Below are 54,991 nucleotides of genomic sequence, written 5' to 3' on the forward strand. Positions count from 1 at the left end.
GCTTCGTTCAAGCCCGCCTCCGGGTGAACAACCTTCATAGCTTCGACAGCTAGGCTCCTATGCCGAAGGTTAACCGGGGATTTACGCACGAGGGGTCATCCTCCGGACACCTGTCGCCCGGAGCCGTCGTCGTGGCTATCGACCCGACCGCGCCCTTGAGCCCGATGATCCCGCCTACGCCGGCGGGGACGCCCGCGGGCGCGACCGCGCTGGCTCAGGCGATCGCGCGTCAGGCCCTTTCCGATGCGACCGCCCGTCTCGGCGAGATCGTGGGCCGCGCGACGGACGCGGCCGAGGGGGAAAAGCCCGTCGGCCAAGCCGGTCAGGCCTCCGCCCAAGACGCCGGTCACGCCGCCGATACGCCGGCCAAGGGCGCGCCGTCCGCGCGGACGACGCCGTCCTGGTCCGCGCCCGAAACGCGAATGGCGCGCGTCGTCCAGGCGGCCGCCGCCGAGGCGGCCCCGCGCCAGGCGGGCCTCGCCCCGCTGATGGCCGATGTTCGAGCCCTGGTCGAGCGCCCGGATGCGCCGGCCGAGGTTCGCCAGGAGGGCGAGGCCCTGCTGGCGCGGGCGCCGCCGGCGGTCGAGATCGCCACGCCGCTGGGGTTGCGTCGCGCCATCGCGCGCTCCGGCGTCTTCCTGGAGGCGAGGATGGCGCGCCTGGCCGTCGGATCGCCCGCCGAAGCGCCGCCGCGCGAAACCCGCGCCGCCGACTTGAAGGCGGGCCTTCTGGTTTTCCGAAGCGCGTTGTCCGCGTGGCTGGTCCGCGCCGCGCCGCCCGCCATCTCGCCGTCGTCGCCGGAACCGACCGCCCAAGTCCAGGCCGCGGCGGAGACGGCCTTGGCGGCGCGCTCCGCCGATGCATCCGCCCCGATGGCGCCTGACGCGGCGCGACAGGTTTCCGCCCAGACCGCGCCCGGCCCGGCGCCAGCGACCCAGGATCTCGTCCAAGTCGACGAGGACTCGCGCGCGGAGGCGCCGGCCTCGAGAGATCATCCGCCCCCCGCGAGCGTCGCGCCGAGCCCGCTCGCGCATGATGTGGAACCCGCTCGGAAGGCCGCTTCACCAGTCGCCGCTTCGCCGGTCGGCGAGCCCCTAGAGCCGCGGTTCGCGGGCTTCACGGCGTCGCCCCGGCCGCCGGCCGCCCACGCCTCGCCTGATCGCGCCGGGCTGCCCGCCGTGGTCCAACTCGGCCTGATCGAGGCGGAAGAGGCCGCGCGTCCGCTTTCCGATGGCGTCCCGACGGCCGAGGGCGAGACGCGGGGCGCTAGGGCCTACGGCGCGGCGACGGCCGAGCCCCGGCCCAAGGCGCCGCCGCCGCCCTATGCGGGTGGCCCGATGCTCGGCCAGAGGCCCGCGACGCCGGACCTGCCGGCTGATCTGCCCCTGGTCGAGCTGGTTCGCCGCCTGCTGAAAGGCGCCAGCGGGGCCTTGGCGCGTCAGGCCCTGATGCAGATCGCCTCGTTGCCGGAGACGCCGCGCCATGAGGGCGAGGCGCCGGAGGCCAGATCCCCCGGCGCCCGACTGAACTTGGATCTGCCGTTCGTGACGCCGCAGGGTGTCGCCGTCGCGCAGATGGAGATCAGCCGCGACGGCGGCGGCGCGGGCGGCGGCGTCGCCGCTCCGGTCGAGCGCACCTACCGCGCCCGCTTCTCGATCGACGTCGAGCCTTTGGGTCCGGTCCATGCCTTGGTCACGCTCACCGGCGCCCGGACACGCGTGTCCTTGTGGGCCGAGCGTTCGGAGACGATCGCGCGGCTTCGCGCCGGCGAGGAGAGCCTGGGCGCGGCGTTGCGCGAGGCCGAGCTGTCGCCGGAGGTCGCCGTCCATTCGGGCGCGCCGCCCAGCGCGGACGGCGGCGGTCCGCTGGGCCATTTCGTGGATCAGGCCTCATGAGCGGCGTCACCGGACCCTCGGCCCGCCCGCGCCTCGCGGTGGCCTTGCTGTATGAGGACCCGAACGCGCCAAAGGTCGTGGCCTCGGGCCAAGGCTGGGTCGGCGAGAAGATCATCGAGACGGCCCGCGAGCACGGGGTGCCGATCGAGGAGGACCCGGTTCTGGCTCAGGCCCTGTCGACGATCGAGATCGACGAGGAGATCCCCGAGGCGCTGTATCGCGCCGTCGCCGAGGTGTTGAGCTTCCTGCTAAAACCCTGAACAAAAAAGGCCCCGCCGAAGCGGGGCCTGATCCGTGGTCGCGTCGTTCGCCTTAGCGGCTCTCGACCGGCACGTAGTCGCGGTGCGTGGCGCCGGTATAGAGCTGGCGCGGACGGCCGATCTTGCGGGTCGGATCCTCGAACATTTCCTTCCACTGGCTGATCCAGCCGACGGTGCGGGCCAGGGCGAACAGCACGGTGAACATGTTGGTCGGGAAACCCATCGCCCGCAGGGTGATGCCCGAATAGAAGTCGATGTTCGGATAGAGCTTGCGGTCGACGAAGTACGGATCGTTAAGGGCGACCTTTTCCAGCTCCTGGGCGACGTTCAGCAGCGGGTCGTTGTTGTGGCCCAGCTGGCCCAGGACCTCGTGCGCGGTCTTCTGCATGACCTTCGCGCGCGGGTCGAAGTTCTTGTACACGCGGTGGCCGAAGCCCATCAGCTTGTACTTCCGGTCCTTCACGCCCTGGACATAGTCCTTGATGTTGTCGACCGAACCGATGGTCTCCAGCATCTCGAGCGCTTCCTGATTGGCGCCGCCATGCGACGGGCCCCACAGGCAGGCGATGCCGGCGGCGATGCAGGCGAACGGGTGCGCGCCCGACGAGCCGGCCAGGCGGACGGTCGAGGTCGAGGCGTTCTGTTCGTGGTCGGCGTGCAGGATGAAGATCCGGTCCATGGCGCGGGTCAGCACCGGGTTCGGCTTCCAGTCCTCGGCCGGCACGGCGAAGCACATGCGCAGGAAGTTTTCCGAATAGGACAGGTCGTTGCGCGGCGACACGAACGGCTGACCGACCGTGTACTTGTAGGCGCGGGCGGCGATCGTCGGCATCTTGGCGATCAGGCGGTGGGCGCTGATCTCCCGCTCGCGCGGATCGTCGACATTGATGCTGTCCGAATAGAAGGCCGACAGGGCGCCGACGGCGCCGGTCATCACCGCCATCGGGTGGGCGTCGCGACGGAAGCCCTCGAAGAAGCGATCGAACTGGGCGTGCAACATCGTGTGATAGGTGATGTTGTGCTCGAACTTGGCGAACTCGTCGGCCTTGGGCAGTTCGCCGTTCAGCAGCAGATAGCAGACCTCGAGGAACGAGGACTTCTCGGCCAGCTGGTCGATCGGATAGCCGCGGTGCAGCAGAACGCCGGCGTCGCCGTCGATATAGGTGATCTTGCTTTCGCAGGACGCCGTCGAGGTGAAGCCCGGATCGAAGGTGAAATGGTCGCTTTCGGCGTAGACCTTCCGGATGTCCAGAACGTCCGGACCCGTGCTGCCCTTGAGGATCGGCAGGTCGTAGCTCTTGTCGCCGATCGTCAGCGTGGCTTTATCGGTCATTCCCTAGACCCCTTCATAATTGGAGCGAGCAGTCCAACCTTGGCATTTCGCAGGCGCGTTATAGCGCCTCATGCGCGCGTAGCCAGGGCGTCGTCAAGGCGCCCCAAACTCTCTTCGCGGGCGAGCGCGGCCATGGTCCTGTTCAGATCCGGCGCCGGCGCGCCGCCGGTCAGGATCCCCCGCAGCGCGGGGCCGAACTTGCCGAAGCCGACGCCCTCGGATTCCGCGAACGATTTCAATACCGTCTCCAGAGCGGCGGCGTCGAAGGACGGCGCGTTCGCCAGCTGATCACGCAAGCGCTTGAGACGCTCGACGGTTTCATCGGTCAGCTGTTTGAGGGTCTTCTCCTCCAGGGCGAGCGGGCGGGTCTTCAGCGCGAACGCACAGTGATCGACCAGTTCGAGGATGGTCTTGGCGCCTTCCTTGACCTCGGGGACGGTCCGGGCGATCCGCTCGCGCGCGTCGGAGGGCAGGGGCTCGCCACGCTTCTCGGCGGCGGCCAGGGCCAGATCGGTCAGGCGCCCGTCGTCGGCCTTGCGCAGGTGCTGGGCGTTGATGTGGTTCAGCTTGGCCCAGTCCAGGCGCGCGGGCGCCTTGACCACGTCGGCCACGTCGAACCAGCCGATCGCCTGCTCGTCGGTGAACACCTCGTCGTCGCCGTGGCCCCAGCCCAGGCGCGCCAGATAGTTGCGCATACCCTCGGGGATGTAGCCAAGATCGGCGAACTCGCCGACCGCCTGGGCACCGTGGCGCTTGGACAGCTTGGCGCCATCCGGACCGTGGATCAGCGGGATGTGCGCGAAGGCCGGCACGGCCCAGTCCATCGCCTGATAGATCAGGGTCTGGCGGGCGGCGTTGTTCAGGTGGTCGTCGCCTCGGATCACATGGGTCACGCCCATGTCGTGGTCGTCGACCACGACCGCCAGATTGTAGGTCGGCGCGCCGTCGGCCCGCAGCAGGACCAGATCGTCGAGCTCGATATTGCGGAAGGTCACCGGGCCCTTGACCAGGTCGTCGACCAGGGTCTCGCCGTCCAGCGGCCCCTTGAAGCGGATCACGTGCGGCGCCGACAGATCGCCTTCGGGCGCGTCGCGCCAGGGGGAGCGGATGGCGCGGCCCTCGGCGCGGGCCTTCTCGCGGGCGACTTCCAGCTCCTCGACGGTCATCCAGCAGCGATAGGCGCGGCCCTTGGCCAGCAGCTCATGCACCACCTCGACGTGGCGCGGCGCGCGGGTGTGCTGGAAGATCACCGCGTCGTCGGACTTCAGGCCCAGCCAGTCCAGGCCCTCGAAGATGGCCGCCACGGCCGCCTCGGTCGATCGCTCCCGATCCGTGTCCTCGACGCGAACAAGGAACTTTCCTCCCGTATGGCGAGCATATAACCAGTTGAACAGCGCGGTGCGCGCGCCGCCGATATGCAGGAAACCGGTGGGCGAGGGGGCGAAGCGCGTGACAACGCCGGAGGAAATGGGGTTCGACATGGACTTCAAGGCTGCGGGATGGCGCGCCGGAAGCGCGCGGGAAAGCACGGGCCGCGAGGCGGCTTGGGCGGCGCGTCTTAGCATGCCGCTTCGCGCCGGGCCTAGCGGTTTTCGGCCTTGCGGCGAAGTTGGCGTCTCCAACGAAAATTCAACGGTTTCTAGGTGTTAGCGACCGAGATCCCGGTAGCGTCGTCGTCGGAAGCGGCCGCTGATGATCCGCCATGGCGCGATTTCCGGGTCTGGGCGCTGGCGGAGCTGCGCCGGAACCTGGAGCGGGACTTTCTGTGGGCGCCGGTCGCCTTCGGCCTCGGCGCCTCGGCCTATCTGGAGGCGCGGTCCGAACCCAGCCTCTGGGCGCTGGCGGCCAGCGTGGCGGCGCTGGTCGCTTTTCGATGGGCGTGCCTGAGATGGAGCGCCCCCAGATGGGCGTTGGTGCTGGTCACCCTGGCAAGCTTCGCGGCCGCCGGCGGCCTGGCCGCCAAGATCCGCGGCGATCGGGTCGCCGCGCCGATTATCAGCGGCGAACGCATCGTCCGGCGCGTCGAGGGGTTCGTCGTGGATGTCGCCAGCCCGGGGGCGGGCGGCCAGCGTCTTGTGATCGCGCCGGTGACGATCTCTGGCCTCGCGCCCGAACGGACGCCCACGCGGATCCGCGTGACGATCGGCGACGTCCCGCCGCCGGCGCCGGGGCAGGCGTTGCGTCTGAAGGCCATGCTCGGCCCGCCGCCGCCGCCCGCCGCGCCGGGCTCCTACGACTTCGCGCGCGACGCCTGGTTCGACTCGATCGGCGGGGTCGGCTTCGTGATCGGCGACGTCGCCGCCACGCGCCTCGATCAGCCGCCGCTCCGGCTGCGCCTGACCATGGCGGTGAACGCGTTTCGCTGGCGGCTCGCGCAGCGCCTGGTGGCGCGCATGGGGCCGACCAGCGGCGGCATCGGCGCGGCGATGGTCACCGGCCACGAGGCGTGGATCACCAGTGCTCAGACCGACGCCATGCGCGCCTCGGGCCTGGCCCACATCCTGTCGATCTCGGGCCTGCACATGGCGATCGTCGGCGGCTTCGTGTTCGGCGGCGCGCGCCTGCTCATCGCCGCCTGGCCGTGGCTGGCCTTGCGCGCCCCGGGCAAGAAGCTGGCCGCGGTCGCGGGCCTCGCGGCGGTGCTGGCCTATCTCGTCATCTCCGGCGCGCCGCCCCCGGCCGAGCGCTCGGCGATCACCGCCAGCGTCGCCTTCCTAGCCATCCTTTTCGACCGGCGGGCCATAACGCTTCATGGCCTCGCCGTCGCGGCCCTGGTGATCCTGGCCTTGATGCCCGAGACGGCGGCCGAGCCGGGCTTCCAGATGTCCTTCGCGGCCACGGCGGCTCTTGTGGCCTTGGCCGAGGCCTGGCCGACGCCCGTGCGCGAGATCTCGACACCCTGGTGGATCCGCTGGCCCCAGGCCGCCCTGACCTGGCTGGCCGCCAGCGTCGCGGCGAGCCTGGTGGCCGGTCTCGCGACCGCGCCGTTCGCCATGCAGCACTTCAATCGTGTCGCGGTCTGGGGCTTGCCGGCCAATCTGGCGGTCGAGCCGCTGTCATCCTTCGTCATCATGCCGTTTCTGGCGGTCGGGACGGTGTTGGAGGCCTTTGGGCTCGGCGGCCCCTTCCTGAAGGTCGCGGGCTGGGGCGTCGACTCGATGGTGGCGATCGCCAGCCGCTTCGCCAGCGCGCACGGCGCTCAACAGATCGTGGCCAGCGCCCCGTCTCAGGCTTTGGTCGTCGCGTTCCTGGGGCTGATGATCCTGTGCCTGTGGCGCGGCCGTCTGCGCTGGATCGGCGCGCCCCTGGCCCTATCGGTGGCGCTGTGGCCGAGACCCGCGCCGCCGGACGCGTGGATCGCCGCCGACGGCGTGACCGCCGCCGTCCGCGCCGGCGACGCGGCGGTGCTGCTGCGGGCGGACGCCAAGCGGTTCGGGGCCGAGCTCTGGGCGCGGCGGCGCGGCCTGATTCCGTCGGCTTCGGCGCTCTATGCCTGCGATCGCCGAACCTGCGCGCCGCGACCGGGCGCTCCGGCGCGGCTGGCCCTGGCCTGGAGCCGCAAGACGCCCGATGCCGAGACCCTGTCTGGCCTTTGCGTTCGGGCCGAGGTCGTGGTGGTGCGCGCGGCCGCGCCGACGCGGACGCCGCCGCTGTGCGCCGACACGGTGCTGCTGACCGGCGAGGACTTCGCCCGGGGCGGCGCGGCCGAGCTTTATCGACGGCCCGACGGCTGGCGCGTCGTCTGGGCCCAACCCTTGCGCGGCGACCGTCCGTGGAGCCGTATGCTGACAGGCGATGTCACGAGCGACCGCTAGGTCTTGTCGCGCCCGTCCCGAGGAGCCTCGCATGCCGAACCCGTTCGCCGCCCGCCGCGCGGCCTTCCGCGCCCTGCACGCCGAGGGCTGTTTCGCGCTGCCCAACCCGTGGGACGCCGGAAGCGCCAAGCGGCTGGCCAAGCTGGGCTTCAAGGCCCTGGCCTCGACCAGCGCCGGAGCGGCCTGGGCGCTCGGCAAGGACGACGGCCAGATCACGCGCGACGAGGCGATCGCGCATCTGCGCATGCTCTGCGCGGGCACGGATCTGCCGGTGAACGCCGACTTCGAGGACGGCTTCGCCGAGACGCCGGAGGGCGTCGTCGAGAATGTCGCCCTGGCGGTCGAGGCCGGTGTCGCCGGGCTGTCGATCGAGGACTGGTCGGGCCAGGCGCTCTATGATCTCCCGGTCGCGGTCGAGCGCCTGAGGGCGGCCCGCGCCGCGATCGACGCGACGGGGCAGGACGTCCTGCTGATCGGCCGGACCGAGGGCTATTTGCGTGGGATGAAGGACCTGGCGCCGACGCTGGAGCGCCTGCGGGCCTATGCCGCCGCCGGGGCCGACTGCCTCTATGCCCCGGGCGTCAGCGATCCCGACGAGATCGAGGCGATCGTCCAGGCCGTGGCGCCCAAGCCGGTCAATGTTCTCTTGTGGGGACCCGAGATGTCGGTCGAGACCCTCGGCGCGCTGGGCGTGCGGCGGGTCAGCACCGGCGGCGCGCTGGCGGCGGCGGCCTGGGCGGGCTTCGACGCGGCCGCCAGGCGTCTGGCGGAGGAGGGGCGTCTTATGCCGCGCGCCTAACCTCGTTGAGTGTTGGACGCCTCTCGGGAACCGTCCTCGCCCTTCGACAAGCTCAGGGTGAGGACGACTGTCGGCCCCGCAGGCGCAAAATCCTCATCCTGAGCTTGTCGAAGCATGTCCTCGGGCCGGCGCCGCCGGACCCGCGGGGACGAGGATTTCCATCCGGACTCGCCTCCACGCTCAACATGGACACCGCAAAAAGAACAAGAGCCCGGCCAGCATGACCGGGCTCCTCCCGAAACCGAGGATCGAGCGCGATCTAGTGGTATCGCCGGATCAGGCCCACCAGCTTGCCCTGCACCTCGACCTGGTCGGGGCCGAAGATGCGGGTCTCGTACTTCGGATTGGCCGCTTCCAGAGCGATCGAGCCGCCCTTCTTGCGCAGGCGCTTCAGCGTGGCTTCCTCTCCGACCAAGGCGACGACGATCTCGCCCGACGTGGCGGTGTCGCCCTTCTTGATGATCACATAGTCGCCATCGAGGATGCCGGCCTCGATCATCGAGTCCCCCTGCACCTCGAGGACATAGTGTTCGCCAGCGCCTAGCATGGTCTCGGGCACCGGCAGGCGTTCGCGCTCGTGCTGGATGGCGTCGATCGGCGTACCGGCGGCGATGCGGCCCAGGATCGGCAGTTCGCGACTATCGTTGGCGGGCGCTCCGACGGGCGCGGACGACGAGGCCGTCGCGCCGCCCCCTTCCAGAACCTGCGGTCGGAAAGCCCCGCGCCCCTTGGGCGGCGCCGCCGTCGTGGCCTGCTGCGGCAGCTTCACCACCTCCAGCGCCCGCGCCCGGTGAGCCAGGCGACGGATGAAGCCGCGCTCCTCAAGCGCCGTGATCAGGCGATGGATGCCCGACTTCGACGCCAGGTCCAGGGCCTCCTTCATCTCGTCGAACGACGGGGAGACGCCGGTCTCCTTGATCCGCTCGTGGATGAACATCAGCAGTTCGTGCTGCTTACGGGTGAGCATGGCGACCTCGGCTGGAGCGCGGAACAAACCGCAAACCTTGGTCATGTTCTCTAGGCGTTCTTCGTTAATGTCAAGTTGACGCTGTTCGCGCTGTGTTCATCCGGCCCCAAGGCTCAAGCCGCGTTGGGCGGCGCCGCGACGGACGGCTTTTCGATATCCTCGAACCGCGTCGCCAACTCGGGGAACTTGGGCGTGCAGGTCTCGTAGAAGCTGGCGATTCGGCGCATGTCCGATTCGTAGTCGCCGGTCGGGTAGAGCGCGGGCCCGAGACCGACCACCTTGCGGCGGTAATCCATCAGGCCCAGGACCATCGGCACGCGGGCGCCCATGGCGATATGGTAGAAGCCCGTCTTCCACTGCCGCGCCTTGCCCCGCGTGCCCTCCGGCGCGATCGTCAGCATGAACTGGTCGCGCTTGGCGAATTCCTCGACCATGGCCTTGACCATGTCCTTCGAGCGCTCGCGATCCAGCGGGATCCCACCCAGGTCCCGCATCATCTGGTCGAACGGCGGCTTGAACAGCGATGCCTTGCCGATGAAGCTCAGATTGAGGTTCAGCGCGTCGGCCGCGCCGACGAAATAGACGAAGTCCCAGTTGCTGGTGTGCGGCGCGGCTATGATCACGAACTTCCGCGTCTCCGGCGGCGCGCCTTCGATCCGCCAGCCGCGCAGCTTGAAGTGCGTGGCGAGACCCCATTTCACCACGTGGGCGAGCCAGTGCATGTGTTCTCCGAGTAGACTCGAAGCTTAGCCTAGCAGGGTTTTCGTGGCCGCCGTCACGTCGGGTTGTCGCATCAGGCTTTCGCCGACCAGCATGGCCTTGGCGCCAGCCGCTTCCATGCGCGTGACGTCGTCGTGGGTGAAGAGACCGCTCTCGGTGACCAGCAGCGCGCCTTTCGGCGCCTGGACCGCCAGCCGTTCGGTCACGGCCAGGTCGACGACGAAGCTCTTCAGGTCGCGGTTGTTGATCCCGACGAGGTCGGATCCAAGCGCCCCGGCCCGCGCCATCTCGGCTTCGTCATGCACCTCGACCAGGGCGTCCATGCCCAGGCTCCTGGCTTCCGACATCAACTCGGCCGCCAGCGTGTCGTCGATCATGGCCAGGATGACGAGTATGGCGTCAGCGCCCAGAGCGCGGCTCTCGGCCACCTGCCAGGGATCGACCAGGAAGTCCTTGCGGATGCAGGGCAGGGCCGTCGCCGCGCGGGCGGCCACGAGATAGTCGTCGGCGCCCTGGAAGCTTGGGCCGTCGGTCAGCACCGAGAGGCACGCCGCGCCGCCGGCTTCGTAGGCCTTGGCCAGAATGGGCGGATCGAAGTCCTCGCGGATCAGGCCCTTGGACGGCGAGGCCTTCTTGATCTCGGCGATCAGGGACAGCTTGCCGGGCGCGTGCTTGGCCTCCAGGGCGGCCTTGAAGCCGCGCGGCGGGGAGGCGGCCTTGGCGGCGGCGTCGACCTCGGCTTGCGCGCGCGCGACCTTGCGGGCGGCGACGTCCTCACGCTTGTAGGCGGCGATCTTGGCCAGGATATCGGTCACGCGGGAAGTTCCGTGTTGGTGGCGGCCACCAGGCCGTCCAGGGCGGCCTTGGCGCGGCCTTCGTCGATGATGTCGGCGGCCAGGTCGACGCCCTCGGCCAGGGTCTCGACCTTGTCGGCGACCAGGAAGGCGGCGGCGGCGTTCAGCAGCACGATGTCGCGATAGGGGCCCTTCTCGCCGTCCAGCAGCCGCGTCAGGGCCGCGGCGTTGAAGGCCGGATCGCCGCCGGTCAGGTCGGCCAGCGAGGCCCGGGGCAGGCCCACGGCCTCGGGGGTGATGGTGAAGAGCCGCAGGCGGCCTTCGCGCCATTCGGCGACCTCGGTCTCGCCCGTGGTGGTCAGCTCGTCCATGCCCGAGCCATGCACCGACCAGGCCCGCTCGGCGCCCAGCGCGCCCAGGGCCTTTGCGATCGGCTCAACGAAGCGGGGCGCCGACACCCCCACCACCTGTCGCTTGGCGCCGGCCGGATTGGTGAGGGGGCCCAGCAGGTTGAAGATCGTCCGGAAGCCCAGTTGCTGACGGATCGGCGAGACGTGCTTCATCGCCCCGTGATGGGCCTGGGCGAACAGGAAGCAGATGCCGGCCTCGTCCAGCGCCCGGCGCTGCTGCTCGCGGCTGGCGTCGATATTGACGCCCAGCGCGGTGAGAACGTCCGCCGTGCCCGACTTGGAGGTGATGGCGCGGTTGCCGTGCTTGGCGACCTTCAGTCCGCCGCCGGCGGCCACGAAGCCGACCGCCGTCGAGATGTTCAGCGTGTGCAGGCCATCGCCGCCGGTGCCGCAGACGTCGATGACGTCGTAGGGATGCTCCAGCCGCACGGCCGCGCGGCGCATGGCGCGGGCGCAGGCGGCGATCTCGCCCACGGTCTCGCCGCGCAGGCGCATGGCCGTGACGGCGGCGGCCACCTGGGCCGGGGTCGGCTCGCCGCGCAGGCAGGCGGCGAAGAACACCTCGGCGTCCTCGTCGCCCAGGGTCTGACCGTCGGCCAGCTTGGCCAGCAGCGGCTTGAAGGCGTCGGACATGGCTAGACCCAGATCGCCGCGTCGCGCTGGACCTTGGCCAGGTCCATGAAATTGGCCAGCAGCTGGTGGCCGCCTTCGGTGGCGATCGATTCGGGGTGGAACTGGACGCCGAACACCGGCCGGGTGCGGTGCTGCACGCCCATGATCTCGCCGTCGTCGGTCCAGGCGGTGACCTCCAGCTCGGGCGGCAGATCCTCTCGCCGGACGGCCAGCGAGTGGTAGCGCGTGGCGGTGAACGGGTTGGGCAGGCCCTTGAAGACGCCCTTGTCGTCGTGGCGGACCTTGCTGACCTTGCCGTGCATCACCTGCTTGGCGCGGATCACCTCGCCGCCATACGCCTGACCGATGGCCTGGTGGCCCAGGCACACGCCCAGGATCGGCAGGTCCTCGGGCGCGCCGCGCAGCAGTGGCAGGCAGATCCCGGCCTGGTCCGGGGCCTTGGGGCCGGGCGACAGCAGCACGGCCTGCGGCTTCAGCCCCAGCGCCTCCTGCACGGTCAGGGCGTCGTTGCGGTAGACCACCGTCTCCGCGCCCAGCTCGTTCAGATAGTGGACGAGGTTGTAGGTGAAGCTGTCGTAGTTATCGATGACCAGGATCATGAGGCCGCCTTTCGCAGCGTCGTTCTAGCGCGCGGTAATCCGATGTGTAGCGGCATTTTCGCGCGGAGCCTTCAGGGACGGTGACAACGGTCGCGGCGCTTAGGCATGCTTGGCGGATGGAACCCCGTGATTCCGCCCTCGATCCCGTCGCCATCGCCTATGTTCGGGCGCTGCTGCGACCCAGAACGCGCGTCCATAAGATCGGACCCGTCCTGGCCGCGGCGGCGTTCGCGGCGGTCTGCGCGATCAGCTTCGCCACCGTGATGGTGCTGGCGCCGCCGGCGGTGACCCAGCATCTGCCGGAAGATCGCCTCGGCGGACCGTAGCAATCAGCCCTAAGGCTCAGCCGAACCGCCAGGCCTCCTCGGCCGCGCGCTTCAGGGCGCGGGACTTGTGGAGGGTCTCGTCGTACTCGGCGTCCGGATCGCTGTCGGCGACGATGCCGCCGCCGGCCTGGACGTACATCATGCCGTCCTTGACCAGAGCCGTGCGCAGCACGATGCAGGTGTCGACCGCGCCGTCCGCGCCGAAATAGCCGACCGCGCCGGCATAGCCGATGCCGCGCTTTTCGACCTCAAGCTCGTCGATGATCTCCATCGCCCGCACCTTGGGCGCGCCCGACAGGGTGCCGGCGGGCAGGGCGGCCATCAGCACGTCGACCGGATCGACGCCCTCGGGCGCCGTCCCTTCCACGTTCGAGACGATGTGCATCACGTGGCTGTAGCGCTCGATCGTGAAGCTCTCGGTCACTCGGACGTTCGGACCTTTCGGACGCTCCGACGGCGCGTTGCGGCCCGGTTCGCGCAGCATGGCCACCCGGCCCACGTCGTTGCGGCCCAGATCGAGCAGCATCAGATGCTCGGCGCGCTCCTTGGGGTCGGCCAGCAGCTCGGCTTCCAGGGCGGCGTCCTCCTCGGGCGTGGCGCCGCGCGGACGGGTGCCGGCGATCGGTCGGATGGTGATCTTGCCGTCGCGCAGGCGGACCAGGATCTCGGGGCTGGAGCCGACGAGATTGAAGCCGTCCAGGTTCAGGAAGAACAGGAACGGCGAGGGGTTGGTGCGCCGCAGCGAGCGGTACAGCGCGAACGGCGGCAGGTCGAACGGCGCGCGGAAGCGGTGGCTGGCCACGACCTGGAAGATGTCGCCGGCGGCGATGTAGTCCTTGGCCTTGGCCACGACCTCGGCGTAGTCGGCGCGGCTGACCGGCGTCGTGAAGTCCATCGGACCGCGCGGGGCGCGCGGCGCCTCATGGGCCAGGGGACGGCGCAGGTCGGCCATCACCGCCTCGATGCGCGCGCGGGCGGCGTCGTGGGCGTCCTTGGCCGAAACGCCAGCCCGAGGCCGGACCGCCGTGGTCAGGATGATCTCCTGGGCGATGGCGTCGAACACCGCCACGATCGAGGGCCGCGTCATGATCCCGTCCGGCAGGCCCAGGGTGTCCTCGTTGACGTCGGGCAGGCGCTCGACAAGGCGGACAAGGTCGTAGCCCAGGGCCCCGAACACCCCGGCGGCCATGGGCGGCAGCCCCTTGGGCAGTTCCATGCGCGCGTTCGCCACGAGGTCGCGCAGACTGTCCAGCGCGCCGTCCGGCTGGGGCGTGAAGCGGCCGGCGGCGATGGCCTCGCCCTCGGCGATCTCGGCCTGGTCGCCGCGACAGCGCCAGACGAGATCGGGATTGAGCGTGACGATCGAATAGCGACCGCGCCAAGCCCCGCCCTCGACGCTCTCGAACAGGAAGCTATAAGGCCGCGCCTGGGCGATTTTCAGATAGGCCGAGACCGGGGTCTCGAGGTCGTCGATCAGGCGGGTCCAGACGACCTGCGGCCGTCCAGCGTCGTAGATTTCCGAGAAGACGTCGTACGCGGGCTCCAGGCTCATTACTCGGCTTTCTTTCCGCCCTTGGCCGCTTGGGCCTTGGCCAAGGCCTCGGTGTCGACCCCGATGGCCTGACGGGCCAGGGTCAGGTTGCTCTTGGTCTTCAGCTGAACCTTGGCGGCGGCGCGCGAGGCTTCGCCCAGGTCACGCATCAGGCCGTTGCCGACCTGACCCTGGGCCAGCACGGCGATCTGGGCCACGCCGGCCGTCGGCGCGGCGCGAACCGCTTCCAGCTTGGCGACGACGAACGCCTCGCCCTGCTGACCGGCGCGGGCGGTGAAGACCTCGCCGGGCTTGGCCTGGAAGGCGGCGCCCAGGAACTCGCGGCCCAAGCCCATGTGCTGCTGCATGTTCTGGCGCGACAGGCCGGCCACGCGCTGCACCTTCGACTGGGTCGAGGCCGCGACGGCGTCCATGGTCTCGCCCTTCTTGACGCGCGCGGCCAAGGCCTCGCCCTTGGCCTTCAGGCGCTTGGCCATTTCCTGACCCAGCCAGACATTGGTCAGCAGCGGCTTGATCTCGGCCAGCGGCGGCATGGCGGCCGGGATCACCTTCTCGACCTTGACGGCGTAGTACTCGCCCTTGCCGGCTTCGATGAGATCGCTTTCGGCGCCTTGGCCCAGGCCGAAGGCGGTCTTGACCATGTCCGGGGTCAGGCCCGGGACGGGCTGGCCGGTCTGGTCCGCGCCCTGGGCGGTGATCGGCGCGGTCGTCTGGACGAGGGCGCCGGCCTTGGTCGCCGCGGCGACAAGATCGGCCCCGCCGTCATGGGCGTCCTGATAGGTCTGGGTCTGGTCGTAGGCCTTGCTCTGGGCGGCCTGGGCGCGAACCTCGGCCTCGATCTGCGGCCGCACGCTGGCCAGCGTCGCCGTCACCCCCGGCGTGATCTTGGTGATCTTGATCACCGAAATGCCGAGCTCGCCATTGATCGGACCGCTGACCTGGCCGGCGGCCAAGCCGAAGGCGGCGTCGGCGACCTTGCGGTCGGGCACGGCGCTCTTGGGCTTGTCGACCAGGGCGACCGGCGAGCGGCCGAAGGCCTTGGCGACTTCGGCGGGGTCCTCGCCCTTGGCCAGGCGCTGCGAAATCGTGGCGGCGGCCTTGGCGTCCGGCGCGACGATCTGGATCAGCGAGCGCGTCTCGGGCTTGGCCAGGCTGTCCTTGCGGAAGTCGAAGGCCTTCTGGATCGCGGCCGGATCGGGCGTCACGCTCGGCTCCAGCGCCTTGGCGCTGATGCGCATGATCGACAGGACGCGGGTCTCGGGGCGCGTCAGCCGCTCGCGGTTCTCGTTCATGAACGCTGTAAGCTGGGCGTCGGTCGGGGCAGCCGGACGCTCGATCGTCGCCGGATTGATCGCGAAGGCGGCGATGTCGCGGCCTTCCATCTCGTACGCGGCCTGCATCGCGCCGTAGATGCGCGGCGCCTTCAGGCCATCGGCGACGGCGGAGAAGAAGTGGGTCTGGGCGATCTCGTCGCGCAGCGAGGCCTCATAGGTCTGCGGCGTCAGATTGTTCTGCCCCAGCAGGGCCGTGTAGAGCTTAGCGTCGAACTTGCCGGTGATCGGATCGAACGGACGCTGGCCCGGCGGCAATTGGCTCATCTGCTCTCGCACGATCTTGCCGACCAGCTTGTCCGACGGAATGACGCCCATGTCGTGGATGGCGGCGGCCATCGATTCCTGCAGCGTCAGCTCCTGCACGATCTGGCGGTCGATGCCGGTCTCCACCGCCTGGTCCGGCGTGATGGCCTGGCCGTTCCGCTGCTCCATCGCCTTGCGATAGTTGTCGAAGCGCAGCTTGAAGTCCTGCGCCGACAGGGTGCGCGACCCCGCGCTGATCACGCCCGAGCCGCGCGGCCCCTTGAACACGTCGCTGATGCCGAAGATGGCGAAGCTGACGATCAGCAGGCCAAACAGCAGCACCGCGAACGGCGATTTGGCGAAGGCGCGGAAACCGGCGAGCATCGTGACGAGAACCTTCCTGGCGGACCGCCGGCGAACGGACGCGGCGGTCGAGAGCAGCGGATATAGTAGAGCCGAAGGCGCGGGGGCAAGCGGCGCGGGCTTGACTTCCCAAGCGGGCGTGACCCCAAGAAGGCGCCCATGAGCCTTACAAGCACGACTCCCCGGCCTCTGATCGCCGGAAACTGGAAGATGAACGGCCTTTCGGCCGCCCTGGACGAGGCCCGCGCCGTCGCGGCGGGCCTGGACCGCCGCCCCGCGGCCGCCCGCGTCGCTCTCTTCCCGCCCGCCACCCTGCTGCACCGCCTCGCCGAGGCCGTCGAGGGTTCCTTCGTCCTGGTCGGCGGCCAGGATTGCCACGCCCAGGCCAAGGGCGCCCACACCGGCGACGTCTCGGCCGAGATGATCGCCGACGCCGGCGGAACACTGGTCATCGTCGGCCATTCGGAGCGTCGCACCGATCACGGCGAAACCTGCGCGCGGGTCGCCGCCAAGGCCCAGGCGGCGATCGACGCCGGCCTCGAGCCGATCATCTGCGTCGGCGAGAGCCTCGCTCAACGTGAAGCCGGCGAAGCCGTCGCCTTCGTCGTCGACCAGATCCGCAACTCGCTGCCCGCGAGCCTGACCGGCAAGGCCTTCAATGTGGCCTACGAGCCGCTTTGGGCCATCGGTACGGGACGCGTCGCCTCGGTCGACAACATCGTCGAGATGCACGCGGCCATTCGCGCCGAGCTGATCGCGCGTTTGGGCGACCAAGGCGCGACTGTTCCGATCCTCTATGGCGGGTCGGTCAAGCCCGATAACGCCCGCGAAATCCTGGCCGCGCCCGAGGTGGGCGGCGCCCTGGTGGGCGGCGCGTCGCTGAAGGCCAAGGATTTCCTGGCCATCATCGAAGCCGCCTGAGACGCCGACGGCGCTCGGGCCGGGGGGAGCGAAGGCTTCACTCGGCCCAGAATCCTTGACAGAGCGGCGCCCACGTGCGCCTTACCGCGCCTTGCAAATCACCGCGTATTCAAGACTTTCATGACCTCGATGCACGCCTATCGCACCCATACCTGCGGCGCTCTGCGCGCCTCCGACACCGGCGCGGCCGTGCGTCTGTCGGGCTGGATCCATCGCAAGCGCGACCACGGCGGCCTGGTCTTCATCGACCTGCGCGACCACTACGGTCTGACCCAGCTGGTCCTGCACCCGGAGACCCCGGGCTTCAACGTGGTCGAGCGCCTGCGCGCCGAGAGCGTGATCCGCGTCGATGGCGAGGTCATCGCCCGTGACGCCAGCGTGGTGAACCCGAACCTCCCGACCGGCGAGATCGAGATCCGCGTCTCGGCCGTCGAGGTGCTGTCCGAGGCCGCCGAGCTGCCGCTGCCGGTCTTCGGCGAGCCGGACTATCCGGAAGAGATCCGCCTGAAGCACCGCTATCTCGACCTGCGCCGCGAGACCCTGCACAAGAACATCATCCTGCGCTCGCGCGTGATCCAGTCGATCCGCAACCGCATGTTCGCGCAGGGCTTCCACGAGTTCCAGACGCCGATCCTGACGGCCAGCTCGCCCGAGGGCGCGCGCGACTTCCTGGTGCCTTCGCGGCTGCATCCGGAGAAGTTCTACGCGCTGCCCCAGGCGCCCCAGCAGTTCAAGCAGCTGCTGATGGTCTCGGGCTTCGACCGGTACTTTCAGATCGCGCCGTGCTTCCGCGATGAGGACCTGCGCGCCGACCGCTCGCTGGAATTCTACCAGCTCGACGTCGAGATGAGCTTCGTGACGCAAGAAGACGTCTTCGCCGCCATCGAGCCGGTGATGCACGGCGTGTTCGAGGAGTTCTCGAACGGCAAGCCGGTGTCGCCGATCGACGGCACGCACACCTTCACCAACGATTTCGGCCAGTCGTTCGAGCACAAGGGCTTCGAGCGCCTGACCTACGCCCAGTCGATGGCCTGGTACGGCAGCGACAAGCCGGACCTGCGCAACCCGATCAAGATGGCCAACGTCTCGGAGCACTTCCGCGACGGCGGTTTTGGCCTGTTCGCCAAGATCCTCGGCGCCGACGCCAAGAACCAGGTCTGGGCGATCCCCGCGCCGACCGGCGGCAGCCGGGCTTTCTGCGACCGCATGAACAGCTGGGCCCAGGGCGAAGGCCAGCCGGGCCTGGGCTACGTCTTCTGGTCGGAAGACCAGGGCGGCTGGGGCGGCCCGATCGCCAAGAACCTGGGCGAACCGACGCAGGCGCTTATGGAGTCGCTGGGCCTGGGCGCCGGCGACGCCGCCTTCTTCGTGGCCGGCGATCCCGCCGTGTTCGCCAAGTTCGCGGGCCTGGCTCGCACGCGCGTCGGCACGGAGCTGAAGCTGGTCGACGAGAACCAGTTCAAGTTCTGCTGGATCGTCGACTTCCCGATGTTCGAGTGGAACGAGGACGAGAAGAAGGTCGACTTCTCGCACAACCCGTTCTCGATGCCGCAAGGCGGTCTGGAGGCCCTGGAGAACCAGGATCCGCTGACGATCCGCGCCTATCAGTACGACATCGTCTGCAACGGCTACGAGCTGTGCTCGGGCGCGATCCGGAACCACAAGCCCGAGATCATGCTGAAGGCCTTCGCGATCGCCGGCTACGGCCCCGAAGTCGTCGAGGAGCAGTTCGGCGGCATGCTGAACGCCTTCCGCTACGGCGCGCCGCCGCACGGCGGTCTGGCGCCCGGCATCGACCGCATCGTCATGTTGCTGGCCGACCAGGTGGCCATCCGCGAGGTCATCGCCTTCCCGCTGAACCAGCAGGGCCAGGATCTCCTGATGAACGCCCCGGCCCATGTGCTCGACAAGCAGCTCAAGGAACTGCACATCCGCACCGCGCCGCCGATCAAGGTCTAGGACCCGCGGATCGATCCAAACGAAAGGCTGTTTTAGCCTTGAGTGTTGATGGCCTCGTCAGCGCCGTCCTCGCGCTTAGACTGGCTCAGGGTGAGGACGACTGCCGGCCCGGCGGGCGCGAAATCCTCATCCCGAGCTTGTCGAAGCATGTCCTCGGGCCGGCGCCGCCGGACCCGAGGGGACGAGGATTTCCGTCCGGACCAGCCTCCACGCTCAACGTGAATGCAGCCAAACGAAAACCCCTCCGGTCCCGAGATCGGAGGGGTTCTTTATGTCCATATCGCCGCCAGGGCGAGTATCACCACTTCGGCGGTTTGGGCGGCTTCGGGACGGCCGGCGGCGCGGGCGGGGCCGGCGGGCTCGTCATGGTTTTCGAGATCTCGCGCAGCAGCATGAAGCGCTGCGAACCCCGGAGGCCGTTGCATGGCCGCACGGTGAGCCCCTGAGGCAGGCGCGCCCCAGTGCCGCAGGCCTCGTCCAGCTGGTCCTGATTGAGGCCGCGCGCGCCCGAGAAGTCGACGCCACTCAGATTGGCCAAGCTGAGGTCGGCGTTATGGAAATCGGCGCCGCTGAACACCGCGCCCTGCAGGCTGGCGCCGGTCAGGTCGGCGTCGCGGAAGCTGGCCCCTTCGAAGCGACCGCCCGTCAGGTTCGCGCGGGTCAGATCGGTGTTCGAGAAGTCGGCGTCGCGGGCGTTGACCGACTGCAGGTTGGAGCCGTTGAGCTCGGCGTGCGACAGCCGCGCCTTGCGCAGGTCCGCCGCGACCAGTTGCGAGCCGTGCAGTTCGGCCGACGACATGTCCGCCCGGACAAGGGCGGCGGACTGCAGGTTGACGCCGCTGCCCTCGACGCCCGACATGCGGGCGTCGGTGAAATTGGCGCTGGCGAAATTGGCGCCGCGCATCTCGGCGCCGCGAAGATCGGCGCGGCTGAGGTCCGAGGACTGGAAATTGCTGCCGTAGAACATCGCGCCGCGCAGATCGGCGCCGATCAGCACGGCCTTGACGAAGTTGGCGCCGGCGAACTTGGCGTTCATCAGTTTGCGGCCGGCCAGGTCGCAGTTGGCGCACATCCCGCCGAACGAGGTCAGCTTGGCGACGTCCTTGTCCTCGATCGACGCTTGCGCCTGGCCGGACATGGCCAGCAGGCTCAGCGTGATGGCGACAATGGAAACGCCCAAGCGGGACATCGACTTCTCCGTTCAGTCATAAGCGACTGTGTGAGTTACGGTTTGGACCGGCGGAGGTCGATAAGCCACTTAAATCGCGGTAATGACAGGTCTTTAACGGCACCGGGGGATGGAGAGACCACGCGGGGGCGCCGTGGAGTCGTCGCCGCACGCCTGGCTCAGCTGGCCTTGGGTCAGACCCGTCGCGCGATCCATCTCGGCGCCCGAGAAATTGACGCCGGAAAGTCTGGCCCCGGAGAAGTTGGCGCCTTGCAGATAGGCGCCGACGAAGCTGGCGTTGGTCAGGTCCGCGCGCGCGAAGCTGGCCCCCGTCAGCACGGCGCCATAGGCGTTGACGTCGCGCAGGTCGCCGCCGGTGAAGCGCGTGCGGTTCATGATCGCCGCCGAAAGATCCGCCTGGCGCAGCCGCGCGCCGGCGAGGTTCTTGTTCTTCAGCTCGAGGTTCGAGAGATCGGCCTGGAAGAGATTGCAGCGCGGGCAGTTGGCCCCGCGACGCACGGCCGCGATCTGGCTGGCGTTCTGGGCGTCGGCGGGCGCGGCGAGCGCCAGCAGGGCGAGGGCCGAGAGGAGGGCGATCGGTTTCATTCTGGGGCGGATCCCGCGAAAAGGGTCGTCTTCACCCTCGCGCAGCAAGCTTAACGCCAAGCGAACGCTCAGGACGAGGCCATCGGCCCCGGTCGGTCTGATTGCGCGCCGCAGGTGTCGCACACCGTCATCCCGCCGCGTCGGACCAGCGAGAGGTCGCCGCAGGCCGGACACATCTCGCCGTCCGCGCCCGGACGGTCCGCGCCTTCGACCCGCTTGCGGCCGAACGAGGCGAAGACCAGGTTGTCGGGGGCCGCGCCGCGCGAAAAGCCTTTGGAAATGAACTTGCTGGCCGGAACGGCGTCGGACTCGGCTTCCTCGGCGTCGCTGTCCGGCGCGCCCTTGCCCCAGCCCAGGCCGTCGGCGTTGAATTGACCGCTATCGCCATTGGCCAGGTCGTCACGGCCCAGATAAGACACCCCGAGTTCGCGGAAGATGTAGTCCAGGATCGAGGTGGCTGACTTGATCGAGTCGTTGCCGGTGACCGGGCCGGCGGGCTCGAACTTGGTGTAGACGAAGGCGTCGACGAACTCCTCTAGGGGCACGCCGTGCTGCAGGCCCAGCGACACCGCGATGGCGAAGTTGTTCATCAGGCTGCGGAAGGCCGCGCCTTCCTTGTGCATGTCGATGAACAGCTCGCCCAGCTCGCCGTCCTCGTACTCGCCGGTGTGCAGATACACCTTGTGACCGCCCACGGCCGCCTTCTGGATATAGCCCTTGCGGCGGTCCGGGAGGCGCCGGCGGGAGCGATCGCGCTCGACGATCTTCTCGACCACGCGCTCGGTGACAACCGGCTCGCGGGCGGGCGTCGGGCGCGGCGTCTCGGTCGCTTCCTCGGGCAAATCCAGTCTGAAGTCCGCGGGCGGCGCCGCGCGGACCAGACGCAGGGCGCGGACGCCCGCGCGCGCCGCCGCCGCCTGGGCGCGGACCGCGTCTGCGGGCCGGGCGTCGAAGGCGATCGGCGCGACAACGGGCGAGGGAGCGCAGGCGAAGGCCTCGACCGCCGCGATCATCGCGAGCCGGTCCGCGAAGCTTGGCGCCTCGACCGACCGGAAAGCCTCGCGCAGCTCCGGGTTCAGCGCCTCGCAGTCGCCCAGGGTTCCGGCCCCCAGGGCGTGGCGTTCGGCGGCGGCGATCTCGGCGGGCGAGAAGTCGGCGAAGGCCAGGGTGTCGAAGTCGCGACGGGCCACGTCCTCGGCCGAGGCGCCCAGGACGTCGCGCAGGAAGCCCGCGCCGACTACGGCGGGCGCGAAGGCGGCGCGCAGGCCGTGGTGCTCGCGCAGCGCATGTTCGGCCCTTTCGATCTCGTGGGCGGTGAAGCCGCGCGCCTGCAGCATGGCATGGTCGATCGCCGGGCTCTCGGCCAGGGAGCCATGGCCGAGGGCGTGACGGCGGGCCGCGTCCAGGTCGACGCCTTCGCTCGACAGGGCCTCGAAAGCCGCGGCGCTGAAGGCGGGCAGGAGGAAGCCGTCGGCGGTCTGGGTCACCGACACGGGCGACATCGCGCCGGCCGGCCCGACTGGCGCGCCGCCCAGACGCAGCGTGGCCTCCGGGTCTTCGATCGGCGCCACCAGCATCGCCGAGCGCAGCCCGTGCTTACGGGCCAGGGCGTGGGCGGTGGCGAGCGCGGCGGCGGCCTCGGTGGCCAGGGCCGAGCGCAGGGCGGCGGCGCGCACGCGGCGTTCGGCCAGGGTCTTCAGCACGCCCTGCTTGTCCTGCGCGAAGACGGGGTCGTGGCCAAGAACGGCGGCGGCCTCGGCGCTGGCGGACAGGGCCGCGCCCACGGCCAGGGCCCACAAGGCGGCGGCGCCGTCGCGGCCCTCGACGCTGGTCTGGGCGTAGCCTTGGCTCAGCAGGCAGTCGCCGACCCCCGCCAGCGACAGGCGGGCCGGGCGGTCGCCGCGCTCCAGTTCCAGCGCCGTGGCCCACAGGTGGCAGACATAGGTGAAGCGCTCGACGTCGAAGCCGTCCGCGTCGAGGAAGGCGCTGGCGTCGATGGCCGCGCCGATCCCGACGCCGCGCGACAGGGCCTCGGCGTCGGCGGGCGAGAAGGTCAGGGTCAGGGATCCGGTCTCCCAGCCGACCTGGGCGGCGAGGGCGGCGGCCTCGTCGCCGGCCGCCACGCCCGTTCGTGACGCCGAGGCGACCATCGCGCGGTCGGGCTCCGGCGCGGGCTCGCCGACGGGCGCGCGCGCGGTGTCGGCGCTGGCGATGGCGTCAAGGATCGTGCGGTCGTCGGCGCCCAGCTCGCGCGCTTTTCGCGCCGCGCGGGCCAGGGCGGGGTTCTTGCGAACATCGGCGCAGGCGCGCGGATCGCCCGAGCAGCGGCGGACCGCGTCGGTGACCTGGGCCAGCGCCGCGTCCAGCCGCGCCGCCGCCTGGGCGGCCAGGAGGCGACCACGCCGCCGCGCCAGGCTGTCGCGCGCCAGACCCTCGAACTCAAAGCCCCCGATGTCTGGGAGCAGTTCCATCCCCGGCTGGCCCCGCGCTGGCGTGGCGATCCCCGACAGCATGGTGGTCAGCAGGGCGTCGCGGAACGCCGCGGCGTCGGCCTTGTCGCCGAACAGACCTTGGGCAAGCCCCGCCTGGGCGATCCGATCGGCGTAGCGCGCCGGACCGCCGCCCAGCGGCGCCTTGGGCGCGATCTCGCCGCCCCAGTCCAGCCAGGCCTCGACACGCGCGTCGCTCCAGGACGCCGGCGCGGAGATCACGACGACCCCATCGGCGCGCTCAAGGTCGCGCCACTCCATCGCGGGGGCGAGTCCGGCGGCTTTGACGGGCGTGCGCATGGGCTGTTTCCGGTCCGGGCGGCGATCTTCGCGGCTTAAGAAATCCCTAACGACTGATTCCAGGCGGGCGGGATGCGCTTAAGGTCGCAGCCGAGGTTAGGACTTCGCTCGCCGCGCCTCAATACATGTTGCGGGTGTGCCCGCCCTAATCCACAAGATGTTGAAACACGCCGCCGCCGCGTGGCGCTGGACGCTGCGGGTCCGGAACGCTATGGTCCGCGCGACTTCGCCGCGCCCGTCGCGGCGTCCAAAGACTTGCGAATTCAGGTGCGAACCGAGTGCTGAAAGCGATCTTCACGTGGTGGAACGGCGCGACCCTGGGTCAGCGTTTCCACATCGGCCGCCGTGGCGTGTTCGTCGGTCAGGACGACTACGGCAACCGCTATTTCGAAGCCCGCGACAACAGCGACAGCTACGACGGCCGTAAGCGCCGCTGGGTGATCTATGATGGCTACGCCGAGGCCTCGAAGGTGCCGCCGGAGTGGCACGGCTGGCTGCACTACACGATCGACGAACCGCCGACCCAAGCGCCACTGAAGCGCCGCGCCTGGGAGAAGGATCACCTGCCGAACCTGACCGGCACCGTGCACGCCTGGCGTCCGCAAGGCTCGCTGGCGCGCGGCGGCGAGCGTCAGGCCGCCACCAGCGACTATCAAGCCTGGACGCCGGAATAGGCCGATGGCCCGTCGGGCGTCCCTGGCCGTCGCCGTTGTCGGTCTGTCCGGTCTCTGTCTGACCGGCGCGGCCCTGGCGCGTCAGAGCGCGTCCCAAGTCCAGACCCCCGCCGCGCCGACGCAAGCGCCCGCGGCGCCCGTGGCGCGCCCCGCCACGCCGGCGAGCTCCGCGCCAGCGGAGCTGCGTCCGGCTCAGCCGGTGCAGGTCTCGCCGGCCGTCGCCAATCCCAATCCGCCCGCCTCGCCGCCGCCGGCCGCCGCCGGAGCTCCGGCCGCGACGACCGATCCCAAGGCCGCGACCACGACGCCGGCCAAGCCGGCCGAGCCGGCCAAGCCGGCCGAGCCGGCCAAGCGCCAGCGCTACACGATCGCCATCCTGCAGGCGCTGGACAAGGTGACCACCGAGACCATGCGCTTCGAGGCGCCGGTCGGCCAGCCGATCCGCTACAAGACCCTGGTCTTCACGGTCCGCGCCTGCGAAACCGCCGCCGCCGACGAGATCGCGCCCGAGACGGCGGCCTATGTTATCGTCGACACCCAGCCCAAGGCCCAGGCCGGTCGCGCGGCCCCGCCTGGTCGCCAGGTGTTCAAGGGCTGGATGTATGCGAGCTCCCCGGGCCTGCACCCGCTGGAGCACCCGGTCTATGACGCCTGGCTGATCGCCTGCAGGCAGGCCGCGCCCGTGGCCCCCGCCGCCAAGCCGTAGAAGTCGCCGGGCGCGGTCAACGCCTTGGACAGCCGCCGGCGATAGTCCGCGCGGCTGATCTCAATCACGCCGAACTGGGCCAGGTGGTCGGTGATGAACTGGGTGTCCAGCAGCTGATAGCCGCCGGCCAGCAGCCGCGCGACCAGATGCACCAGCGCCACCTTGCTGGCGTCGCGCGCGGTCGAGAACATGCTCTCGCCGAAGAACGCCCCGCCCAACGAGACGCCATAGAGCCCGCCGACCAGCTCGTCGCCGCGCCAGGCCTCGACGCTGTGGGCTAGACCGCGCGCGAAGAGCTGGCCGTAGAGCCGCTGGATCGGATGATTGATCCAGGTCTCGAGACGCCCGGGCCGCGAGGCCGCGCAGTTCTCGATCACCGCGTCGAAGGCGGTGTCGATCCGGATGGCGTAGAGGTCGGCCCGCACGGTGCGGGCCAGGCGCTTGGGGAGGTGGAAGTCCCCGAGCGGCAGGACGCCCCGCCGCTCGGGATCGATCAGGAAGACGCTTTCATCTTCCCGGGCGTCCGCCATCGGGAAGACGCCCCGGGCGTAGCAGGCGATCAGGTCCTCGACCGTGAAGGCGTTGTCCATCGCCTGGTCCGGATCAGGCTTCCTGGGCTTTGATCCAGCGCTCCAGCCAGTGGATGTCGTAGTCGCCGGCCAGGATGTCGGGCTGCACCAGAAGGTCCTGGAACAGCGGGATCGTGGTCTCGACGCCGCCGACGACCATCTCGGCCAGGCAGCGCTTCAGGCGCGCGACGCACTCGGCGCGGTCGCGGCCATGGACGATCAGCTTGCCGATCAGGCTGTCATAGAACGGCGGGATCGCGTAGCCGGTGTAGATCGCCGAATCCAGGCGAACGCCCAGGCCGCCCGGCGCATGGAAGTCCGTGATCGTACCCGGCGACGGCGTGAAGGTCCGCGCGTTCTCGGCGTTGATCCGGCACTCGATGGCGTGGCCTTCGAAGACGACGTCGTCCTGGGTGAACGACAGCGGCAGGCCGGCGGCGATGCGGATCTGCTCGCGCACCAGGTCGATGCCGGTGATGGCTTCGGTGACCGGGTGCTCCACCTGCAGGCGGGTGTTCATCTCGATGAAGAAGAACTCGTCGTTCTCCCACAGGAACTCGATGGTGCCGACGCCCAGGTAGCCGATGGCCTTGACCGCATCGACGACGATCTTGCCGATCTTGGCGCGACCTTCGGCCGACAGGGCCGGCGAGGGGGCTTCTTCGAGCACCTTCTGGTGGCGGCGCTGCAGCGAACAGTCGCGTTCGCCCAGGTGCACCACGTTACCGTGGCTGTCGGCGATGACCTGCAGCTCGATGTGGCGCGGCTTCTGAAGGTAGCGCTCCATATAGACCGTATCGTCGCCGAATGCGGCGCGGGCCTCGGCGCGGGCGGTCGAGACCGCCTCGGCCAGGTCCTCGCGGGTCTGGGCGACCTTCATGCCCCGCCCGCCGCCGCCGGCGGCGGCCTTGATCAGCACGGGGAAGCCGATCTTCTCGGCGGCCTCGAAGGCCTCTTCCTCGGTCGAGACGCCGCCGTCCGAGCCGGGAACGACCGGAATGCCGGCGTCCTTCACGGCCTGCTTGGCGGTGATCTTGTCGCCCATCATCCGGATGTGCTCCGGCTTCGGACCGATGAAGGTGAAGCCGTGCGCGCCGACGATCTCGGCGAAGCGGGCGTTCTCCGACAGGAAGCCATAGCCTGGATGGATCGCCTGGGCCCCGGTGATCTCGGCGGCCGCGATGATCGACGGGATGTTCAGGTAGCTCTTGGCGGCAGGGGCCGGCCCGATGCAGACGCTTTCGTCGGCCAGGCGCACCCACATGGAGTTGCGGTCGGCCTCGGAGTGCACGGCCACCGTGGCGATGCCCATTTCCTTACAGGCGCGGTGAACCCGGAGCGCGATCTCGCCCCGGTTCGCGATGAGGATCTTGTCGAACATCAGCTTTACTCGATGACGACGAGCGGCTCGCCGAACTCGACCGGCTGGGCGTCGGCGACCAGGATCTCGACGACCTTGCCGGCCTTGGGGGCCTGGATCGGGTTCATGGTCTTCATGGCCTCGACGATCAGCAGGGTCTGGCCGGCGTTGACCGTGTCGCCCACCTTGACGAAGGCGTCGGCGCCGGGCTGCGGCGACAGATAGGCGGTGCCGACCATCGGCGACTTCACCGCGTCGCCGCGCGCGGGAGCGGGGGCGGCTTCGACCGCGGGCGCGGCGGCGACAGGCGCCGGAGCGGCGGCGGCGGGCGCGTAGGCTGGCGCGGCGGCCTGGACATAGTTGACGGGCGCGGCGGTCAGTTCGCGCGCCACGCGGATCTTCAGGCCGGCGTGCTCGACCTCGATCTCCGTCAGGCCCGTGTCCTTCAGGATGTCCGCGATCTTGCGGACCAGACGGGCGTCGATGGCCGGAGCTTCGACCGGATCGGCGGGGGCCTTGGGGTTCGACATGGAAGCTTACCTTGTTGTGTTGAGCGCCGCGGCGGCGGAAATCGCCGGGACGATATCGTTGCTAAACGCGGATCAGGCCCAGAGCGGCCTCGATCGCCAGTTCGTAGCTCGCCGCGCCGAACCCGGAGACGATCCCCGTGGCGGCCAGCGAAACATAGGTGTGGCGGCGGAAATCCTCCCTCGCCGCCGGGTTGGACAGATGGCACTCGATCACCGGAATGCTCAAGGTCTTGAGCGCGTCCAGCAGCGCGATCGAGGTGTGGCCGTAGCCGGCCGGATTGAGCACGAGCGCCGAGGCCGACTCACGCGCCTCCTGCACCCAATCGATCAGCACGCCCTCGTGGTTGGACTGGCGGAAGACCACCGATACGCCGCGCGTCGCCGCCCGCGCCTCGCAGCGCGCGCGGACATCCTCGAGCGTGTCCTTGCCGTAAATCTCGGGCTCGCGGGTTCCCAACAGATTGAGATTGGGGCCGCTCAGCACGTGGATCGGTTTTACCATGCGGCTCCGCCGTCGATTCCGGGAGGTCTTGTATAGCCGGTTCCGTCGGGTCACAAGCACGGCTCGCTTCGGAGGAGAGATGAGGCTTTTACTGAACGGGGAAGAGCGGGACGTGCCGGGCGTGGCGACGATCGCTGATCTGGTCGCCGCGCTGGGCCTTGACGCCCGCAAGGTGGCGGTCGAGCGCAATCTCGAGATCGCCCCCCGCTCGACCTATGCCGACACGGCGTTGGCCCACGGGGATCGCATCGAGATCGTGACGTTTATCGGCGGCGGTTGAGGTCTTGCGTCCTTCGAGGCTCGCTCTGCTCGCGCCTCAGGATGAGGATAGCTCATGCCGACATCCTCATCCTGAGGCGCCGCGAAGCGGCCTCGAAGGACGCAAGGCATTTGAAACAGCGGCTTCCCAGGCGTAAACCACGCCCATGAACGCGCATGTCTCCCCCGACTCCGTCTCGGCTGAATCCGAGGAAACCTGGACCGTCGCCGGCCGCACCTTCCGCTCGCGTCTGATCGTCGGCACGGGCAAGTACAAGGACTACGCGACCAACGCCGCCGCCGCCCGCGCGGCCGGGGCCGAGATCGTCACGGTGGCCGTGCGCCGCGTGAACCTGACCGATCCCAGCCAGCCGCTGCTGGTCGACTACGTCAAGCCGACGGAATTCACCTATCTGCCCAACACCGCCGGCTGCTTCACCGGCGAGGACGCAGTCCGCACCCTGCGCCTGGCCCGCGAGGCCGGCGGCTGGGATCTGGTCAAGCTGGAGGTGCTCAGCGACCCCAAGACCCTGTTCCCGGATATGGAAGAGACCCTGCGCTCGCTGAAGCTGCTGGTCGCCGATGGGTTCCAGGTGATGGTCTACTGCTCGGACGACCCGGTCTACGCCAAGAAGCTGGAAGAGGCCGGCGCGGTGGCGATCATGCCGCTGGGCGCGCCGATCGGCTCGGGTCTGGGCATCCAGAACCGCGTCAACCTGCGGATCATCGTCGAGAACGCTAAGGTGCCGGTGCTGGTCGACGCCGGCGTCGGCACCGCTTCGGACGCGGCGATCGGCATGGAGCTGGGCTGCGACGCCATCCTCATGAACACCGCCATCGCCGAGGCCAAGGACCCGATCCGCATGGCCAAGGCGATGAAGCACGCGGTCATCGCCGGCCGCGAGGCCTATCTGGCCGGGCGTATGCAGAAGCGACTTTACGCCGATCCGAGCTCGCCGCTGGCGGGGCTGATCTAGGACGATCAGATCTCCAAGCGCGCCGCGATCTTTCGCGACACCAGCACCTCGTTCAGTTCGGCGCGAATGCCTTGGCTAAGGTCGTCGATCATCACGATGGTCGTGGTCAGGCCGCTGCATCCGTCGAGCCACGGAACCATGTCCAAGCCATAGTCGATGGTCACCAGCGAGCCTGAGTCGTCGATCGGATTGCCGTGATAGACGGGAACGTCGAGGTGCTCGATTTCGCCGTCCTCGCCTCGGCGCGCGCGGCGGACGGAGGGGCCCTGAAGCGGCATGGGCGCCGTGAAGACGTGCGCGCCGCCGACCGCCAGGGTGCGGGCGATCTCGGCCGCCGCCAGGTCGGGCCGGAACAGGTGCTCGAACACGTCCTGGGTGATGACGAGGTCGAATCTTTCGTCGGCGAAGGTCTGCCTTTCCAGATCCTCGCTGCGCAGACCGTGCTCGGGATGAACCTCTCCGAAGGGAATGGACGGCTCATAGTGCGAGCCGATGTAGCCTGGGCATTCCCGCCGCAATTTCAGGCTCGCGCCGCGCGGAGCCGGCGAGCTTTCGTGGATCCGCAACTCGCGCCAATGCGGATAGAAGCGATGCAGGGTCGCCATCAGGGCGCGCTCTCGCGGCAGCGAGCCGCATTGGACGCAGAGCAGGTGATCCCGAAACCACGGATCCCGCGCCACGAAACGGCTCTCGGCTTCGCAGATCGGGCATAGGCCGGCGACGTCCAGCACCGCCGGGGGCTCCGGCGGCGGCTTTGGCGGGAAAAGCCGATGCTTTAGGCTTCGCGAAAGTCTAAGCAGCACGGCGAATCTCGATGCCTCTCGATGACGACCGTCGTGTTGGCGGGCCGAGGCCTTAGCCAGCCTTGGCCTTGCTGGCCCGCGTCTGCTCGATCGCCAGCTTCAGGGCGTTGATGTCGGCCCCCGGAACCAGCGTGTCGCCGACCACGAAGGCCGGCGTGCCCTGCAGGGCCAGGGCCTTGGCCAGGGTGTCGTTGTCGGCCAGATGCTGGGTGACGGCCTGGCTCTCGCCGACGGCCTTGGCCTTGTCCACGTCGATGCCCAGGCCGCGGGCGATGCGCACGGCGCCGGCCGCGTCGAGCGCGTTCTCGGCCATCAGCGCCTTGTAGAGCTCCAGACCCTTGCCCTGGTCCTTGGCCCCCAGCGCCAGGCGCGCGGCGGCCTCGCTGTCGTGCCCGAAGATCACGAAGTCCTTCAGCACGAAGCGGATGTCCGGGTTCTTCTGGACGAGGTCGACGATCTCCGGCGCGGCGTGGCGGCAGTAGCCGCATTTATAGTCGAAGAACTCGGTTACGGTGATCGCGCCGGCCGGATTGATGACGACGTCGCGGGGATCGCGCTCGATCGCCTGGCGGTACTGGCCAAGCGCCTTCTGGGCCGAGACGGCCTGCTGCTGGGCCTGCTTCTCCTGCAGCTTCTGGCTCGCCTCGACCAGCACCTCGGGGTGGGCCAGCAGATAGGCGCGGACCTTCTCGCCGAACGCCTTGTCTTCCTTGCCGACGGAGGCCTTGTCGCAGCCGGCGAGGGTCAGGCCGGCCAGGGCCAGCGGAACGGCGAGGGTCGCGGCGCGACGGAGCAGGGGCATCTTTGTCTCGAAAGAAGGGCGGCCGGTCAGCGGCCGGGGTTGAGTTGTACGGCGCCGTCCTTGGCCAGGTCCTTGAGTTCCTGGTTCGAGGGGCGCGACGCCAGGACGATATCGGTGGCGCGGCGCCAGTCCGGGGTGTCCTTGGGCAGGAGCTCGCGGGCGCGCATGGCGAAGACCTTGGCCTCCCGCACGGCGCCCAGCGAGAAATACTGTTCGGCGGTCGCCAGGCGCGCCTCGCCGTCCTTGTGCTGCTTGTCGTAGGCGTCGGCCAGGAGGCGCCAGGTCACGGCGTTGTCGGGATCGTTGAGCAGGCTGCGCTTCAGCTCCTGGACGCCTTCCTCAAGCTTCTTGGGATCATTCAGGCTGATCAGGGTCTGGCCCAGATTGATCCGCAGCAGGGCCGCGTCCGGCTTCAGGGCCACCGACTTGCGCTGCGGCTCCTCGGCCTGGGCCACGCGATTGAACTCGAACAGGATCTGGCCCTTCAGCTCCCAGAGGTAGGGGTTGTCGGGATGGTCGGCGATCAGCGGGTCCAGCAGTTGCAGGGCCCGATCGGGCTCCTTCATCTGGTAGTAGGCGATCGCGCGGGCGTAGCGAGCCGGAAAGCCGGTGTCGGTCTCCTTGTACTTCATCAAGGCGACCTGCGGATTGATGAAGCCCTCCAGCTTGGCCTTCATCACCTCGTGCTGGGCCAGGTCCTCGGGCGTGTCGACGGCGCTGTAGTGCGGCATGCGCTCGACGCGGCTGCGCAGCACCTCGATCCGCTCGGACGACAGCGGGTGGCTGCGGAAATAGGCGAAGCGGCGCGACTGGTCGAAGACTTCCTGGTAGCGGAAGTTGTCGAAGAACTCGACGAGGCCGCGTCCCGACTGGCCCGTGGCCTCCAGGAACCCGGCCCCGGCCTGGTCGGCGCGCGACTCCTGCTCGCGGCTATAGCCCAGCGCGCCCAGGGCCCCGGCATATTGGGAATTGGCGATCAGGGCCGCGCCGCCGTCGGGCGACCCGGCCAGGGCCGCCAGGATGCCCAGGCCCATGGTCAGGATCATGGGCTTGAGGCCGGCCTTCATCATCTCGTCGGACCGGATCGGGTGACCGCCGGCCAGGTGTCCGGTTTCGTGGGCGATGACGCCGCGTAGCTGGTTTGGGTTCTCGGTCTGCAGGATCAGGCCGGTGTTCAGGCCCAGCTGCAGGCCCTGAGTGGCGAAGGCGTTCAGGGTCTTGTCGCCGACGATCAGGATCCGCACCGTCTTGGGATCGAGGCCGGCCGCGGCGAACAGCGGATCGGCGTCGTGGTGCAGGATCTCCTCGATCTCGGTGTCGCGGATCAGCGAGACGCCGTCGTCCTGCGCCCGGGCCGGCGCCGAGACGCCGGAGGCCAGAACCGCGAGGGTCGAGAGGGTGACGCCCAGGCTCCGTCCGATCCGGCGTTGTCCGGTGCGCCCGCTAGGCGAGGTCATCGATTGATCTCCAGATCGCGCCCCCGCGAACCCCGACCAGTCTAACTTGGAACCCGAAGGGGAGGGAACAAGGGTTTCCTTCTCCCGACGGGCGGATTTAGGCCCGCGCGCTCAAGCGCGCGGGCCTTGTCTTCACGCTACCGGCGCCACCAGCCGCGACGCGGCCTTTCGGGCGGGGTGGTGATTTCGTTCGGATCCGGCTCGGCCGGCGCGGCGACGGCCTCCACGACCGGTTCCTCGGCGGGAACCGGCGCCGGTTCCGGCGCGGCGGCCACAGGCGCGGCTTCGGGCTCGGGCGGCGCGATCGCGACGCTTTCGGTCACGGCCTCGGCGACGGCCTCGACGGCCTCCGCCGAGGATTCGGCCTCGGCGACCGCCTTCTTGCTCCGCGAACGGGTCCGCTTCGGCTTCTTCGGCGGCTCCTCGGATTCCGGCAGTTCCACCCAGACGTCGGCCGGCGGCGCGGCGATCACCGGCGGGGCCAGGATCGGCGCTTCAAACGGCTCGGCGGGCTCGACGGCCGCCGGCTCGATGGCCGCGGTTTCGACCACGGGCGTCTCGACGGCGTCCTCACGATTGCGCCGGCCGCGATCACGACCGCGACGACCGCGCTCGCGCCCGGGGCGCTCCTCGCGCTCGGCCCGCGCCGGGCGCTCGATGGCTTCCGGCGCTTCGGCCCGCGCCTCGGGCGCCGGACGGCGCGGCTCGCCGCCGTGGCCGCCGACCAGGGCGGCCGGATCGTGCCAGGTGAAGACGTTCTCGCCGAACGGGACGCGGGGACGGATCCAAACGAAGGCGTCGGTCGGACGATCGCCGTCCTCGCGACCGCCGCGACGGCCGCCTCGGCGACCCCGACGGCGGCGGCGACGGCGCGAATCCTCGTCCTCGTCGCCGAACTCGGCGCGGTCCTCGCCGTCGATCTCCTCGTCGTCGCTCTCGACCTCGGAGTCGCTCTCGACCTCTTGCTCGTCACGGCGGCCGCGGCCGCGACCCCGGTCGCGACGGCGACGGCCCTTGCGGTCGCCGCGATCATCCTCGCGCGCCTGCTTGCGGCTGGCCGCGTCGTCGTCGTCGGTGTCCTCGCGCTCGAGGCCCTCTTCGTCCTCGTCGAGGATGATCTCTTCGTCTTCCTCCTCGTCCTCGAACGCGGAGGGATCGAAGTCGTCGTCCTCCTCCTCGACATAGGGCGCGGGGGCGACGGCGATGCGTTCGCCCAGTTCGGTGCGCTCGATCTCCTGGTCGCCGGCGTGCAGGCTGTCGTCGACCACGACGGTGACGAACAGGCCGTGCGTCTGCAGCAGCCGCTGCAGGTACGGACGCTTTTCGTTGAGGATGTAGAGGCCGACCGCGCGCGAGACCTTCAGGATCACGCTGCCCGAGCCCTTCAGAGCCTCGACCTCGACCGCGCGCAGGGCGGCCAGGGCGCTGGATTCCACCGAGCGGACGCGGCCGGTGCCCTCGCAGTGCTCGCAGACATGGGTGGTGCCTTCCAGCACGCCGGTCCGGCGACGCTGGCGGCTGATCTCCATCAGGCCGAAGCCCGAGATCTTGCCCATCTGTATGCGGGCCCTATCGTCCTTCAGGGCGTCCTTCAGGACCTTCTCGACCGTGCGGTTGTTCTTGCCTTCATCCATGTCGATGAAGTCGATGACGATCAGGCCGGCCAGGTCGCGCAGGCGCAGCTGCCGAGCGGCTTCCTCGGCCGCCTCGCAGTTGGTCTTCAGGGCCGTGGCCTCGATGTTGCGCTCGCGCGTGGCCTTGCCCGAGTTGACGTCGATGGCGACCAGGGCCTCGGTCTGGTTGATCACCAGATAGCCGCCGGAGCGCAGCGGCACGACCGGCGAATAGATCTGGCCCAGATGGTCCTCGATCTTGTGCTTGACGAACAGCGGGGTCGGGTCGCGGTAGTTGAAGACCTTCTTGGCCTGGCTCGGCATCAGCATGCGCATGAAGTCGCGCGCTTCCTTGTAGCCGGCGTCGCCCTCGACCCAGATGCCGTCCAGGTCCTTGTCGTACATGTCGCGGATGGCGCGCTTGACGAGATCTTCCTCCTCGTAGATCAGCGCCGGCGCGATCGAGTGCAGCGTCGTCTCGCGGATGTTTTCCCACAGACGCAGCAGATATTCATAGTCGCGCTTGATCTCGGCCTTGGTGCGCTTGGCGCCGGCCGTGCGGACGATCAGCCCCATGCCCTGCGGCACGTCCAGGCTCTGGACCACGCTCTTCAGGCGCTTGCGGTCGGTGACCGCCGTGATCTTGCGGCTGATGCCGCCGCCGCGGGCGGTGTTGGGCATCAGGACGCCGTAGCGGCCGGCTAGGGAGAGGTAGGTGGTCAGGGCCGCGCCCTTGTTGCCGCGCTCTTCCTTGACGACCTGGACCAGCATGATCTGCCGGCGGCGGATCACTTCCTGGATCTTGTACTTGCGCATCAGCCGGCGCTTGCGGCGCGCCAGCTCCTCCTCGACGTCGTCGTCCTCGTCGTCGACCGCGTGGCTGTCGCCGTTGACGTCGTCCTCGTCGTCGCCGCCGGTGGCGCGGCGCGAGATCGGGGTGTCGTCCTCGTCGTCGCCGCTGTCGTCGCGCATCAGCGCTTCACGGTCGGCGACCGGGATCTGGTAGTAGTCCGGATGGATTTCGTTGAAGGCCAAGAAGCCGTGGCGGTTGCCGCCATATTCGACGAACGCGGCCTGCAGGCTGGGTTCGACGCGGGTTACCTTGGCGAGATAGATATTTCCCCGAAGCTGTTTGCGGGTCTGGCTCTCGAAATCGAATTCTTCAACGCGGGTTCCGTCCACGACGACCACACGCGTCTCTTCGGCGTGTGCTGCGTCGATCAGCATCTTCTTCGACATAAAGGAAGTCTCCACGGCGCGCGGCGGGCGCTTGGCCCGGTCGCCGATCTGAATGAAGGGCGCGCGCGTCGCCGGCCGTCATCGCGCCGCCGGAGCGGTGGCGAAGGGTCGGATGCCAAAGGCGGTTGGGTGCGGCGCAGCCCATTGAGGTTTCGTTTGTCCCTACCGCGCCAGGCGCGGATTGGATGGCGCGTCGTCGCCGGAAGGGCGTTTGAGCCCGACGCGGGCCCCGCGACCCGGCGTCTCGGCGGGCGTCTTGCCCGCCCGATCGGCCGCGTCTCGAACACTATCTAGTCCGCCGTCTCCGCTTCGGAAGAGGTTCTCGACCCCTTTCCCAAGCTCGGCCGGCCCGCGCGGAGTCGTGACGATCACGGTCTTCGCGCGCGGCGGGACTGTAGCCACATCGGCGCGCAAAAGAAAAGCTTTCGACGGACGATGTCGACTTAACCCTTTCGCTACCCGGCCCGAGCGATATTGACGTTCGGTTCACCAGTTCCGGATCACGCGGGCGGGGATGCGTAGGGTTCTTATCGGTTTGGCGCGCATGGGCTGGGTTCGGGCCGTCCTGATCGTGGGCGCCCTGACCTTGGCTGGCGTCGCCGTGGCCACGGCCCAGGGCCCAGCCGCGCCGGCGGGCGTGCAGAAGGTCCGCTTCGGCGGCGACCGCACGGAGACCCGCGTCGTCATAGACCTCGATCGCGCCAGCGCCGGCAAATTGCTGGCCGACGGCCAGGCCGACCAGCGCCTCGTGATGGCCCTGCCGAACGTCGTGGTCTCCGGAGGGCTTCAGGGCTCGGGGCAGGGCCTGGTCAAGCGCTGGGTGATCGACGAGGGCTCCGGCGGGGCGCGGCTGCGCCTGGACCTGGCGGGCCGCGCCGAGGTCCGCCGACGCTTCCTGCTGCCGCCGGGCGACGGCGCGACCGCCTATCGCTATGTCATCGATCTGCGCGCGCTCGAGCCCGTGCCGGTCGTTCCGGCGCCGCCCGCGCGCGCGACCCTGGTCAGCGCGTCGGTCAAGGCCGCGCCGCTGCGCCTGAAGAAGGTGATCGTCATCGACGCCGGACACGGCGGCAAGGATCCGGGCTCCCTCGGCGCCAATGTCTATGAGAAGGACGTCACCCTGGCGGCGGCGAAGGCCTTGAAGGCCCGTCTGGAGCGCACGGGCCGCTTCCAGGTGGTGCTGACCCGCGAGACCGACACCTTCATCCCGCTGGAATCCCGCGTTCAGATCGCCCGTCGCGCCGACGCCGATCTGTTCATCTCGATGCACGCCGATTCCGGGCCGGACACCAGCACGCGCGGCGCGTCGGTCTACACCCTGTCGGAAAAAGGCACGGACCGCGTCGGCTTGGTCCTCGACAAGAACGACTGGCTGATGAAGGCCAACATGCCGAGCCGCGATCGCGCCGTCAGTCAGATCCTGCTGGATCTGTCGCAGCGCGCCACCAAGAACCGCTCGGCCGCGTTCGCCCAACTGCTGCTGGATCGAGTTGGCGAGGAGACCACCTTGTTGCGCCGCAGCCACCGCGACGCGGGCTTCATCGTCCTGCTCGCGCCCGACGTGCCCGCCGTGCTGCTGGAGATGGGCTTCATCACCAATCCCGACGACGAAGCCTTCCTGACCAAGAAGGCCAGTCGCGCCCGGCTGGTCGACGCCGTGGCCGATTCCATCGAAGCCTACTTCTCGGCCGACGTTCGCAAGTCGTAAGACGCGCGAGCCTGCTTTCCCTTTTCACCGTGTCGCTCTAATCACAGGGAGATCGCTCGTGCGTCATCGCGACGCGCGTGGCCGCTAAACCGCTTACGGTTCGGCGGCGGGCGATCTAGTGAAGGGTGTAAGGCGGGCGAGGGGCTCCGCCCGGCGGAGGTCGCGTGGATCTGAAACCCACCGAACGATGGATGGCCATCGCGGGCGTGGCGGTGCTGTCGGCCATCGCGGTCGCGGGCTTCGCGATCGCGATCTATGCCGCCTGGCTGTTCCACGACATGCCCGACGCCGGCGAACTGCAGGACTATCGTCCGCCGACCGCGACGCGCGTCTATGCCTGGGATGGCACCCTGATCGGCGAGTACTCCAAGGAGCGCCGGATCTTCATTCCCTACGATCAGATTCCGCCGCAGCTGGCCCAGGCCTTCCTGGCCGCCGAGGACCGCAACTTCTTCCAGCACGGCGGCGTGGACGTCTCGGGTCTGTCGCGCGCCATGCTGAAGAACGTCGGCAACGCCCTGCGCGGTCGCCGCCTGGAAGGCGGTTCGACCATCACCCAGCAGGTCGCCAAGAACGTCCTCCTGACCAGCGACGCCACGGTCGGCCGCAAGTTCAAGGAAGCGATCCTGGCCCACCGCCTGGAGCAGTCGCTGACCAAGCAGCAGATCCTGGAGCTGTATCTCAACGAAATCTGGCTGGGCTATCGCTCCTTCGGCGTCGGCGCGGCCGCGTACAACTATTTTGGCAAGTCGTTGCCGGACCTGACCCTGGCCCAGTGCGCGTTCCTGGCCTCGCTGCCCAAGGGTCCCGACAACTATCACCCGATCCGCAACAAGGCCAAGGCCATGGCCCGGCGCAACTGGGTGCTGGACCAGATGGCCGAGCAAGGCTGGGTCTCCAAGGAAGACGTGGCCAAGGCCAAGACCGAGGACCTGGTGGTCCAGGCGGCGCCGAAGCGCGCGGCCTATCGCGACGCCGACTATTTCGTCGAGGAGGTCCGCCAGCGCGGCATGGCCACCTTGGGCCCCCGCCTGAACGAGGGCGGCTACTACATGCGCACCACCCTGGACCCGCGCCTGCAGACCGCCGCCCGCGCGGCGCTGATGGACGGCCTGGAGAAGTACGACCGTCGCCACGGCTGGCGCGGCGCGTGGGGCCACGTCGAGGCCACCGACGTGAACTGGGAAAAGACCGCCCTGGCCAAGGCCGCGCCCTCGGAGCGCGGCGGCTGGCGCGCCGCCCTGGTCGTCTCGAACGACGGCCGCGTGCGCCTGGTCAAGAACGAGGGCGAAGGCCAGATCGTCGGCGAGGACATGGCCTGGGCCAGGGCCGGCAAGGGCCTGAAGGCCGGGGACCTGGTCTTTGTCGAGAAGACCAGCGCCGGCTACCGCCTGCGGCAGATTCCGGCCGTCAACGGCGCCATGGTGGCCATGGAGCCCTATACGGGGCGCATCGTCGCCCTGGTGGGCGGCTACAGCTACTCGCTGTCGAACTTCAACCGCGCCACTCAGGCGATGCGTCAGCCGGGTTCGTCGTTCAAGCCGTTCGTCTACGCCACGGCGCTGGAGAACGGCTACACGCCGGCCAGCGTGGTCGTGGACAGCGCCATCACGCTGAAGGGCGCCAATGGCCAGGACTGGAGCCCGGAGAACTATCACAAGGAGTTCTACGGGGCGCAGCCGCTGCGCAGGGGCCTGGAGCTGTCGATCAACGCCATGACCGTGCGCCTGGCCCAGGGCGTGGGCATGAAGAAGATCGTCGACTTCGCCAAGCGCGCCGGGGTCGTGCGCGACATGGATCCCGTGCTGGCCATGGCGCTGGGCGCCGGCGAGACGACCCCGTTCAAGCTGACCGCCGCCTACGCCGCCTTCGTCAATGGCGGTCGCCGCGTCGATCCGCATCTGATCGAGCTCGTGCAGGACCGCGAGGGCAAGGTGATCTTCCGCGCCGACAAGCGCGACTGCGACCGCTGCGGCGCCGGCTTCAACGGCGACGAGAGCCCGCGGTTCGCCGCGCCGGGCGATCAGGTCATGGACCCGATCACCGCCTATCAGATCACCTCCATGTTGCAGGGCGTGGTCCAGCGCGGCACCGCGGCCGCCGTCAGCTCGCTCGGCCGGCCGCTGGCGGGCAAAACCGGCACCACGAATGAGTATCGCAGCGCCTGGTTCGTCGGCTATTCGCCGAACCTGGTCGTCGGCGTGTTCGTCGGCTTCGACGACAATCGGTCGCTGGGCGAGGGCGAGACCGGCGCCGTCGACGCCGTGCCGGTGTTCATGGACTTCATGAAGGAAGCGCTGGTCGGCCAGCCGATCGTCGACTTCAAGCCGCCTAAGAACGCCAAGTTCGCGCTGGTGCGCGGCATTCGCGAGGCCTTCCGGCCCGGAACCGAGCCCAAGCTTGAGGCGCCGACCGGACCGATCCCCTATGGCGACGCCTTCCCGAACGGTCTGTCGCCGGGGCTGCCGCAACCGCCGCCGCCGCAGGCGCAACCTGGAAAGCCGGCCCAAAAGGTGGATCCGCTCAGCGGCCTCTACTGACCCTCATTGCGCGGGAGAGCGACGCAAGGTATCTCCCGCGCCCTTCAACACTGTCACGGAGTTACGTGATGCGACCGGATGTCGAGGCCGCCGCGGCCGACATCGAGCAGTCCGTGGGACTGCTCAGGAGGCGTCTTTGACTGGGACGTCGCTCTCCGCAAGCTCGATGAGCTGAACGCCCGGGTCGAGGACCCGACCCTGTGGGACCGTCCGTCCGAGGCCCAGGCGGTGTCGCGCGAGCGCGCCAACCTGGCCGCCAAGGTCGAGGCCGTGCAGTCGATCGAGCGCGACCTGAAGGACGCGCTCGACTACGCCGAGCTGGCCGACATGGAGTCCGACGAGGACTCGCTGAACGACGCCCGCGCCCAGCTGAAGGCGATCAAGGAGCGCGCCGGTCGCGCCGAGCTCGAGGCCCTGCTCTCCGGCGAGGCCGACGGCAACGACTGTTACGTCGAAATCAACTCCGGCGCCGGCGGCACCGAGTCCTGCGACTGGGCGGGCATCCTGCTGCGCATGTACACCCGCTGGGCCCACGCCCACGGCATGACCACCGAGCTGATCGAAGAGACCGACGGCGACCAGGCTGGAATCAAGTCGGCGACGCTGCTGGTCAAGGGCCAGAACGCCTATGGCTGGCTGAAGACCGAGGCCGGGGTGCACCGCCTGGTGCGCATCAGCCCCTATGACAGCAGCGCCCGCCGCCACACCTCGTTCGCCTCGGCCTGGGTCTATCCGGTCGTCGACGACAATATCGAGATCGAGATCAATCCGTCCGACGTGCGGACCGACACCTATCGCGCGTCCGGCGCCGGCGGTCAGCACATCAACAAGACCGACTCGGCCGTCCGTCTGACGCACATTCCCACCGGCATCGCCGTGGCCTGCCAAGCCGGCCGCTCGCAGCACCAGAACCGCGAGGAAGCCTGGAAGATGCTGCGCGCCCGTCTTTACGAGGCCGAGCTGCAGAAGCGCGAAGCGGCCCAGCAGGCGCTTGAGGATCAGAAGACCGACATCGGCTGGGGCCACCAGATCCGCAGCTACGTCCTGCAGCCCTACCAGATGGTCAAGGACCTGCGGACCAATGTCGAGACCTCCGACACCCAAGGGGTGCTGGACGGCGATCTCGACGCCTTCATGGGCGCGTCCCTGGCCCAGCGCGTGGGCCACACGCGCGACGGGGCCGAAGCTTAGGCCGAGACTTTAGGATCGTCGCTGGACCGGAAACCTCACCCTGAGCCTGTCGAAGGGCGAGGTTTCCGCCACGGGCTCAGCGGGACGTAGGTCGCCGCCTCCGTCGGCCCCTGGCGGCTGACGTCGATCAATCCACGACGCTTGAGGTTCTCCACCGCGCTCTGCACGGTCCGCCGCGACTGGCCGGTGCGCTCGGCCAGTTCCGCGTGGCTGAAGCTGGCCCGGCCGTCGGCGTGGGCGGCCAGAATCGCCATGTAGACGAGGAATGACGACGGCCTGTGATCGTGGCCCACGAGGTCGGCCATCAGGGTGTCCAGCACGTAGCGGTCGACGACATAGCTTTGCGCAGTCATGACTATAGCAATGCCTGCACGACTTCACCCGCGCAAGGCCGCCGCGCTACGCCCTCGGCATACGCAAAGAGGGGACCGCCATGAGCGTGATCAGCAAGGTGAAGTTCGTCGGCATCCCGGTCAGCGACCAGGACCGGGCGCTGGCCTTCTGGACCGAGAAGGTCGGCCTCCGGGTCGCCACCGACCAGCCGATGGGCCAGCAGCGCTGGATCGAGCTGGCCATTCCGGCCGCGGAGACGGGTCTTGTGCTATTCACGCCGGAAGGCCACAAGGACCGGATCGTCACGTTCTTCAACGGGTCTTTGGCCTGCGACGATGTCGAGCACGCCTATCGCAAGCTGTCGGAGAAGGGCGTCGAATTCGAAGGACCGCCCCAGAAGCAGCCCTGGGGGACCTTCGCGAAGTTCAAGGACCCGGACGGCAACACCTTCGTGCTGAGCAGCCGCTGACATGAAAAGGCTGTGTTCACGTTGAGCGTGGAGGCTGGTCCGGATGGAAATCCTCGTCTCCCCGGGTGCCGCGGCGCCGGCCCGAGGACATGCTTCGACAAGCCTGGGATGAGGATTTCGCGCCCGCGGGGCCGACAGTCGTCCTCGCCCTGAGCCTGACGAAGGGCGAGGCCGGGCGCTTAAGAGGCCATCGGTACTCAAGGCTAGAACAGCCAATGAAAAACGCCCCGGATCGCTCCGGGGCGTTGTCCTGCTGACGGGCGAAAGCCTCAGCCCGCGACCGGCTTGGCCTGGGCGATCGCCAGGGTCTCCGGATGCGGCGCCGGCTGGGCCGGAGCCGTCGGACGCTGGAACTTCAAGCTGCGGCCCTGGAAGAAGGCGCCGGTCTCCATGGCCAGCTGCTCGTGGGTGATGTCGCCATCGACATACGAGGTGCCATAGAGGCGGACCTGCTTCGAGGTGATCGCGCCGACCACGCGGCCGCGCACCTCCACCGCCTCGGCATAGACGCCGCCTTCGATGTGGCCGGTCTCGCCGACGGTCAGGCGGCCGACGCGGACGTCGCCCTTGACCACGCCGTCGATCTGCAACTCGCCCTCGCCGATGACGCTGCCCTCGATGGTCAGGTCGGCGGACAGCAGGCTCGCCACCTTCGGCGGACCGCGTCGCGCGGCCTCGACCGGCGCCGCGGCGGCGGTCGGAGCGGGCAGGGGTTCGATACGCGTCGGAGTCTTGGACCCGGACTTAGCTTGCTTGCTGAACATACTCACCAGCCTTCAAGAAGCGATTGGGGTTTTGGGCCTTGCCATTGACCCAGACTTCGTAGTGCAGGTGCGGGCCGGTCGAGCGGCCGGTCGAGCCCATGGCCGCGATCCGCGTGCCGATGGTCACGCGCTGACCGACGCGAACGCCGATCGTGGCGAGGTGGGCGTAGCGGGTCTTGAAGCCGTTGCCGTGGTCGATCTCGACCGTGTTGCCATAGCCCGAGCGCACGCCGGTGAACGACACCACGCCCGGCGCGGTGGCCATGATCGGCGTGTAGAAGGAGCCAGGGAAATCCAGGCCCGAATGGAAGGCGGGCCGGTGCGTGAACGGGTCGAAACGGACGCCGTAGCTCGACGACAGGGCCGGATTGCCGGTCGGGCGATAGAAGGGCAGCTTCTGGGCCGCCGCGCCCAGGGTGCGCATGTCCGACATGTCGTTGGCCGCGTGCTGGATGCGGCTGGCGAAGTCCTCGTCGACGTCCAGGACGGCGGCGAGGGCGCGGGGGTCCTTGGCTTCGATCAGCGGACCGCCCAGCGAAACGCCGCGGCCGGTGAAGTTGCCGGCGTCCAGACCCGCCATCCGCATGGCCAGGCGCAGGCGATCGGCGCGGCTCTTGGCGAAGCTTTCGGCGGCGTCGATCAGGCGCTCCTGATCCATCCGCGTGGCCTGGATGCGCTGCACGGGGCTGGCGGCCAGCAGGCGGGGCTTGGCCACCTTCAAGGCGTCGGCGGCGCCGGGCACGCCCTTGAAATCGGAGACCAGCAGGGCGAGGGCGGCGTGACGCTTCTCCACCGAGGCGGCCAATTCCTCCAGAGAGCCGTTGGTGGCCGACAACTGAGCCACGGCGCTGTTCAGGCGCGCCTGCCGATCGGCGTTCAGGCGCTCGTAATAGGCCTTCTGCTTGATCACCTGCTGGTCGGTCGAGCTGACCGCCAGGGCGTTGACCATCATCGCGGCGGTGCAGACGCCCATCCACAGCGCGGCGCCGGCGACCACGGTGGCGCCCAGCAACTGCTTGTTGGTGGAGAACACATAGCCCCGCATCTCGCCGCCCGAGCGGATATAGATGTGGCGCTCAGGAAAAAGAGCCTCGAGAGATTGCCGCAGCCGCTTGAAGCGCGTGATCGCCATCGCCCAAGAAACCCCCCGTTTCAGGTCTCGGCGATATGCAACAAGAAAGCGGAAAGGCGCAAGACTCTTCGCGCCCGAAGTGAGCGCGAGTCACGAAATATTATTGTCCGTCGCAAATCTTAATGATTCCTGACCACGCGCGCCACTCGGATGGCGAAAAGCGCGCGAAAAGGCCACACATCGCGGCGCGGGCGCCACACCTCGGTGTCGATGACTTCGAAACCGCCCGCGCGGGCTTTTGGCTATTTCAGGGCCTTGGCGGCGGTCATCACCGCCTTGATGTGGCCTGGCACCTTCACCTTGCGCCACACCTCGCGGATCACGCCCTCGCGGTCGATCAGGAACGTGGAGCGGTCGATGCCCATGTATTTGCGGCCGTACATGCTCTTTTCGACCCAGGCGCCGTAGGTCTCGACCACATCGCCCAGGGGGTCGGCCGCCAGCTCGATCGTCAGGTCGTGCTTCGCGCGGAACTTGGCGTGCGAGGCGACGCTGTCCTTCGAGACGCCCACGATCACCGCGCCCAGCTTCTGGAACTCCTCGACCTCGGACGAGAACTGCAGCGCCTCGGACGTGCAGCCGGCCGTGTCGTCCTTCGGGTAGAAGTAAAGGACGATGTTCTTGCCCTTCAAGCCGGCCAGGCTGACGCGGCCGGTGTCGGTCGGAAGGTCGAAATCGGGAGCCTTGTCGCCGGGCTGCAGCATCGAACGCGTCCTTGAGGTCCGTTAGGGAAACCGTCGTCCCGACCCCTGGCCTACGCCAGGGGCGGAACCATAATCAACCCCATAACTAAACAGGCTTCACCAACACGATCTTCTTCTTGCCGGCGGCCAGCTTGACCACGCCCTCGACGAGGTCCGCCGAGGTGATCAGCCGGTTCGCGTCGGGCTCGGCCTTGTCGTTGACCTTCACGCCCCCGCCCTGGGCCAGGCGACGGGCCTCGCCGCGCGAGCTTGCCAGACCCGCGTCCGCGAACAGGGCCGCCAGCACCACGCCGGCCTCCAGGTCGGCGGCCGGCAGTTCGAAGGTCGGCAGGTCCGCCGACAGCGCGCCCTGCTCGAACGCCTTCTCGGCCGCGTCGCGGGCCTTGCGCGCCTCTTCGTCGCCATGGACCATGCGGGTGGCCTCGTCGGCCAGCACCTTCTTGGCCTCGTTGATCTGGGCGCCCTCCAGGGCCTCCAGTTCGGCGACGCGTTCCAGCGGCAGGTCGGTGAATAGCTTCAGGAACCGGCCGACGTCGGCGTCCTCGGTGTTGCGCCAGAACTGCCAGTAGTCGTAGGGGCTCAGCTGCTCGGCGTTCAGCCACACCGCGCCCGCGGCCGTTTTGCCCATCTTGGCGCCCGAGGCCGTGGTCAGCAGCGGCGTGGTCAGGCCGAACGCCGGCTTCTGGTCGACGCGCCGGATCAGCTCCACCCCGTTCAGGATGTTGCCCCACTGGTCCGAGCCGCCCATCTGCAGCCCGCAGCCGTACTTACGGTTCAGCTCCAGGAAGTCGGTGGCCTGCATCAGCATGTAGTTGAATTCGAGGAAGGTCAGCGGCTGCTCGCGATCGAGCCGCAGCTTGACCGAGTCGAAGGTCAGCATGCGATTGACCGTGAAGTGACGGCCGTATTCGCGCAGGAACTCGATGTAGCCCAGCTTGCTGAGCCACTCGTCGTTGTCGACCATCACCGCGTCGGTCGGGCCGTCGCCGAACTTCAGCAGCTTGGCGAAGACGCCCTTGATGCTGGCGATATTGGCCTTGATGCCGTCCTCGGTCAGCAACTTGCGGCTTTCGTCCTTGCCCGAGGGATCTCCGACCTTGGTCGTGCCGCCGCCCATCAGGACGATCGGCTTGTGGCCGGCCTGCTGCAGCCGGCGCAGCATCATGATCGAGATCAGATTACCCACGTGCAGGCTCGAGGCCGTGGCGTCGAAGCCGACATAGGCGGTGATCACGCCCGTGCTCGCGGCGGCGTCCAGTTCCTCTGGATGGGTGATCTGGTGGATATAGCCGCGCGCCTCCAGGGTTCGCAGGAACTCCGACTTGAAGGACGAGGCGGCGGACATGGATCGACTCTCTTTTTGGGCTGGCGGGCCGTCTAGCACGGCTTGGTCGGTGTGTGAGGACTTCATTTCTCGGACTCCGGGGAAGGGCCGGAGCGCATGATCGACTGATTGGAAACGACCCCGGCGAGGCGGGGGCTAAGCGACGTGTCTGGTCGGCCTCCCGCTATGGCAGCGGGCGGTAATAGGGGCGGGCCAGGGCGAAGGCGTCGATCATGGGCCTAGCTAGCGGTTCGCGGGCGTGGCAGTCAACGTCGCCATGAAGATCCTGGGATTCATGACCGGCACCTCCCTCGACGCGGTCGACATGGCGGTGCTCGAAACCGACGGCGAGGACATCCAGGCCTTCGGGCCGGCGGGCGAGCGCAAGTTGCGCGATGAGACGCGCGATCTGCTGCTGGTCGCCACCGAGGTCGCCCGGGGCTGGCCCCGCGACAAGCCCGCGCCCGACATCTTCGCCGAGGCCGCTCGCGCCGTCGCCGACGAGCACCTGCATGCCGCCGGGAGCTTCCTGGCCGAGCACGGCCTGACCTGGGACGACTTCGACCTGCTGGGCGTCCATGGTCAGACGGTGCTGCACGAGCGGCCGACGCCGGAGCGGATCGGCCGGACCGTGCAGTTGCTCGACGCCGAGCGCCTGGCCAAGGTCTCGGGCCGACCCGTGGCGTTCGACTTCCGCACCGCCGATGTCGCGGCGGGCGGGCAGGGCGCGCCTCTGGCCCCGATCTATCACGCCGCCCGCGCCCGGGCCTCGGGCCTGGCCGCCCCGGTGGCCGCGCTGAACATCGGCGGCGTCGCCAATATCACGCTCATTGGCGAGGGCGACGACTTGCTGGCCTTCGACACCGGTCCGGGGAACGGCATGATCGACCTGATGCTGCAGGAGCGGGGTCTGGGGCGTTTCGACGAAAACGGCCGCCTGGCCGCCGCCGGCCGGGTCGACCGGGCGATCCTCGAGGCCTTCCTCGCCAGCGACTATTTCGCCGGCCCAGCGCCCAAGTCGCTGGACCGCTACGACTTCCCGCTGGACCTAGTGGAGCCGCTGTCGGCCGAGGACGCCGCCGCCACCCTGGTGGCCTTCACCGCCGAGGCGGTGATCAAGGCCTTCGAGCATGGCGCGCGGCCCAGCGCCCTGATCGTCTGCGGCGGCGGCCGGCGCAATCCGCAGATCATGCGCGCCTTGTCCGAGCGCGCCCCGATCCCGGTTCGGACCGCCGAGGACTACGGCTGGCGCGGCGACAGCATCGAGGCCGAGGCCTTCGCCTACCTCGCCGCGCGGACGGCGCGCGGGTTGCCGATCAGCTTTCCCGGCACCACCGGCGTTAAGGCGCCGATGACGGGAGGGCGGATCATAGAGCCTTAGTCTGGGGAGCCGAAAACCTCGTCCTTCAACAGGCTCAGGATGAGGTTTTCTAGGGACTGGGCGGTCAGAATAGTCCTCACCCTGAGCTTGTCGAAGGGCGAGGACGGGCCCGCCATCCCGTCGCTCATCTCAGTGCAGCTTCAGGCGGCCAGACACACGCTCTTGCAGCAGCCTCGCCAGGGCCAGGGTCGCCGTGCGCCAAACGCCCAGGATCGCCCGGTGGTGGTCCAGGTGCAGCGACATGTAGGCCCACTTGGCCAGCAGGCCCTCGATGAAGAAGTTCGGCCCGCCCAGACCGCCCATCAGCGCCCCGACTCCCTTGTGGTCGCCCAGCGACACCAGCGAGCCGAAGTCGCGATAGACGAACGGCGCGGCGACTCGCCCCTGGTTCAAGCGCGCGACGAGCACGCGTTCCAGATAGCTGGCTTGCTGGTGCGCCGCCTGGGCGCGCGCGGGAACGAGCTTGCCGTCCTTCCACGGCGCGGCGGCGCAGTCGCCCAGCGCCCAGACGTCGGGCGACGAGGTCTCCAGCCGCTCATTGACCACGAACTGGTTGCCGGCGTTGATGTCGAGGCCAAAGGCCTTGTTGCCCTCGGCCGCCTTGATCCCGGCGGCCCAGACGATCAGGTCGGCGCGCAGCACGCCCTGGCTGGTCTCCAGGCGGTCGGGATGCACGGCCAGCACCTTGGCGCCGGTCTTGACCGCCACGCCCTTGCGCTCCAGGGCCAGCGTCGCCTTTTCCGCGATCTTCGCCGGCAAGCCGTTCAGAATGCGCGGCGCGGCCTCGACGACGGCGATGTCCAGGCGGAAGCGCTGCTCGTCGCCCAGGCTGCCCAGCAATTCCCGATGCGCCTCGATCAGTTCGGCCGCCAGCTCGACGCCGGTCGCGCCGCCGCCGACGATGGCGACCCGCATGATCCGGTCCTCGGCGAACGAGGCCTTGGTGAACGCCGCCAGCAGCCGCGCGTGAAAGGCTTCGGCGTCCTCGGTTCGCTCCAGCAGGTGGGCCTGCTCTGCGCCCGGCGTGCCGAACAGGTTCGAGCCCGAGCCGATCGCCAGCACGCCGAAGGTGAAGCTGACGGCGCGCTCGGGGACCAGCACCTGGCCGTCCTCGCCGGTGATCGCCTTCAGGGTCAGGCGCTTGGCGACGGGATCGAAGGTCGCCAGATCGCCGAGCAGGAAGTTGAAGCCGTTCGAGCGGCCCAGGATCGAATAGGAGATCCCCTCCTGATGGACGTCCAGGGTCCCCGCCGCCACTTCGTGCAAGGTCGGCTTCCAGATGTGGAAGCTGGAGCGGTCGATCAGCAGCACCCGGCGCTTGCCGTGTCGTCCGCCGAGGCGGCGTCCCAGCCGCGAGGCCAGTTCCAGTCCGCCGGCGCCGCCGCCGACGATGACGATGTCGTAGTGCATCACCGCCTCGCTTGATATTCATCAATTGGTGAAAATATAGGCGAGCATCGTTCAACGAAAAAGGCCTCCCGGAGGGGAGGCCTTCTGAAACGTCTAGATCGGGTTTTCCGCCAGCCGTTTATCCAAATAGTCGCTGACGCTCTTTTCGACGCTGGGCAGATGCTCGGCCCAGAAGTGCGTCGCCTTGTCGATGACCTCGTAGTCGATCGTGATGCCCTTCTGGGTGCGCAGCTTGGTGACCACGCGCTCCACCTCGACCGGCGGGGTGATGGTGTCGGCCGAGCCGGTAAGGAACAGGCCCGAGGCCGGGCAGGGGGCCAGGAAGCTGAAATCGTACATGTTGGTCGGCGGCGAGACCGAGATGAAGCCGTCGGTCTCGGGACGACGCATCAAGAGCTGCATGCCGATATAGGCGCCGAAGTCGAAGCCGGCGACCCAGGTCTGGCTGGCGGCCGGATTGCTGGTCTGCAGCCAGTCCAGCGCCGTCGCCGCGTCGGCAAGCTCGCCGATGCCGCTGTCGAACTCGCCCTGGCTGCGGCCCACGCCGCGGAAATTGAAGCGCAAGGTGGCGAAGCCGCGCTTCATGAACAGGTGATAAAGCTGCACCGCCACCGGATGGTTCATGTGACCGCCGGCCTTGGGGTGCGGGTGCAGGATCAGCGCGATCGGCGCCGTTTCGGTCTTGCCCGGCGAATAGCGACCTTCGATCCGGCCGGACGCGCCGGTCAAAATCACATCAGGCATATCGTCCCTTTCCGCTGGCGGCGGTCCGGATCCGGCCTTTTTCCGGCCCGGAATACTTGACCACCGCGCTTGGTCTTCCTAAATCGCCAACCGCGCGGCGGGCCGACGGCCCGCGCGCGAAGTCGCGGCTTGTAGCACACGCAAAAGCCGATGCGCGCGGAATCTGCAAGGGGTAAGGCTCATGCGCCTGAGCACCAAAGGGCGATACGCGGTCATGGCGATGACCGACCTGGCCAAGCGCCAGGACGAGAGCGAGGGCCGCGCCGTGGCCCTGGCCGAGATCGCCGCGCGCCAGCAGATCTCGCTGTCCTATCTGGAGCAGCTGTTCGCGCGTCTGCGCCGCAAGGGTCTGGTGATCAGCGCCCGCGGGCCAGGCGGCGGCTATCGCCTGGCCAAGGCCTCGGCCGAGACCTTCATTTCCGACATCGTGCTGGCGGTCGACGAGCCGCTGCGCGCCACGCGCTGCAACTTCACCAAGGGCCAGGCCAAGGGCTGCATGGCCGGGGGCGAGCGCTGCATGACCCATGGCCTGTGGGAAGAGATGGGCCGCCAGATCCACGGCTATCTGGCCAGCGTCTCGGTCGCCGACGTGCTGGCGGGCGAGCTGCGACCCTCGCGTCCTCTGGAGATCGCGGCCGAGTGAGCACGCCCCGCGCCTCGATCTATCTCGACTACAACGCCACCGCGCCGCTGCGGCCGGAGGCGAAGGACGCGCTGCTGCGCGCCTTGGAGAGCCCGGCCAACCCCTCGTCGGTCCACGCCGCCGGCCGCGCCGCCCGCGACGTCGTCGAGCGCGCCCGGGCCGAGGTCGGCGCCTTGGTCGGCGTGCCCGCCGGCTCCGTCACCTTCGTCAGCGGCGGCACCGAGGCCAACGCCCTGGCCATCGACAGCGCCAAGGCCGCCGGCGTCGAGCGCATCATCCTCTCCGCCATCGAGCATGACGCGGTGACCGAGACCGCCAAGGCCTCTGGCCTGCCGGTCGAGGTCCTGCCTGTGGACAGCCATGGCGTCGCTGACCTTGGCTGGCTGGCGCAAGCGCTTGAAAGGCCGGGCAAGACCCTGGTCTGCCTGATGCTGGCCAACAACGAGACCGGCGTCATCCAGCCTGTGGATAAGGCCTCCGCCCTGGTCCGGGCCGCCGACGGCTGGCTGCATGTCGACGCCGTCCAGGCCGCCGGCAAGATCGCCATCGACTTCTCCGGTCTGGGCGCGGACACCATGGCCCTGTCGGCCCACAAGCTGGGCGGGCCGCAGGGCGTCGGCGCCCTGGTCGCCGGGACCCGCGCCACCGTCACCCGCCGCCTGCATGGCGGCGGTCAGGAGCGCGGCCGCCGGGCGGGCACCGAGAACGTGGCCGGCATCGCCGCTTTCGGCGTCGCCGCCAAGTTGGGGCGGGAAGGCCTTGCCGCGATGGCCGAACAGGCTCAATGGCGCGACACCCTGGCCGAGCGACTGAAGGCGGAAGGCGCGATTGTCCTGAGCGAAGGCGTTGAACGCCTGCCGCAAACCCTGTGTTTCGCCGGCCAGGGCTTCGGCTCCGAGGTCCAGGTCATGACCATGGACCTGGCCGGGATCATGGTCAGCGCCGGCAGCGCCTGCTCGTCGGGCAAGGTCAAGGCCAGCCGCGTCGTGGAAGCCATGGGCCGCGCCGATCTCGCCCCGTTCGCCCTGCGTATCAGCGGCGGCTGGGCGAGTACGGAAGACGATTGGATCAAGTGCGGCGACGCCTGGCTCGCCGCCTGGAAGCGGATCGGCGCCCGGCGCCGGGAGGTGGCGTAATGGCCGCGGTGAAAGAGACCGTCGAAACCGTCGCCGCGCTCGAGAAGTACGAGCACGGCTTTACGACCGAAATCGACCAGGAGTTCGCCCCCAAGGGCCTCTCCGAGGACATCGTGCGCTTCATCTCGGCCAAGAAGGACGAGCCGGAATGGATGCTGGAATGGCGGCTTGACGCCTATCGCCGCTGGCTGGCGATGGACGAGCCCGACTGGGCCAAGGTCAGCTATCCGCCGATCGACTACCAGGACACCTACTACTACGCCGCGCCCAAGACCAAGGAAGGCCCCAAGAGCCTGGACGAGGTCGATCCGGAGCTCTTGGCCACCTACGAAAAGCTCGGCATCCCCTTGAAGGAGCAGGCGGTTCTGGCCGGCGTCGAAGGCGCGCCGCGCTATGCTGTCGACGCCGTGTTCGACAGCGTCAGCGTCGTGACCACCTTCAAGAAGGAGCTGGCGGAGGCCGGCGTCATCTTCTGCTCGATGAGCGAGGCGATCCGCGAACACCCGGAGCTGGTTCGCCGATACCTGGGCAGCGTGGTGCCGACCTCGGACAACTATTTCGCCTGCCTCAACAGCGCGGTCTTCTCTGACGGCTCGTTCGTCTACGTCCCGCCGGGCGTGCGCTGCCCGATGGAGCTGTCGACCTATTTCCGGATCAACGCCAAGGATTCCGGCCAGTTCGAGCGCACCCTGATCGTCGCCGACAAGGGCGCCTACGTCTCGTACCTGGAAGGCTGCACGGCCCCGATGCGTGACGAGAACCAGCTGCACGCGGCCGTGGTCGAGCTCGTCCTGCTGGACGACGCCGAGATCAAATATTCGACCGTCCAGAACTGGTACCCGGGCGATCCCGAGACCGGGAAGGGCGGCATCTACAACTTCGTGACCAAGCGCGCCGACTGTCGCGGTGATCGCTCGAAAGTCTCGTGGACCCAAGTCGAAACCGGCTCGGCCATCACCTGGAAATATCCGTCCTGCGTGCTGCGCGGCGAGGGGAGCTCGGGCGAGTTCTACTCGATCGCGGTGACCAACGGCCATCAGCAGGCCGACACCGGCACCAAGATGATCCACCTGGGCGCCAACACCCGCTCGCGGATCGTCGCCAAGGGCATCAGCGCCGGCAAGTCGACCTCGACCTATCGCGGCCTGGTCTCGGCTCACCCCAAGGCCAAGGGCGCGCGCAACTTCACCCAGTGCGACTCCTTGCTCATCGGCAAGGACTGCGCGGCGCACACCGTGCCCTACATCGAGGCCCGCAACGGCCAGTCGGTGTTCGAACACGAGGCCACCACCACGCGGCTGTCGGACGACCAGCTGTTCTACTGCCAGCAGCGCGGACTCTCGGAAGAGGAGTCGGTGGCCCTGCTGGTCAACGGCTTCGTCAAGGACGTGCTGCAGCAACTGCCCATGGAATTCGCCGTCGAGGCCCAGAAGCTGGTGGCGATCAGCCTGGAGGGCAGCGTCGGATGACCACGGTCACCCTCTATCAGCCCGTTGGCCTGGAGGAGCTGCAGGATATCCGCGCCGCGGATTGGAAAGCCTTTCCGCCGCACGATATCGACCAGCCCATCTTCCGCCCCGTCACCGACGAGGCCTTCGCGGCCCAGTTGGCCCGTGACTGGAACGCGGCCCATACGACCTATCGGCGCGGCTACATCGTGCGGTTCGAGGTCGCCAAGGCGTTCCTCGATCAGTATGAGCAAAGGGTTTCGGGCACGCCGGGCCACGAGGAATACTGGATCCCGCCCGAGGATCTTCCGCTCTTGAACGCCGCCCTCCAAGGCCAGATCGCCGTCGCCGGCACCTTCGCCGACCGCGAGGCGGAATACAGAAAAATCAACGAGACCCATGCTTAAGATCCAGAACCTTCACGCCCGCGTCGAGGACAAGCCGATCCTGAAGGGTGTCACGCTGGACGTGCCGGCCGGCGAGGTCCACGCGATCATGGGCCCGAACGGCGCCGGCAAGTCGACCCTGTCCTACGTGCTGACCGGCCGCGACGGCTATGAGGTCACCGAGGGCTCGGCGAGCCTGAACGGCGACGATCTGCTGGCGCTGGAGCCCAATGAACGGGCCGCAAAGGGCCTCTTTCTGTCGTTCCAATATCCGCTGGAAATTCCGGGCGTTCCGGCCCTGACCTTCATCCGCACCGCCCTGAACGCCCAGCGCCGCGCGCGGGGCGAGGACGAGATCGCCGCCCCGGCCTTCCTGAAGCTGGCCAAGGAGAAGGCCGCGTCTCTGAAGATCGACTTCGAGATGCTCAAGCGCGGCCTGAACGTCGGCTTCTCGGGCGGTGAGAAGAAGCGGATGGAAATCCTTCAAATGGCGATGCTTTCGCCGAAGTTCCTCATCCTCGACGAGACCGACAGCGGCCTCGACATCGACGCGCTGAAGATCGTCTCGGAAGGCGTCAACGCCTTGCGCTCGCCCGAGCGCGGCATGCTGGTCATCACCCACTATCAGCGCCTGCTGGACCACATCAAACCCGACAAGGTCCACGTGCTGGCCGCCGGCCGCATCGTCGCCTCGGGCGGTCCGGAGCTGGCCCTGCGGCTGGAAGCCGAGGGCTACGACCGCATCGTGGGAGCGGCGGCTTGACCCTTTCGATCGCCCTCAAGACCGGCGATCTCTCGGCGCTGCCGTCGCGGCGTGACGAGGACTGGCGCTGGACGGATCTGCGCGGCCTGCTGAAGACCCTGCCGCCGGCCGCCCCGGCCCATGACGGCGCCGTTCCGGCGGGGCCGTTCGCGGGCCTGGCCGACGCCGAGACCGTGTTTGTGAACGGCCGCCGCGTGGTGGGCTCCGACGCCGCCTCGGGCGTCGTGGCCCTGCGCTTCGTCGCCCTGGCCGACAAGGCCGCGCAGGGCGCCAGCCACGCCCTGGTCGTGAAGCCAGGCGAGAGCCTCGTTCTGCTGGAAAGCCACGAAGGTCGCGCCGGGGCTTACGTCTCCGACGTTATGCTCGACATCGCCGTGGGCGAGGGCGCGTCGCTGGAACGCATCGTCCTGGTCGAGGACGAGGCCGAGGCGGTCAATGTCGTCACGGCCGAGGTCGCCCTGGCCCCCGGCGCCAAGTTCGCCCAGACCATCCTGACCTCCGGCGCGCGTCGCCAGCGGATCGAGACGCGCGTCGGCCACCCCGGCGCGCACGCCGAGGTCCGCCTCGACGGCGCCTATCTGCTCGACGCCCAGCGTCACGCCGACCTGACCAGCGTCGTCACCCACGGCGGCCTCGAAGGCGTCACCAGCCAGCTGACGAAGGGCATGGTGACGGACCAGGCGCGCGGCGTGTTCCAAGGCCGGATCGTCGTCGAAAAGGGCGCGGATCAGACCGATGCGCGGATGGGCCATCACGCCCTGATCCTGTCCGATAAGGCCGAAATCGACGCCAAGCCGGAACTCTTGATCTTCGCCGACGACGTCTCCTGCGCCCACGGCAACACGATCGGCGCGCTGGACGACGAGGTGCTGTTCTACGCCGAGCAGCGCGGCATTCCCGAGGCCGAGGCCAAGGCCATGCTGACCGTGGCCTTCGTCGGCGAAGTGATCGAGCGTATCCAGCACGAGGGCGCGCGCGACGCCGCCGCCGCCTGGGTCGCCGCCAAGCTGGGGAGCGAGCTGTGAGCAACGCCGCGCTGACACCCCCATCCCCAACCCCTTCCCCGCAAGGGGGAAGGGGCTTCGATGTCGAGGCGATCCGCGCCCAGTTCCCGATCCTGGCGCGAGAAGTTCACGGCAAGCCGTTGATTTATCTCGACAGCGCCGCCAGCGCCCAGAAGCCCGACGTGGTTCTGGACGCCATGACGGGCCTGGCCCGCACCGCCTACGCCAACGTCCATCGCGGCCTGCACACGCTCGCCAACGAAACGACCGAAGCCTATGAAAAGGCGCGGGAAACCGTCGCTCGCTTTATCAACGCCGAGCGCGACGAGGTCGTCTGGACCAGCAGCGCCACCGAGGCGGTGAACCTGGTCGCCAGCTCGTTCGGCCTCGGGCTCAACGCCGGCGACGAGATCGTGCTCTCGGAGATGGAGCACCACGCCAACATCGTGCCGTGGCACTTCCTGCGTGAGCGCAAGGGCGTGGTCCTGAAGTTCATCCCGGTGCTGGACGACGGCCGTCTGGACATGGAGGCCTACAAGGGCCTGTTGTCCGAGAAGACCAAGATGGTCGCCGTCACCCACATGTCGAACGTGCTGGGCACGGTCAACGACGTCGCCGAGATCATCCGCCTGGCCCACGCGGCCGGCGCGCCGGTGCTGCTGGACGGCTGCCAGGGCGTGGTCCACGCCAAGGTCGACGTAAAGGCCCTGGACGTCGATTTCTACGTCTTCTCCGGCCACAAGCTGTACGGCCCCACCGGGATCGGCGTGCTCTATGGCAAGGCCGAGCGCCTGGCGGCCCTGCCGCCCTACCAGGGCGGCGGCGAGATGATCGGTACGGTCAGCCTCGACAAGATCACCTATGCCGATCCGCCGCACCGCTTCGAGGCCGGCACGCCGGCGATCCTGGAGGCCGTGGGCCTGGGCGCGGCGATC

At 68.9% G+C, this 54,991-nt stretch carries 52 protein-coding genes and 1 pseudogene (1 of these 53 cut by a window edge); 24 read left to right on the plus strand and 29 right to left on the minus strand.

Annotated features, from left to right (window positions below; genetic code table 11):
• Window positions 1-131 precede the first annotated feature (131 nt).
• On the plus strand, window positions 132-1,895 hold the full coding sequence (locus Q0V34_RS10790; RefSeq protein WP_297511596.1) for a flagellar hook-length control protein FliK: 1,764 nt from the start codon (window positions 132-134) through the stop codon (window positions 1,893-1,895).
• Entirely contained in the window at window positions 1,892-2,155 is a 264-nt protein-coding gene (locus Q0V34_RS10795; protein ID WP_297511598.1) for an EscU/YscU/HrcU family type III secretion system export apparatus switch protein, read from the plus strand. The genes Q0V34_RS10790 and Q0V34_RS10795 overlap by 4 nt, the downstream gene beginning before the upstream one ends.
• 52 nt (window positions 2,156-2,207) lie before the next feature.
• Here Q0V34_RS10795 and gltA read toward each other — a convergent pair whose 3' ends face one another.
• Window positions 2,208-3,488, minus strand: a complete 1,281-nt coding sequence (gene gltA / locus Q0V34_RS10800) for a citrate synthase (protein ID WP_297511600.1) — start codon at window positions 3,486-3,488, stop codon at window positions 2,208-2,210.
• 68 nt (window positions 3,489-3,556) lie between these two features.
• On the minus strand, window positions 3,557-4,969 hold the full coding sequence (gene gltX / locus Q0V34_RS10805; RefSeq protein WP_297511602.1) for a glutamate--tRNA ligase: 1,413 nt from the start codon (window positions 4,967-4,969) through the stop codon (window positions 3,557-3,559).
• Window positions 4,970-5,215: 246 nt separating this feature from the next.
• Here gltX and Q0V34_RS10810 point away from each other — a divergent pair, with 246 nt between their 5' ends.
• The 3 genes and pseudogenes from Q0V34_RS10810 to Q0V34_RS10820 form a co-directional block, all read left to right on the plus strand.
• Window positions 5,216-7,303 (plus strand): ComEC/Rec2 family competence protein, encoded by a 2,088-nt coding sequence (locus Q0V34_RS10810; protein ID WP_367272058.1) that lies wholly within the window; start codon window positions 5,216-5,218, stop codon window positions 7,301-7,303.
• A 31-nt stretch (window positions 7,304-7,334) separates the two neighbouring features.
• Window positions 7,335-8,102, plus strand: coding sequence for an isocitrate lyase/phosphoenolpyruvate mutase family protein (locus Q0V34_RS10815; protein ID WP_297511604.1), 768 nt, complete (start codon window positions 7,335-7,337; stop codon window positions 8,100-8,102).
• A gap of 5 nt (window positions 8,103-8,107) precedes the next feature.
• Window positions 8,108-8,214, plus strand: a pseudogene (locus Q0V34_RS10820) (hypothetical protein); the annotation flags it as partial.
• 147 nt (window positions 8,215-8,361) lie between these two features.
• Here Q0V34_RS10820 and lexA read toward each other — a convergent pair.
• From lexA to Q0V34_RS10845, 5 genes are all read right to left on the minus strand, one after another.
• The gene (gene lexA, locus Q0V34_RS10825; protein WP_297511606.1) at window positions 8,362-9,069 is read right to left on the minus strand and encodes a transcriptional repressor LexA; all 708 of its coding nucleotides are present in this window, start codon (window positions 9,067-9,069) and stop codon (window positions 8,362-8,364) included.
• Window positions 9,070-9,182: 113 nt separating this feature from the next.
• On the minus strand, window positions 9,183-9,791 hold the full coding sequence (locus Q0V34_RS10830) for a lysophospholipid acyltransferase family protein (RefSeq protein ID WP_297511608.1): 609 nt from the start codon (window positions 9,789-9,791) through the stop codon (window positions 9,183-9,185).
• Window positions 9,792-9,815: 24 nt separating this feature from the next.
• Window positions 9,816-10,604: an indole-3-glycerol phosphate synthase TrpC gene (gene trpC / locus Q0V34_RS10835; protein ID WP_297511610.1), complete on the minus strand. Its 789-nt coding sequence runs from the start codon at window positions 10,602-10,604 to the stop codon at window positions 9,816-9,818.
• Window positions 10,601-11,626, minus strand: coding sequence for an anthranilate phosphoribosyltransferase (gene trpD / locus Q0V34_RS10840; protein WP_297511611.1), 1,026 nt, complete (start codon window positions 11,624-11,626; stop codon window positions 10,601-10,603). The genes trpC and trpD overlap by 4 nt, the downstream gene beginning before the upstream one ends.
• A 2-nt stretch (window positions 11,627-11,628) precedes the next feature.
• Window positions 11,629-12,225: an aminodeoxychorismate/anthranilate synthase component II gene (locus tag Q0V34_RS10845; RefSeq protein ID WP_297511613.1), complete on the minus strand. Its 597-nt coding sequence runs from the start codon at window positions 12,223-12,225 to the stop codon at window positions 11,629-11,631.
• 116 nt (window positions 12,226-12,341) lie between these two features.
• On the opposite strand from Q0V34_RS10845, the gene Q0V34_RS10850 reads away from it, so the two are divergent.
• Window positions 12,342-12,551, plus strand: coding sequence for a hypothetical protein (locus tag Q0V34_RS10850; protein WP_297511614.1), 210 nt, complete (start codon window positions 12,342-12,344; stop codon window positions 12,549-12,551).
• A 16-nt stretch (window positions 12,552-12,567) separates the two neighbouring features.
• Here Q0V34_RS10850 and trpE read toward each other — a convergent pair whose 3' ends face one another.
• Together trpE and Q0V34_RS10860 are read right to left on the minus strand one after the other, a co-directional pair.
• Window positions 12,568-14,103 (minus strand): anthranilate synthase component I, encoded by a 1,536-nt coding sequence (gene trpE, locus Q0V34_RS10855; protein WP_297511615.1) that lies wholly within the window; start codon window positions 14,101-14,103, stop codon window positions 12,568-12,570.
• Window positions 14,103-16,064 carry a peptidylprolyl isomerase gene (locus Q0V34_RS10860; protein ID WP_297511617.1) on the minus strand — a complete coding sequence of 654 codons (1,962 nt, stop codon included), beginning with the start codon at window positions 16,062-16,064 and terminating at the stop codon, window positions 14,103-14,105. Before Q0V34_RS10860 ends, trpE begins: the two co-directional genes overlap by 1 nt.
• Before the next feature lie 138 nt (window positions 16,065-16,202).
• Between Q0V34_RS10860 and tpiA the strand changes: the two genes are divergently transcribed.
• Together tpiA and aspS are read left to right on the plus strand one after the other, a co-directional pair.
• Window positions 16,203-16,964, plus strand: a complete 762-nt coding sequence (gene tpiA, locus Q0V34_RS10865) for a triose-phosphate isomerase (protein WP_297511618.1) — start codon at window positions 16,203-16,205, stop codon at window positions 16,962-16,964.
• A 120-nt stretch (window positions 16,965-17,084) separates the two neighbouring features.
• Complete coding sequence (gene aspS / locus Q0V34_RS10870; protein ID WP_297511619.1) at window positions 17,085-18,923, plus strand: aspartate--tRNA ligase; 1,839 nt, start codon at window positions 17,085-17,087, stop codon at window positions 18,921-18,923.
• A 298-nt stretch (window positions 18,924-19,221) separates the two neighbouring features.
• On the opposite strand, the gene Q0V34_RS10875 is transcribed toward aspS, so the two are convergent.
• The 3 genes from Q0V34_RS10875 to Q0V34_RS10885 all read right to left on the minus strand — a co-directional run bounded on the left by Q0V34_RS10875 (window position 19,222) and on the right by Q0V34_RS10885 (window position 23,486).
• Complete coding sequence (locus Q0V34_RS10875) at window positions 19,222-20,112, minus strand: pentapeptide repeat-containing protein (protein ID WP_297511621.1); 891 nt, start codon at window positions 20,110-20,112, stop codon at window positions 19,222-19,224.
• A gap of 93 nt (window positions 20,113-20,205) precedes the next feature.
• A complete protein-coding gene (locus tag Q0V34_RS10880; RefSeq protein WP_297511624.1) occupies window positions 20,206-20,697 on the minus strand; it encodes a pentapeptide repeat-containing protein in 492 nt (163 codons plus the stop codon).
• Window positions 20,698-20,765: 68 nt separating this feature from the next.
• Window positions 20,766-23,486, minus strand: a complete 2,721-nt coding sequence (locus tag Q0V34_RS10885; RefSeq protein ID WP_297511627.1) for a ribonucleotide reductase — start codon at window positions 23,484-23,486, stop codon at window positions 20,766-20,768.
• A 278-nt stretch (window positions 23,487-23,764) separates the two neighbouring features.
• On the opposite strand from Q0V34_RS10885, the gene Q0V34_RS10890 reads away from it, so the two are divergent.
• Window positions 23,765-24,160: an NADH:ubiquinone oxidoreductase subunit NDUFA12 gene (locus Q0V34_RS10890; RefSeq protein WP_297511629.1), complete on the plus strand. Its 396-nt coding sequence runs from the start codon at window positions 23,765-23,767 to the stop codon at window positions 24,158-24,160.
• A 4-nt stretch (window positions 24,161-24,164) separates the two neighbouring features.
• Window positions 24,165-24,866, plus strand: coding sequence for a DUF2155 domain-containing protein (locus Q0V34_RS10895; protein WP_297511630.1), 702 nt, complete (start codon window positions 24,165-24,167; stop codon window positions 24,864-24,866).
• Here Q0V34_RS10895 and aat read toward each other — a convergent pair.
• From aat to aroQ, 4 genes are all read right to left on the minus strand, one after another.
• Window positions 24,803-25,456 (minus strand): leucyl/phenylalanyl-tRNA--protein transferase, encoded by a 654-nt coding sequence (gene aat, locus Q0V34_RS10900; protein WP_297511632.1) that lies wholly within the window; start codon window positions 25,454-25,456, stop codon window positions 24,803-24,805. The genes Q0V34_RS10895 and aat overlap by 64 nt on opposite strands.
• Before the next feature lie 13 nt (window positions 25,457-25,469).
• Window positions 25,470-26,816 (minus strand): acetyl-CoA carboxylase biotin carboxylase subunit, encoded by a 1,347-nt coding sequence (accC, locus tag Q0V34_RS10905; RefSeq protein WP_297511634.1) that lies wholly within the window; start codon window positions 26,814-26,816, stop codon window positions 25,470-25,472.
• A 5-nt stretch (window positions 26,817-26,821) separates the two neighbouring features.
• A complete protein-coding gene (accB, locus tag Q0V34_RS10910; RefSeq protein WP_297511635.1) occupies window positions 26,822-27,325 on the minus strand; it encodes an acetyl-CoA carboxylase biotin carboxyl carrier protein in 504 nt (167 codons plus the stop codon).
• Window positions 27,326-27,386: 61 nt separating this feature from the next.
• Window positions 27,387-27,827, minus strand: coding sequence for a type II 3-dehydroquinate dehydratase (gene aroQ, locus Q0V34_RS10915; protein ID WP_297511637.1), 441 nt, complete (start codon window positions 27,825-27,827; stop codon window positions 27,387-27,389).
• Window positions 27,828-27,906: 79 nt separating this feature from the next.
• Here aroQ and thiS point away from each other — a divergent pair, with 79 nt between their 5' ends.
• Window positions 27,907-28,107, plus strand: coding sequence for a sulfur carrier protein ThiS (gene thiS / locus Q0V34_RS10920; RefSeq protein WP_297511639.1), 201 nt, complete (start codon window positions 27,907-27,909; stop codon window positions 28,105-28,107).
• Between the two features lie 145 nt (window positions 28,108-28,252).
• Complete coding sequence (locus Q0V34_RS10925) at window positions 28,253-29,062, plus strand: thiazole synthase (protein WP_297511641.1); 810 nt, start codon at window positions 28,253-28,255, stop codon at window positions 29,060-29,062.
• Window positions 29,063-29,067: 5 nt separating this feature from the next.
• Here the strand turns inward: Q0V34_RS10925 and Q0V34_RS10930 are convergent, their stop codons facing one another.
• The 5 genes from Q0V34_RS10930 to Q0V34_RS10950 all read right to left on the minus strand — a co-directional run bounded on the left by Q0V34_RS10930 (window position 29,068) and on the right by Q0V34_RS10950 (window position 35,121).
• The gene (locus tag Q0V34_RS10930) at window positions 29,068-29,793 is read right to left on the minus strand and encodes a methyltransferase domain-containing protein (protein ID WP_297511643.1); all 726 of its coding nucleotides are present in this window, start codon (window positions 29,791-29,793) and stop codon (window positions 29,068-29,070) included.
• 124 nt (window positions 29,794-29,917) lie between these two features.
• Entirely contained in the window at window positions 29,918-30,667 is a 750-nt protein-coding gene (locus Q0V34_RS10935; RefSeq protein WP_297511645.1) for a DsbA family protein, read from the minus strand.
• A gap of 26 nt (window positions 30,668-30,693) precedes the next feature.
• Window positions 30,694-32,124 (minus strand): M48 family metallopeptidase, encoded by a 1,431-nt coding sequence (locus Q0V34_RS10940; protein ID WP_297511647.1) that lies wholly within the window; start codon window positions 32,122-32,124, stop codon window positions 30,694-30,696.
• Between the two features lie 137 nt (window positions 32,125-32,261).
• The gene (locus Q0V34_RS10945; RefSeq protein WP_297511649.1) at window positions 32,262-34,976 is read right to left on the minus strand and encodes a ribonuclease E/G; all 2,715 of its coding nucleotides are present in this window, start codon (window positions 34,974-34,976) and stop codon (window positions 32,262-32,264) included.
• A complete protein-coding gene (locus tag Q0V34_RS10950) occupies window positions 34,900-35,121 on the minus strand; it encodes a hypothetical protein (protein WP_297511651.1) in 222 nt (73 codons plus the stop codon). Before Q0V34_RS10950 ends, Q0V34_RS10945 begins: the two co-directional genes overlap by 77 nt.
• 369 nt (window positions 35,122-35,490) lie before the next feature.
• On the opposite strand from Q0V34_RS10950, the gene Q0V34_RS10955 reads away from it, so the two are divergent.
• From Q0V34_RS10955 to prfB, 3 genes are all read left to right on the plus strand, one after another.
• Window positions 35,491-36,684, plus strand: coding sequence for an N-acetylmuramoyl-L-alanine amidase (locus Q0V34_RS10955; protein ID WP_297511653.1), 1,194 nt, complete (start codon window positions 35,491-35,493; stop codon window positions 36,682-36,684).
• Window positions 36,685-36,848: 164 nt separating this feature from the next.
• Window positions 36,849-39,224, plus strand: a complete 2,376-nt coding sequence (locus Q0V34_RS10960; RefSeq protein ID WP_297511655.1) for a penicillin-binding protein 1A — start codon at window positions 36,849-36,851, stop codon at window positions 39,222-39,224.
• Window positions 39,225-39,292: 68 nt separating this feature from the next.
• Window positions 39,293-40,415, plus strand: a protein-coding gene (prfB, locus tag Q0V34_RS10965) for a peptide chain release factor 2 (RefSeq protein WP_297511657.1) whose coding sequence is annotated in 2 segments (ribosomal slippage) — window positions 39,293-39,361 and window positions 39,363-40,415 — 1,122 coding nt in all. Because the reading frame shifts where the segments join, the coding sequence is not laid out codon by codon here.
• Between the two features lie 35 nt (window positions 40,416-40,450).
• On the opposite strand, the gene Q0V34_RS10970 is transcribed toward prfB, so the two are convergent.
• Window positions 40,451-40,768 carry a helix-turn-helix domain-containing protein gene (locus tag Q0V34_RS10970; RefSeq protein WP_297511658.1) on the minus strand — a complete coding sequence of 106 codons (318 nt, stop codon included), beginning with the start codon at window positions 40,766-40,768 and terminating at the stop codon, window positions 40,451-40,453.
• Window positions 40,769-40,848: 80 nt separating this feature from the next.
• On the opposite strand from Q0V34_RS10970, the gene Q0V34_RS10975 reads away from it, so the two are divergent.
• Window positions 40,849-41,217: a VOC family protein gene (locus Q0V34_RS10975; RefSeq protein ID WP_297511660.1), complete on the plus strand. Its 369-nt coding sequence runs from the start codon at window positions 40,849-40,851 to the stop codon at window positions 41,215-41,217.
• A 269-nt stretch (window positions 41,218-41,486) separates the two neighbouring features.
• Here Q0V34_RS10975 and Q0V34_RS10980 read toward each other — a convergent pair whose 3' ends face one another.
• From Q0V34_RS10980 to Q0V34_RS11000, 5 genes are all read right to left on the minus strand, one after another.
• The gene (locus Q0V34_RS10980) at window positions 41,487-41,981 is read right to left on the minus strand and encodes a polymer-forming cytoskeletal protein (RefSeq protein ID WP_297511662.1); all 495 of its coding nucleotides are present in this window, start codon (window positions 41,979-41,981) and stop codon (window positions 41,487-41,489) included.
• The gene (locus tag Q0V34_RS10985; protein ID WP_297511663.1) at window positions 41,962-43,113 is read right to left on the minus strand and encodes a peptidoglycan DD-metalloendopeptidase family protein; all 1,152 of its coding nucleotides are present in this window, start codon (window positions 43,111-43,113) and stop codon (window positions 41,962-41,964) included. The genes Q0V34_RS10980 and Q0V34_RS10985 overlap by 20 nt, the downstream gene beginning before the upstream one ends.
• A 242-nt stretch (window positions 43,114-43,355) precedes the next feature.
• A complete protein-coding gene (locus Q0V34_RS10990) occupies window positions 43,356-43,817 on the minus strand; it encodes a peroxiredoxin (RefSeq protein ID WP_297511665.1) in 462 nt (153 codons plus the stop codon).
• 85 nt (window positions 43,818-43,902) lie between these two features.
• Window positions 43,903-45,228, minus strand: coding sequence for a tyrosine--tRNA ligase (gene tyrS, locus Q0V34_RS10995; protein ID WP_297511667.1), 1,326 nt, complete (start codon window positions 45,226-45,228; stop codon window positions 43,903-43,905).
• Window positions 45,229-45,325: 97 nt separating this feature from the next.
• Window positions 45,326-45,376, minus strand: coding sequence for a hypothetical protein (locus Q0V34_RS11000; protein WP_297511723.1), 51 nt, complete (start codon window positions 45,374-45,376; stop codon window positions 45,326-45,328).
• Between the two features lie 42 nt (window positions 45,377-45,418).
• On the opposite strand from Q0V34_RS11000, the gene Q0V34_RS11005 reads away from it, so the two are divergent.
• Entirely contained in the window at window positions 45,419-46,522 is a 1,104-nt protein-coding gene (locus tag Q0V34_RS11005; RefSeq protein ID WP_297511669.1) for an anhydro-N-acetylmuramic acid kinase, read from the plus strand.
• A 129-nt stretch (window positions 46,523-46,651) separates the two neighbouring features.
• On the opposite strand, the gene Q0V34_RS11010 is transcribed toward Q0V34_RS11005, so the two are convergent.
• Window positions 46,652-47,932 (minus strand): FAD-dependent oxidoreductase, encoded by a 1,281-nt coding sequence (locus Q0V34_RS11010; RefSeq protein ID WP_297511671.1) that lies wholly within the window; start codon window positions 47,930-47,932, stop codon window positions 46,652-46,654.
• Between the two features lie 93 nt (window positions 47,933-48,025).
• Complete coding sequence (locus Q0V34_RS11015) at window positions 48,026-48,676, minus strand: alpha/beta hydrolase (RefSeq protein ID WP_297511673.1); 651 nt, start codon at window positions 48,674-48,676, stop codon at window positions 48,026-48,028.
• Window positions 48,677-48,857: 181 nt separating this feature from the next.
• Here Q0V34_RS11015 and Q0V34_RS11020 point away from each other — a divergent pair, with 181 nt between their 5' ends.
• The 7 genes in view from Q0V34_RS11020 to Q0V34_RS11050 are tightly spaced (at most 11 nt apart) and all read left to right on the plus strand, a layout consistent with a single transcriptional unit that may run on beyond the window.
• Complete coding sequence (locus Q0V34_RS11020; protein WP_297511675.1) at window positions 48,858-49,319, plus strand: Rrf2 family transcriptional regulator; 462 nt, start codon at window positions 48,858-48,860, stop codon at window positions 49,317-49,319.
• Window positions 49,316-50,455, plus strand: a complete 1,140-nt coding sequence (locus Q0V34_RS11025) for a cysteine desulfurase family protein (protein WP_297511677.1) — start codon at window positions 49,316-49,318, stop codon at window positions 50,453-50,455. Before Q0V34_RS11020 ends, Q0V34_RS11025 begins: the two co-directional genes overlap by 4 nt.
• Window positions 50,455-51,924, plus strand: a complete 1,470-nt coding sequence (sufB, locus tag Q0V34_RS11030) for a Fe-S cluster assembly protein SufB (protein WP_297511680.1) — start codon at window positions 50,455-50,457, stop codon at window positions 51,922-51,924. The genes Q0V34_RS11025 and sufB overlap by 1 nt, the downstream gene beginning before the upstream one ends.
• Complete coding sequence (locus Q0V34_RS11035) at window positions 51,921-52,310, plus strand: hypothetical protein (protein ID WP_297511682.1); 390 nt, start codon at window positions 51,921-51,923, stop codon at window positions 52,308-52,310. The genes sufB and Q0V34_RS11035 overlap by 4 nt, the downstream gene beginning before the upstream one ends.
• Window positions 52,303-53,052, plus strand: coding sequence for a Fe-S cluster assembly ATPase SufC (sufC, locus tag Q0V34_RS11040; RefSeq protein WP_297511684.1), 750 nt, complete (start codon window positions 52,303-52,305; stop codon window positions 53,050-53,052). The genes Q0V34_RS11035 and sufC overlap by 8 nt, the downstream gene beginning before the upstream one ends.
• Window positions 53,049-54,077 (plus strand): Fe-S cluster assembly protein SufD, encoded by a 1,029-nt coding sequence (sufD, locus tag Q0V34_RS11045; RefSeq protein ID WP_297511687.1) that lies wholly within the window; start codon window positions 53,049-53,051, stop codon window positions 54,075-54,077. Before sufC ends, sufD begins: the two co-directional genes overlap by 4 nt.
• An 11-nt stretch (window positions 54,078-54,088) precedes the next feature.
• Window positions 54,089-54,991: the 5' portion of an aminotransferase class V-fold PLP-dependent enzyme gene (locus tag Q0V34_RS11050; protein WP_297511724.1), read on the plus strand. 351 nt of this gene lie beyond the right edge of the window; 903 of the gene's 1,254 nt are visible here — the first part of the coding sequence; its start codon is at window positions 54,089-54,091; the stop codon falls past the right edge of the window.

The organism is uncultured Caulobacter sp., assembly GCF_947036865.1.
Lineage (GTDB): Bacteria > Pseudomonadota > Alphaproteobacteria > Caulobacterales > Caulobacteraceae > Caulobacter.

Excerpts from the sequence above, each read along its gene's own strand:
- Q0V34_RS10795 (WP_297511598.1), top strand. The coding sequence starts at position 1,892 with ATGAGCGGCGTCACCGGACCCTCGGCCCGCCCGCGCCTCGCGGTGGCC.
- gltA (WP_297511600.1), bottom strand. The coding sequence starts at position 3,488 with ATGACCGATAAAGCCACGCTGACGATCGGCGACAAGAGCTACGACCTG.
- gltX (WP_297511602.1), bottom strand. The coding sequence starts at position 4,969 with ATGTCGAACCCCATTTCCTCCGGCGTTGTCACGCGCTTCGCCCCCTCG.
- Q0V34_RS10815 (WP_297511604.1), top strand. The coding sequence starts at position 7,335 with ATGCCGAACCCGTTCGCCGCCCGCCGCGCGGCCTTCCGCGCCCTGCAC.
- lexA (WP_297511606.1), bottom strand. The coding sequence starts at position 9,069 with ATGCTCACCCGTAAGCAGCACGAACTGCTGATGTTCATCCACGAGCGG.
- Q0V34_RS10830 (WP_297511608.1), bottom strand. The coding sequence starts at position 9,791 with ATGCACTGGCTCGCCCACGTGGTGAAATGGGGTCTCGCCACGCACTTC.
- trpD (WP_297511611.1), bottom strand. The coding sequence starts at position 11,626 with ATGTCCGACGCCTTCAAGCCGCTGCTGGCCAAGCTGGCCGACGGTCAG.
- Q0V34_RS10845 (WP_297511613.1), bottom strand. The coding sequence starts at position 12,225 with ATGATCCTGGTCATCGATAACTACGACAGCTTCACCTACAACCTCGTC.
- Q0V34_RS10850 (WP_297511614.1), top strand. The coding sequence starts at position 12,342 with ATGGAACCCCGTGATTCCGCCCTCGATCCCGTCGCCATCGCCTATGTT.
- trpE (WP_297511615.1), bottom strand. The coding sequence starts at position 14,103 with ATGAGCCTGGAGCCCGCGTACGACGTCTTCTCGGAAATCTACGACGCT.
- Q0V34_RS10860 (WP_297511617.1), bottom strand. The coding sequence starts at position 16,064 with ATGCTCGCCGGTTTCCGCGCCTTCGCCAAATCGCCGTTCGCGGTGCTG.
- tpiA (WP_297511618.1), top strand. The coding sequence starts at position 16,203 with ATGAGCCTTACAAGCACGACTCCCCGGCCTCTGATCGCCGGAAACTGG.
- aspS (WP_297511619.1), top strand. The coding sequence starts at position 17,085 with ATGACCTCGATGCACGCCTATCGCACCCATACCTGCGGCGCTCTGCGC.
- Q0V34_RS10875 (WP_297511621.1), bottom strand. The coding sequence starts at position 20,112 with ATGTCCCGCTTGGGCGTTTCCATTGTCGCCATCACGCTGAGCCTGCTG.
- Q0V34_RS10880 (WP_297511624.1), bottom strand. The coding sequence starts at position 20,697 with ATGAAACCGATCGCCCTCCTCTCGGCCCTCGCCCTGCTGGCGCTCGCC.
- Q0V34_RS10885 (WP_297511627.1), bottom strand. The coding sequence starts at position 23,486 with ATGCGCACGCCCGTCAAAGCCGCCGGACTCGCCCCCGCGATGGAGTGG.
- Q0V34_RS10895 (WP_297511630.1), top strand. The coding sequence starts at position 24,165 with ATGGCCCGTCGGGCGTCCCTGGCCGTCGCCGTTGTCGGTCTGTCCGGT.
- aat (WP_297511632.1), bottom strand. The coding sequence starts at position 25,456 with ATGGACAACGCCTTCACGGTCGAGGACCTGATCGCCTGCTACGCCCGG.
- accC (WP_297511634.1), bottom strand. The coding sequence starts at position 26,816 with ATGTTCGACAAGATCCTCATCGCGAACCGGGGCGAGATCGCGCTCCGG.
- accB (WP_297511635.1), bottom strand. The coding sequence starts at position 27,325 with ATGTCGAACCCCAAGGCCCCCGCCGATCCGGTCGAAGCTCCGGCCATC.
- aroQ (WP_297511637.1), bottom strand. The coding sequence starts at position 27,827 with ATGGTAAAACCGATCCACGTGCTGAGCGGCCCCAATCTCAATCTGTTG.
- thiS (WP_297511639.1), top strand. The coding sequence starts at position 27,907 with ATGAGGCTTTTACTGAACGGGGAAGAGCGGGACGTGCCGGGCGTGGCG.
- Q0V34_RS10925 (WP_297511641.1), top strand. The coding sequence starts at position 28,253 with ATGAACGCGCATGTCTCCCCCGACTCCGTCTCGGCTGAATCCGAGGAA.
- Q0V34_RS10935 (WP_297511645.1), bottom strand. The coding sequence starts at position 30,667 with ATGCCCCTGCTCCGTCGCGCCGCGACCCTCGCCGTTCCGCTGGCCCTG.
- Q0V34_RS10940 (WP_297511647.1), bottom strand. The coding sequence starts at position 32,124 with ATGACCTCGCCTAGCGGGCGCACCGGACAACGCCGGATCGGACGGAGC.
- Q0V34_RS10945 (WP_297511649.1), bottom strand. The coding sequence starts at position 34,976 with ATGTCGAAGAAGATGCTGATCGACGCAGCACACGCCGAAGAGACGCGT.
- Q0V34_RS10950 (WP_297511651.1), bottom strand. The coding sequence starts at position 35,121 with ATGGGCTGCGCCGCACCCAACCGCCTTTGGCATCCGACCCTTCGCCAC.
- Q0V34_RS10955 (WP_297511653.1), top strand. The coding sequence starts at position 35,491 with ATGCGTAGGGTTCTTATCGGTTTGGCGCGCATGGGCTGGGTTCGGGCC.
- Q0V34_RS10970 (WP_297511658.1), bottom strand. The coding sequence starts at position 40,768 with ATGACTGCGCAAAGCTATGTCGTCGACCGCTACGTGCTGGACACCCTG.
- Q0V34_RS10975 (WP_297511660.1), top strand. The coding sequence starts at position 40,849 with ATGAGCGTGATCAGCAAGGTGAAGTTCGTCGGCATCCCGGTCAGCGAC.
- Q0V34_RS10980 (WP_297511662.1), bottom strand. The coding sequence starts at position 41,981 with ATGTTCAGCAAGCAAGCTAAGTCCGGGTCCAAGACTCCGACGCGTATC.
- Q0V34_RS10985 (WP_297511663.1), bottom strand. The coding sequence starts at position 43,113 with ATGGCGATCACGCGCTTCAAGCGGCTGCGGCAATCTCTCGAGGCTCTT.
- Q0V34_RS10990 (WP_297511665.1), bottom strand. The coding sequence starts at position 43,817 with ATGCTGCAGCCCGGCGACAAGGCTCCCGATTTCGACCTTCCGACCGAC.
- tyrS (WP_297511667.1), bottom strand. The coding sequence starts at position 45,228 with ATGAAGTCCTCACACACCGACCAAGCCGTGCTAGACGGCCCGCCAGCC.
- Q0V34_RS11005 (WP_297511669.1), top strand. The coding sequence starts at position 45,419 with ATGAAGATCCTGGGATTCATGACCGGCACCTCCCTCGACGCGGTCGAC.
- Q0V34_RS11010 (WP_297511671.1), bottom strand. The coding sequence starts at position 47,932 with ATGCACTACGACATCGTCATCGTCGGCGGCGGCGCCGGCGGACTGGAA.
- Q0V34_RS11015 (WP_297511673.1), bottom strand. The coding sequence starts at position 48,676 with ATGCCTGATGTGATTTTGACCGGCGCGTCCGGCCGGATCGAAGGTCGC.
- Q0V34_RS11020 (WP_297511675.1), top strand. The coding sequence starts at position 48,858 with ATGCGCCTGAGCACCAAAGGGCGATACGCGGTCATGGCGATGACCGAC.
- sufB (WP_297511680.1), top strand. The coding sequence starts at position 50,455 with ATGGCCGCGGTGAAAGAGACCGTCGAAACCGTCGCCGCGCTCGAGAAG.
- Q0V34_RS11035 (WP_297511682.1), top strand. The coding sequence starts at position 51,921 with ATGACCACGGTCACCCTCTATCAGCCCGTTGGCCTGGAGGAGCTGCAG.
- sufC (WP_297511684.1), top strand. The coding sequence starts at position 52,303 with ATGCTTAAGATCCAGAACCTTCACGCCCGCGTCGAGGACAAGCCGATC.